This window comes from Natrinema soli, from assembly GCF_028618695.1.
Window position 1 is genome coordinate 1 of the sequence record NZ_JAQIVI010000507.1, and the last position, 44,175, is coordinate 44,175.

At 57.5% G+C, this 44,175-nt stretch carries 38 protein-coding genes and 6 pseudogenes; 25 read left to right on the forward strand and 19 right to left on the reverse strand.

From position 1 onward, the window contains the following. Positions 1-71: 71 nt before the first annotated feature. Positions 72-247 (forward strand): annotated as a pseudogene (locus tag PGX04_RS25135) (IS630 family transposase); the annotation flags it as partial. 685 nt (positions 248-932) lie between these two features. Here PGX04_RS25135 and PGX04_RS34165 read toward each other — a convergent pair. The 4 genes from PGX04_RS34165 to PGX04_RS25155 form a co-directional block, all read right to left on the reverse strand. Next, complete coding sequence (locus PGX04_RS34165; RefSeq protein WP_337959488.1) at positions 933-1,427, reverse strand: DUF7995 family protein; 495 nt, start codon at positions 1,425-1,427, stop codon at positions 933-935. A gap of 102 nt (positions 1,428-1,529) precedes the next feature. Next, on the reverse strand, positions 1,530-1,946 hold the full coding sequence (locus PGX04_RS25145) for a DUF8025 family protein (RefSeq protein ID WP_273740999.1): 417 nt from the start codon (positions 1,944-1,946) through the stop codon (positions 1,530-1,532). Between the two features lie 456 nt (positions 1,947-2,402). Beyond that, positions 2,403-3,275 carry a serine O-acetyltransferase EpsC gene (epsC, locus tag PGX04_RS25150; RefSeq protein WP_273741000.1) on the reverse strand — a complete coding sequence of 291 codons (873 nt, stop codon included), beginning with the start codon at positions 3,273-3,275 and terminating at the stop codon, positions 2,403-2,405. A 452-nt stretch (positions 3,276-3,727) separates the two neighbouring features. Further along, on the reverse strand, positions 3,728-3,928 hold the full coding sequence (locus PGX04_RS25155) for a HalOD1 output domain-containing protein (RefSeq protein ID WP_273741001.1): 201 nt from the start codon (positions 3,926-3,928) through the stop codon (positions 3,728-3,730). Positions 3,929-4,177: 249 nt separating this feature from the next. On the opposite strand from PGX04_RS25155, the pseudogene PGX04_RS25160 reads away from it, so the two are divergent. Beyond that, positions 4,178-4,387 (forward strand): annotated as a pseudogene (locus PGX04_RS25160) (thermosome subunit); the annotation flags it as partial. Positions 4,388-4,486: 99 nt separating this feature from the next. On the opposite strand, the gene PGX04_RS25165 reads toward PGX04_RS25160, so the two are convergent. Continuing rightward, the gene (locus PGX04_RS25165) at positions 4,487-5,500 is read right to left on the reverse strand and encodes a phosphate uptake regulator PhoU (RefSeq protein ID WP_273741002.1); all 1,014 of its coding nucleotides are present in this window, start codon (positions 5,498-5,500) and stop codon (positions 4,487-4,489) included. Positions 5,501-5,694: 194 nt separating this feature from the next. On the opposite strand from PGX04_RS25165, the gene PGX04_RS25170 reads away from it, so the two are divergent. Continuing rightward, positions 5,695-6,636, forward strand: coding sequence for a PhoU family transcriptional regulator (locus tag PGX04_RS25170; protein ID WP_273741003.1), 942 nt, complete (start codon positions 5,695-5,697; stop codon positions 6,634-6,636). 122 nt (positions 6,637-6,758) lie between these two features. Here PGX04_RS25170 and PGX04_RS25175 read toward each other — a convergent pair whose 3' ends face one another. The 4 genes from PGX04_RS25175 to PGX04_RS25190 are packed head-to-tail and all read right to left on the reverse strand — an operon-like array spanning position 6,759 to position 10,300. Next, entirely contained in the window at positions 6,759-7,448 is a 690-nt protein-coding gene (locus PGX04_RS25175) for a DapH/DapD/GlmU-related protein (RefSeq protein ID WP_273741004.1), read from the reverse strand. Positions 7,449-7,452: 4 nt separating this feature from the next. After that, entirely contained in the window at positions 7,453-8,451 is a 999-nt protein-coding gene (phnE, locus tag PGX04_RS25180; RefSeq protein WP_273741005.1) for a phosphonate ABC transporter, permease protein PhnE, read from the reverse strand. After that, positions 8,448-9,251: a phosphonate ABC transporter ATP-binding protein gene (locus tag PGX04_RS25185; protein ID WP_273741006.1), complete on the reverse strand. Its 804-nt coding sequence runs from the start codon at positions 9,249-9,251 to the stop codon at positions 8,448-8,450. The genes phnE and PGX04_RS25185 overlap by 4 nt, the downstream gene beginning before the upstream one ends. Positions 9,252-9,277: 26 nt before the next feature. After that, positions 9,278-10,300: a PhnD/SsuA/transferrin family substrate-binding protein gene (locus PGX04_RS25190; RefSeq protein WP_273741007.1), complete on the reverse strand. Its 1,023-nt coding sequence runs from the start codon at positions 10,298-10,300 to the stop codon at positions 9,278-9,280. Between the two features lie 226 nt (positions 10,301-10,526). Between PGX04_RS25190 and phnG the strand changes: the two genes are divergently transcribed. The 8 genes from phnG to PGX04_RS25230 are packed head-to-tail and all read left to right on the forward strand — an operon-like array spanning position 10,527 to position 17,276. After that, the gene (gene phnG, locus PGX04_RS25195) at positions 10,527-10,970 is read left to right on the forward strand and encodes a phosphonate C-P lyase system protein PhnG (RefSeq protein ID WP_273741008.1); all 444 of its coding nucleotides are present in this window, start codon (positions 10,527-10,529) and stop codon (positions 10,968-10,970) included. Continuing rightward, positions 10,967-11,554: a phosphonate C-P lyase system protein PhnH gene (gene phnH, locus PGX04_RS25200; protein ID WP_273741009.1), complete on the forward strand. Its 588-nt coding sequence runs from the start codon at positions 10,967-10,969 to the stop codon at positions 11,552-11,554. Before phnG ends, phnH begins: the two co-directional genes overlap by 4 nt. Further along, a complete protein-coding gene (locus PGX04_RS25205; RefSeq protein ID WP_273741010.1) occupies positions 11,555-12,733 on the forward strand; it encodes a carbon-phosphorus lyase complex subunit PhnI in 1,179 nt (392 codons plus the stop codon). It begins immediately after the preceding gene. After that, on the forward strand, positions 12,726-13,730 hold the full coding sequence (locus PGX04_RS25210; RefSeq protein ID WP_273741011.1) for an alpha-D-ribose 1-methylphosphonate 5-phosphate C-P-lyase PhnJ: 1,005 nt from the start codon (positions 12,726-12,728) through the stop codon (positions 13,728-13,730). The genes PGX04_RS25205 and PGX04_RS25210 overlap by 8 nt, the downstream gene beginning before the upstream one ends. Further along, the gene (locus PGX04_RS25215; protein WP_273741012.1) at positions 13,727-14,557 is read left to right on the forward strand and encodes an ATP-binding cassette domain-containing protein; all 831 of its coding nucleotides are present in this window, start codon (positions 13,727-13,729) and stop codon (positions 14,555-14,557) included. The genes PGX04_RS25210 and PGX04_RS25215 overlap by 4 nt, the downstream gene beginning before the upstream one ends. Beyond that, complete coding sequence (locus PGX04_RS25220) at positions 14,558-15,292, forward strand: phosphonate C-P lyase system protein PhnL (RefSeq protein WP_273741013.1); 735 nt, start codon at positions 14,558-14,560, stop codon at positions 15,290-15,292. Next, positions 15,289-16,488, forward strand: a complete 1,200-nt coding sequence (locus tag PGX04_RS25225) for an alpha-D-ribose 1-methylphosphonate 5-triphosphate diphosphatase (protein ID WP_273741014.1) — start codon at positions 15,289-15,291, stop codon at positions 16,486-16,488. The genes PGX04_RS25220 and PGX04_RS25225 overlap by 4 nt, the downstream gene beginning before the upstream one ends. Continuing rightward, complete coding sequence (locus tag PGX04_RS25230) at positions 16,485-17,276, forward strand: sugar phosphate isomerase/epimerase family protein (RefSeq protein ID WP_273741015.1); 792 nt, start codon at positions 16,485-16,487, stop codon at positions 17,274-17,276. Before PGX04_RS25225 ends, PGX04_RS25230 begins: the two co-directional genes overlap by 4 nt. Positions 17,277-17,416: 140 nt before the next feature. On the opposite strand, the gene PGX04_RS25235 is transcribed toward PGX04_RS25230, so the two are convergent. The 4 genes and pseudogenes from PGX04_RS25235 to PGX04_RS25245 form a co-directional block, all read right to left on the reverse strand. After that, positions 17,417-19,345 carry an alkaline phosphatase D family protein gene (locus PGX04_RS25235; RefSeq protein ID WP_273741016.1) on the reverse strand — a complete coding sequence of 643 codons (1,929 nt, stop codon included), beginning with the start codon at positions 19,343-19,345 and terminating at the stop codon, positions 17,417-17,419. Between the two features lie 242 nt (positions 19,346-19,587). Then, entirely contained in the window at positions 19,588-19,932 is a 345-nt protein-coding gene (locus tag PGX04_RS34785) for a transposase (RefSeq protein WP_377043428.1), read from the reverse strand. Continuing rightward, a pseudogene (locus tag PGX04_RS25240) lies at positions 19,921-20,112 on the reverse strand (hypothetical protein); the annotation flags it as partial. The gene PGX04_RS34785 and the pseudogene PGX04_RS25240, both read right to left, overlap by 12 nt. Further along, positions 20,109-21,515 (reverse strand): APC family permease, encoded by a 1,407-nt coding sequence (locus PGX04_RS25245; protein WP_273741017.1) that lies wholly within the window; start codon positions 21,513-21,515, stop codon positions 20,109-20,111. The pseudogene PGX04_RS25240 and the gene PGX04_RS25245, both read right to left, overlap by 4 nt. A gap of 313 nt (positions 21,516-21,828) precedes the next feature. Between PGX04_RS25245 and PGX04_RS25250 the strand changes: the two genes are divergently transcribed. Next, complete coding sequence (locus tag PGX04_RS25250; RefSeq protein ID WP_273741018.1) at positions 21,829-23,157, forward strand: glutamine synthetase family protein; 1,329 nt, start codon at positions 21,829-21,831, stop codon at positions 23,155-23,157. 51 nt (positions 23,158-23,208) lie between these two features. Here the strand turns inward: PGX04_RS25250 and PGX04_RS25255 are convergent, their stop codons facing one another. Continuing rightward, positions 23,209-23,781: a helix-turn-helix domain-containing protein gene (locus PGX04_RS25255; protein ID WP_273741019.1), complete on the reverse strand. Its 573-nt coding sequence runs from the start codon at positions 23,779-23,781 to the stop codon at positions 23,209-23,211. Between the two features lie 470 nt (positions 23,782-24,251). Between PGX04_RS25255 and PGX04_RS25260 the strand changes: the two genes are divergently transcribed. The 4 genes from PGX04_RS25260 to PGX04_RS25275 all read left to right on the forward strand — a co-directional run bounded on the left by PGX04_RS25260 (position 24,252) and on the right by PGX04_RS25275 (position 28,638). Continuing rightward, positions 24,252-25,661 (forward strand): ethanolamine ammonia-lyase subunit EutB, encoded by a 1,410-nt coding sequence (locus PGX04_RS25260; RefSeq protein WP_273741020.1) that lies wholly within the window; start codon positions 24,252-24,254, stop codon positions 25,659-25,661. Then, a complete protein-coding gene (eutC, locus tag PGX04_RS25265; RefSeq protein WP_273741021.1) occupies positions 25,658-26,386 on the forward strand; it encodes an ethanolamine ammonia-lyase subunit EutC in 729 nt (242 codons plus the stop codon). The genes PGX04_RS25260 and eutC overlap by 4 nt, the downstream gene beginning before the upstream one ends. A gap of 14 nt (positions 26,387-26,400) precedes the next feature. Further along, positions 26,401-27,858, forward strand: coding sequence for an ethanolamine ammonia-lyase reactivating factor EutA (locus tag PGX04_RS25270; RefSeq protein WP_273741022.1), 1,458 nt, complete (start codon positions 26,401-26,403; stop codon positions 27,856-27,858). 318 nt (positions 27,859-28,176) lie between these two features. Further along, positions 28,177-28,638 carry a VOC family protein gene (locus PGX04_RS25275; RefSeq protein ID WP_273741023.1) on the forward strand — a complete coding sequence of 154 codons (462 nt, stop codon included), beginning with the start codon at positions 28,177-28,179 and terminating at the stop codon, positions 28,636-28,638. A gap of 1,187 nt (positions 28,639-29,825) precedes the next feature. On the opposite strand, the gene PGX04_RS25285 is transcribed toward PGX04_RS25275, so the two are convergent. Then, on the reverse strand, positions 29,826-30,818 hold the full coding sequence (locus tag PGX04_RS25285) for a M14 family zinc carboxypeptidase (protein ID WP_273741024.1): 993 nt from the start codon (positions 30,816-30,818) through the stop codon (positions 29,826-29,828). Between the two features lie 64 nt (positions 30,819-30,882). Then, positions 30,883-34,671: a carbohydrate-binding protein gene (locus PGX04_RS25290; RefSeq protein ID WP_273741025.1), complete on the reverse strand. Its 3,789-nt coding sequence runs from the start codon at positions 34,669-34,671 to the stop codon at positions 30,883-30,885. Between the two features lie 341 nt (positions 34,672-35,012). Between PGX04_RS25290 and PGX04_RS25295 the strand changes: the two are divergent. Further along, positions 35,013-35,272 (forward strand): annotated as a pseudogene (locus PGX04_RS25295) (DUF7692 domain-containing protein). A 34-nt stretch (positions 35,273-35,306) separates the two neighbouring features. Here the strand turns inward: PGX04_RS25295 and PGX04_RS25300 are convergent. After that, entirely contained in the window at positions 35,307-35,573 is a 267-nt protein-coding gene (locus PGX04_RS25300) for a HalOD1 output domain-containing protein (protein ID WP_273741026.1), read from the reverse strand. A 140-nt stretch (positions 35,574-35,713) separates the two neighbouring features. Further along, positions 35,714-35,890 (reverse strand): annotated as a pseudogene (locus tag PGX04_RS35085) (PD-(D/E)XK family putative nuclease); the annotation flags it as partial. Positions 35,891-36,087: 197 nt separating this feature from the next. On the opposite strand from PGX04_RS35085, the gene PGX04_RS25310 reads away from it, so the two are divergent. The 6 genes from PGX04_RS25310 (at position 36,088) to PGX04_RS25335 (ending at position 40,555) form a co-directional block, all read left to right on the forward strand. After that, positions 36,088-36,396 (forward strand): Cdc6/Cdc18 family protein, encoded by a 309-nt coding sequence (locus tag PGX04_RS25310; protein ID WP_273741034.1) that lies wholly within the window; start codon positions 36,088-36,090, stop codon positions 36,394-36,396. Between the two features lie 477 nt (positions 36,397-36,873). Next, positions 36,874-37,218, forward strand: coding sequence for a hypothetical protein (locus PGX04_RS25315; RefSeq protein WP_273741027.1), 345 nt, complete (start codon positions 36,874-36,876; stop codon positions 37,216-37,218). 547 nt (positions 37,219-37,765) lie between these two features. Next, a complete protein-coding gene (locus PGX04_RS25320) occupies positions 37,766-38,401 on the forward strand; it encodes a TVP38/TMEM64 family protein (protein ID WP_273741028.1) in 636 nt (211 codons plus the stop codon). A gap of 114 nt (positions 38,402-38,515) precedes the next feature. Next, on the forward strand, positions 38,516-38,782 hold the full coding sequence (locus PGX04_RS25325; protein WP_273741029.1) for a hypothetical protein: 267 nt from the start codon (positions 38,516-38,518) through the stop codon (positions 38,780-38,782). Between the two features lie 75 nt (positions 38,783-38,857). Beyond that, the gene (locus PGX04_RS25330) at positions 38,858-39,337 is read left to right on the forward strand and encodes a universal stress protein (RefSeq protein WP_273741030.1); all 480 of its coding nucleotides are present in this window, start codon (positions 38,858-38,860) and stop codon (positions 39,335-39,337) included. Between the two features lie 351 nt (positions 39,338-39,688). Continuing rightward, a complete protein-coding gene (locus PGX04_RS25335) occupies positions 39,689-40,555 on the forward strand; it encodes a universal stress protein (RefSeq protein ID WP_273741031.1) in 867 nt (288 codons plus the stop codon). Between the two features lie 132 nt (positions 40,556-40,687). Here PGX04_RS25335 and PGX04_RS25340 read toward each other — a convergent pair. Then, a pseudogene (locus PGX04_RS25340) lies at positions 40,688-41,555 on the reverse strand (IS1595 family transposase). Between the two features lie 135 nt (positions 41,556-41,690). Between PGX04_RS25340 and PGX04_RS25345 the strand changes: the two are divergent. Both PGX04_RS25345 and PGX04_RS25350 read left to right on the forward strand, forming a co-directional pair. Further along, positions 41,691-42,248 carry a YqaA family protein gene (locus tag PGX04_RS25345; RefSeq protein WP_273741032.1) on the forward strand — a complete coding sequence of 186 codons (558 nt, stop codon included), beginning with the start codon at positions 41,691-41,693 and terminating at the stop codon, positions 42,246-42,248. A 562-nt stretch (positions 42,249-42,810) separates the two neighbouring features. Further along, positions 42,811-43,668, forward strand: a complete 858-nt coding sequence (locus PGX04_RS25350; RefSeq protein ID WP_273741033.1) for a phosphatase PAP2 family protein — start codon at positions 42,811-42,813, stop codon at positions 43,666-43,668. The last annotated feature ends 507 nt before the right edge of the window (positions 43,669-44,175 follow it).

Consider the following 44,175-nt stretch of genomic DNA (forward strand, 5'->3'; position numbering starts at 1 on the left):
TACACAACGACCGCACCAATCACTCAACGGACAGACTCCAGCCGAGGTGCTAAACTAGACAGTGCCATTACCTCGTATTTGTCACATTACCAGCGTATTCGCCGGAACTACATCCGGTCGACAAGTGCTATCGACCGCTGTAACCGGTTCTCAGCGACCGGTTTTTCGACTTACTTGGCGAGCTACCAACGGCGATCGATACCGCCTATAGCACATTTCTGTGCCAAGTATGAGTGATTATTTCTAATGTCTACTATAGTCCAGGTAGTATATTTCATACCATGAGTCCTCAGTCGGACTGGCGGGAGATCGAGATCGAACGGAATTTTCCCCGACGACCCTCCGGACGATGTCGATCAAGGCGATCTCCGAGAGCGAAGTATCTTTTTTCGCACGCGGTTTCAGAGAATCAATTCAAGCGACCGAACATCGATAGCGACCGATGGCTTCCGATCGGGCGGTTCACCGCTTCTTTCTGTCTCATGGCAGTCGAGTTCGTACCCGAGGCGATCGTCAGTGGCTCGATCGCGACGCTCCCGGGACTCGCGCGTTTTCCTTCGTCTGGAGCGCAATCACTGCAGCGTCTGAATGGACGTACCGTCGTTAGTCGTCGGTGCCGGTGATCATGGAACAGGATTCAAAATGAATGGCGACGGGACCAGAGCGTGATTCGATATGACCGACACAATCGAACTTGAGCTACTCGGAAACGCCAAATCGGTTCGAATCGACGAGCGCCTGTTGACCGTTCCCCAGACCGTGAACCTCCAGTCCCCGTCAGCTGGCGACCACGTGGCCATCCTTCGAACCGATCCAAAGTGTTGTACATCCACGTGCTCCCACAAGACGGAGAACCTGTGTACTTCGAAAGCGATCTCGCAACCGCAGCCGCCGTCGACGGCGAGTCTCGTAGCGAGTGTTGGGTGTCCGCGTCAGCGCTTGCACCCTCCGATCGGTTCATGATCGATACGCGGAAAGACCAGGATCTCGAGGCCGGTTCGATCGACGTGGAATACCCCGGGTGGAAAGCGCAACTCCAGAAGCGTATTCGGGAGTTTAAGCAAAAGCAACGGGCGAATACGGTGCTGGCTCGCCGGTAGTTCGGAGTTCCTTTTTTCACACGCTATCCCGCTGCCGAAGCGCATTCTCAATTTCGAGGCCGTGATTCGCGGCGATCTCGCGGGCGAGCACCCACGCTCGAGCAGGTCTTGGCCGTCGTCGGAGTCGACAGGAGCCGCGGTCGGGAGTTCACCCCATCGCGCCTTTCCCGCAACGGACGTGTCCTCCTCGTCGAAACAGACGTAGTAATCAAAGACGGCGCCGGCGTGTGGGTCCGTGCCGACCAGGCGGTCGAACACCGTCTTTCCGGTGGCCAGGGCGTCGTCGTGGGTCGATGCCTCTACCAGTGCGTAAATCACCATGTGCATCTCGAACACCTCGAAACGCCGACGCACCCGAAGTCGATGCTCACTCCTGCTGCGCCGGCACCCATCGCCGGCGCTCGAAAAACCTGCGCAGGCGGTCGATTCTCAGGATTCGTCCGCTCGGTCGACAGTGATGGTCAGATTCCCGGACTCGTAGTCCGCTTCGAAGTCGACGGTGAACGCGTCCGAGTAGTAGGCGGCATGGTAGGCGCGGTGACGCTCGAGCGAACCGGTCGCCTTGAAGTGGAAGAACGCAGCAGACGTGTAGGGCTTGCTCTGGGTTTCGATTTGCGTCTCAACTGACGCCGGAAGCGCGATCTGTGGCGCGTCGGAGTCGATACTCGCTGCAAACTCCTTCGCCTCCTCGACGGTCGCTTGTGAATGCGCTGGTGTCTCGCCGGTGAGCATGTTCACCGGGATTTCCGTCTCGTCGGTGAACAGGACATCTTCGAATGTGTGGGTCTCGAGGATCGCCTCAGGATCTAACTCGCAGTCGTGAAACGGGTCGTCGTGTGGAGTCATCGAATCACGAGCCTACAGAGGGGCTCGGTCCTCTCCGCCCCTGAAAAACAGCATCTGGTTCGACGCAGTACCGGTCAGCACTATCACTATTGGGATGAGAAAGCGATCCCTCAGGTCGATTCATAATATTACAATCGACTGCTAGTAAGGGGAGCATTCTGATAACGCAGTTCTCGACCGGGACACGACCTTCACACGTGATCTAACTTGTTGAGAAGCTGGGCCAGAACCCTGACCCACACGGGACCCCAGAAAGACGATTACCGCAGACGATTACCGCGTTCGACCGCGAAACGGGTGACGTGCGTTGGAACTACGCTATATATAATTTCCACTAAATGACAATTCCACCCATACTCGTCGAGGGTGCCATCTTTTTCGCCACGAGTCCCATCGACGGCCTCGCCGTTTTCGGGGACGTTCCTGCGGAGGGGTAGTCATACCGTTAGTGCAGCGCTACTTGTTCGGTTTCCGCTCTTGCTCGGGATGGTCGGAGATGAACACGCTTGTGTCGTTCGGCACGTCGTCGGTGACCCACGAGTTCGCCCCGATACTCACGTGGTCGCCGATATCGACCGGCCCGAGGACGTTGCTCCCGGCGCCGATGACGACGTGGTCGCCGATGTCGGGATGGCGCTTGTAATCTTTCGCCAGCATGTGTTCCTCGCCCTCCTCCTCCTCGAAGTGGAGGGCCCCCAGCGTCACGTTCTGGTAGATTCGGACCCAGTCACCGACCGTGGCCGTCTCACCGATGACGACGCCGGTCCCGTGGTCGATGAAGAAGTGGTCGCCGATTGTCGCGCCGGGGTGGATGTCGATGCCCGTCTCGACTTTCGAGTACTCGGCGAGTTCGCGCGCGTACTTGACGTGGTCCGCCTCGTAGAGGCGGTGTGCAACCCGGTGGGTGAGGATGGCGTGAAAGCCGGGGTACGACCGAATGATTTCACAGTAACTTTTTGCCGCGGGGTCGCCCTTGTACGCCGCCTCGACGTCTTTCTTGAGGGTGCGCCGGATTTCCGGCAGTCGGTCAAGTACCCCATCAACGACGCCGGTCAGGTCGTCCGCGTCGCGACTCGAATACGCCGTGATTCCCTTCCGAATGCAGGTGCCGAGCGCCGTCAAGTGGCGTCTCGTTTCGGCCGTATCGTCGACCAGGTCCGCCCCGTTCCAGCATCGGGGGAACAGAAGTTGTTTGAGTAGAAGGGGTTCGTCACGCAGAAACTCCCGGCACGGATACACTCGTGAGTCGTCAGTCGGAAACGGTGATTCGTCCGCTTCGTAGGCTGTGACGAGTTCGAGGTGGGCGTCGCCAGTGTACTCGTATCCCATTGTGTGACTGGAATACGGTCGATGGATGTAGTTCCTTCACTTTGTCTCCCGTCGGTACATCTCGAAAATCAAACGATGACAATGATTCTACGAACAACAATAGTGAAGCAGACGATGGCTCCCCGTCACACGTGATCTCCGTATCAGAACTGACGAACAATATCGACGAAAGCAGTGTTCGATGCCAGTTTGCGGATCTTCCCGTCGGAGCACAGGAAGAGGTGAAGAGTGCGATAGACGATCTGCGGTCCAACTCCGAAGATATGGGACGGTCGGTAGTTCCCATCGATCCTGATTGCTGACTCGATTTTTAGAAGGACTGAAAGAAATTAGACCGAGTGACTCACTGCGGCACGCTCAGACGGCGATCTCACGACAGTGAGAGAGCCGTCGCGCCAGACACGATGCGAGGCCGTCGCTCCGTACAGGGTTGCCGCTGGACGCGGGCGGTCTCAGCCCGCGTCCAGCTGGCTATAGGTCGCCGGAATCCCGGTACAGTTCGTTGGTGCTTCCCATTTCCGCCGTAACGTGTCGTCGAGTGCGTCCGTGTTGATCGCGTTGTGGATCGGTGGGTTGAGCTCTTCGGGGTGAACTCCTTCACATTCGGCGACTTTGTCTACAATCTTCAGACTGAGTGATTGAGTGGGTTGCACAACCTCCGATGTCAGGAACTAATACATAAAACCAGACGTTCCTCTAATGACGTACGTCAGACAACGGCCTCTGAACAGTTTACATGACATATTCTGAGTAGGTGAGAAATGAATGATTACGGTCGAAGAGAATCACTTATTCGGAGGATAGTGTGACTCGATATTTTTGCTTGCTCGGTCCCACGGAGATCACCGCCATCGTGCCACCGGAGCAGTGGTAACTCGCTCGAGCGGACCATTTTGTCACGTAAGACCCAGGCGATTGAGTCTGCAACCGAGGCAGCCGTCATGCTCCTGCGCATCGACGACGTTATCGCAGCTGGCGATCTCAAGGGTGGCCAGGTTGACCCTGACGATGACGACGATGCGGGCGGTCCTCCTGCTGGTGGCCCCGGCGGTGGGATGGGCGGCGGAATGGGAAGAATGGGCGGCATGGGTGGGATGGGCGGCGCGATGTGAGTTCCGGCAAGTAGCAGTGACTTCCTCCCCACCCTACTCGCTCACGGCTGACGCCGTTCGCTCCTTGAGGGGAGCGTGAGACCAGCGGTCTCACGACCGTCAGGCTCCGGTGGTCTGTCTAGTGACCTGCTGGAGGGCGATCTCGGCGACGTTCGCGCCGTAGCCGGTGGTTCGGCGGAGGCTGTCGAGCAAGAGCCCGAGTACGTAAGCCTCGTTTGGCATGTCGTGATCGTAGAGATCGCGATCGAATTCCTCGAGTTGGTCCATCAACTGGTCGCGTTTGGCGAGCGCATCATTGGCGGCCTCAATGCCGGTATCTGTGAGGATGACGTCGGCTGCATCGTCGACGACCAGTCGAGAGGCGGTGCCAAGTTCCGAGAGACGCGTGGCATACGACGGTGGTATCGATGCGTCCAGCCTGAGAGCGAACTCGGCGATCTTTTCGGCGTGATCGGCGATGCGTTCGAACTGGCGTGCAGCGTAGTAGTACTCGAAGAGGTCGTCCCGACTCCACTCCAACTTCTCGACCTCGTGGAGGTCCGTTAGCGAACGTCGGAAGTGGCGCGTAATCATCGCGAACAGTTTGTCAGCCTCATTATCTCTCTCGATAACATGTCGAGCCAGTTCCTCGTCCCCGTCGACGATGGCCGACACGGCGTCCCGATGCATCGCGAGCATTACAAGTCGGAGCCGGAGCGTACTCTTCCTGACATCCACGTTCTCGGCATCGATGAGATTTGTCAGTCGAATACGAGTGTCGGTCGCCTCTAGTAATTCGAATCCCGAGAGCTCCGCCAACGTTCGCTCGACCAACTTCCGGCGGTCCGGCGGATGTCCCGCCGTGTCGATGAGCGTTACGGAATCGTATCCGACCGCATGAGCAGCACGAATCCGCTGGCGGATCATGTTGTCGCTGTCGGTAGAGACGTCGATTGATGTCGTACGTTCAGTGGTATTGCGGCCGACCATCGCTTCAACAAGTAACGAAGCGTCCTGATTCGGATGTAATGAGAGCACCGATCCGGCTTCGATCCCGTGTTCCTCTGCCCAGAACTTTGGTAACGAGATGGTGTACGTCGTCCCTCCAGAGAGCTGAACTTTCCGTGTTTCCATACACCGAGTGGACTCGTCGACTCCCTCTTTATCGCTTATATGAACGGACAAATACGATATAGGTGACTATATATCGGTACTGACCTTATTCAGGCAGGACGCTGACTCGAGAACATGAGATCCGTCTATTTTCTATATAGGCGTCTGGACAGTCTATTGCGTAGTGCTATCCTCATGTGACGAGTTCCGCCGCTATGTCCCGGGATATGTGGCACCGACCACGAGACGCGATACGACAAGGGCGTGACGCGACGCTCGCACAAGTCGTCGAATCAATCGATTACACTGCACCGGAGACGAAGGAGCGACTGGCGGCAGACGTCGGCATCTCCGAACAGTATCTCTCCGAACTGCTTCAGGAGTTGAAAACAGACGGCGTCGTCCGAAAGGCATACGTCGTCGACGATACCGCGTTGTACGCGAATGCGAACACCGTTTCGCCGCTTCACACCGGCCGCAGGGCTGACGCTACCAAGACCGACGATCGCGAGCAGGATGCATCTACAGCCGAGACAAGGGAGTCCGGTGATCGAGGAACGACGGTGCTAGACTTGCTGGCCCGACTCGACGATGTGACCACGGCACAGTACACGGCTGCCCGCAAATCGTTCGTCGGCGACGAACCTGAGCGCCCGGCGGATGCGTTCGAGTCGTTGGCAAACGAACGGTACTCGGCTGTTCTATCGGAACTCAAGTCATATACGCTGACCACTGACTGGCCGGGCAACCGGGTCGCATCCGATCTCGCAACCATCGCCACGAACCTCGAGATCGTCGGCGATCGCGCGTGTTTTGTAGCCGATGTCGTCAACAGGCAAGAGGTGACGACGACTGGCGTCATCGAGGAGCGTGTCTGTGACATCTTCGACGCAGGTGAGACGATCAACGATTACTTCAAGGCAATTCTCTTCGACTGTGATCTCGCGGCACACGACGACCTCGTGAATAAGGAGGAAACCGTCCACCGCGACTTGGACGAATTGTTCGAGTTGATCACGGCATACGATCCGGAAATATATGGTTATCTGGTGACCGTAACGCGAGCGCTCGAGCGGGCGATCTACTACTGGGTCCACGCGGCCGAGATCACCGTCCAACTTCAATCAGGCGTTCAGCCCGATCACGTTTTGATATAACGTCGACGCCGTCGGCATCCACGCACCGTGTCACATTTCGGCGACGGTTCTGTTATATCGTTCGTCTAACCGTAAGCAAGCGAAAACAGGTCATACGTTTACTGGGACAGTGCTCAGTCGGACTAGAGTGGGTCCGTCGTCGTGGGTGCATATTTTGAGAGGAAGGCCTCGAGATCGCGGAAGTCCGCGAGACGCTCGGCCAGCGTCTCGTGGTCCCAGTGCCACCACTCGGTGGCGTCGAGGCGCGCGGCGACATCCTCGGGGAAGCGCCGGCGAATCGGCTCGGCAGGGACGCCGCCGACGATCGTGTAGGGCGAGACATCGGCGGTGACGACTGCGCCGGCAGCGACGACGGCACCGTTACCCACGGTGGCCCCCGGAAGGACCGTCGCACCGTGACCGAGCCAGACGTCGTGACCGACTTCGACCGGCTGGTCGGCCCGCCACTCGAAGATCGACTTGTCGTCCTCGCCGAGTCCGTACATCTCCGCCCGGTAGGTGAAATGGTGGGCCGTCGGCCTCTCGATGGGGTGGTTCGTCGGCCCGAGGCGGACGTCGGATGCAACGTTGCCGAACTTACCGATCATCGTGTTATCGAGCTGAACGCGCTCCATGAGGTATGTGTAGTCGTTCACGTCGGAGGCAGTGACTCGCGCGTGCGGCCGAATCTCGGTCCACTTTCCCAGCGTGCTGTCGGTGATTGTCACTGGTTCGTGAATCGTCGGTTCGGGAGAGAGCTCGCGGACCCGGGGGTCGCCGTGGGAGTCGATCGCGTACCGATCGCCGTCCCATTCGAAAGTCGGTTCGACCATCCGCTCACCGCCGCCCTGCCGTCGACTCGAGGATCTTCCTAGGGGCCGTCCAGAATGCCTCCAGAACCCCTGTCCGTTCGGCCTCGTCGTCGTCACGCAGGTACGAACGGATGCGCTGACTCATGAGTTCAACAGACCCGGCTAACACGAGGATGAGGATGATGCAGGCCATCATTTCGGTATAGTTGAACGTCTTGCGCTGGATGTCAAGCTCGAGACCGAGCCCGCCGGCGCCGATCAGTCCGAGAGTGATCGCTACCCGGACGTTGTGTTCGAGGTCGAACGCGATCCAAGCGATGAACTGCCGAAATACCTGGCTCAACATCCCGAACGAGATGATCTGAGGTTTGCTCGCGCCCGTGCTCTCGACGCCCTCGATCGGCCCGTCGGCAATCTCCTCAAGTTCGTCGGTAAACAGTCGTCCGAGATACCCTGTTGTGTCGACCGTAATCGCGAGTACCCCCGTGAACGGTGAGACGCCGCCAAGCGGGATGAAGATGAGCGCCCAAACGAGTGCCGGGATCGCGCGGATGAAGCTCATCGTCGCGCGAAAGAAGAAGTTGAAGGGGTACGGGACGACCCGTTCGCTGGCCAGCACGCCGAACAGCAGCGCACCCGGGAGACCGAGAACGGTCCCTGCGAACGCAATCGCCATGGTCACGCCCGACGCGCGGAACAGTTCTGCTTCTACCATGAAGTCCCAGTACTGTCCGACATCGATGAACGGGACGCCGTAGTAGGTAGTCGGCGGGAAGTACTCGGAGAGTGCGTCGATGAAAAACGGGAACTGCGTGACCAGTTGACCGAGGGTGAACTCGGTCAGCAGGAGGCTCTGGTAAAACACGACACCGCCGGCGATAACGCCGAGGACAGTCCAGATCCGTCGGATCGTCTTCCGCCGCTTCAGCTCGATCAGCTTCCGATCGGCGGCCGACTCGGCGGCGTCGGCGAACCCGAAGTACTTTCGCAGGCCCCGGTTGTCGGACGACGAGCCGGAGCTCACGCTTCGACCCTCCACTCGGCGTCGGCGGACAAATCCATCCGGTCGGGAGAACCGTTCCTCGCGTTCTGATCGGCAAGTCCAACCGTCTCGACGCTCCCGTACAGATCGTCGATCAGCGACGGCGTCAGTTCTCCCCGCTCAACGTCGAAAAGGAGCTGGCCGTCCCGTAGTCCGATGAATCGATCGCCGAAGTGTGCGGCGATGTTGACCTGATGGAGGCTCACAAGCGCCGTGACCTCGTGGACGCCCGCGGCCTTCCGCAGGTACCCCATCACGGTCTCGGCACTCGCGGGATCGAGACTTGCAACCGGTTCGTCGGCGAGCAGCAGGGCGGGGTCCTGCACGAGCGCCCGCGCGATGCCGACGCGCTGCTGCTGGCCGCCGCTCATCTGAGAGACACGCTGGTGTGCCTCGTCTAAGAGGCCGACGGTCTCGAGGGCCTCGAGCGCTCTTAGCTTGTCGGACCGATCCTGCCACTGGAAGATGCTGGATAGAAGTCCTGTTCGTTCCAACGAGCCGGTGAGCGCGTTAAGGTACGCCGAGACGCCGTCAACGAGGTTGTGCTGCTGGAAGATCATCCCGATCGACGGCTGGGACTCGTCGAGGGGCTCTCCGTCGAGGTAGATGCCGCCGCTGGTCGGTTCGGTGAGGCCGTTGATGCACCGCAACATCGTCGACTTTCCGGCGCCGGATTCCCCGAGGAGGACAACGAATTCATCCTCGATCTCGAAGGAAACGTCGTCTAGTGCAGTCACGTCTCCGTACTCCTTCGTCAAATTCTCCACGGTGAGTGTGCTCATTGTGAGAAAGTAGGTGCGGTCGATCGTTACCCAAGATCGATGTTGAGGTCGTTGAGCCGCGTGATAACCGGTTCGTAGTTGTCCATTCCCGTTTCCTCGAGCGTCGTGAACGGGAGATCGTTCTCGTTGTAATCGTCGGGCATGTACTCACGGATCAACTCCTCGTCGGACGCGAGCAGCGCCTCACGGATCTCTTCTTTCATCGGCGAGTCCCATGAACTTCTCGCGTAGATCGGCTGTTTCGGGATGGGGAATGACCACCAGAACGGGCGGAGCGTCTCGTTTTCCTGTCCGCGATTATCGATGAATGAGTCTCCCTCTTCGACCTCTTCAGGGAGTTCTTGGTCCTCGGCGAGGTACGCCATTCCGTTGCCGGTCCACGTACAGCACGCGTCGACCTCGTCGTTTATCAGCTGATTGACGGCATTTTCGTGGTTCGACCAGTTCCCATCGAAATCAACGGGATCACCGTCGGGCGCGTCTCCCACGTCAAGACCGGCTTCTTTCAGGGCGTAGACAGCGAAGATAGACCCGCTCGTGGAGAGGCGATCGGCAAATGCGACGTTTTTCCCTTTCAGATCGGTACGTTTGTCGATATCAGAGTCTGGTTTAGTGAGCATCATTGAGAAGTAGAAGGCTGTACCACCGGTTACCGCCGTCCCAAAGAGATCCATCATGTCCGGTTTCGAGATGAGCGTTACGTCGTCCATCCCGATCTCGCCCTGTTCGCTTTCCAAGGCCGTCCGGACGGCCGAGTAGTCTTGGGGCACCTCCATCTCGAGGGTGAGACCGTCGATCTCACCCTCAAGCATGTTATGGACCGGCTCGTATTGCGGACGGACATCCGAGGGCGTATCTGGCGTCAGCAGCATTGTCACGGTGTCGCCGTCGTCCCTAGAGATAACGCTCGAACAGCCCGCCAGTCCGGTCAGGGCCGCAGTGCCCGTCGCGACGCCGATCGCAAACCGCCGGCGGCTTAGCCGTTCGGTAACAGTACCCTTACTCTCTGTCTGATCGTTAGATGTGGTGGTCCTGATTTCGTCTGCCATCATCTCAAGACTGGCAAATGGATAGAATAACCCTTGGCTGAGTAAAGTCCGTATGGACCAATGCGGCGGTGACCATGCGAAACTACGTCCTCAGTCGAGCCGCTGATATATGTACTAGTCTGTACTACCGGATTTGATCGCGGGTGACGTCCGACAGTGGCGTCGAGGAATAGAGAGTACCCAGCGAAGTCTTACACTGGTGTTGTGATTCTCCTCAATCGATTGCATGGAGAATCCACACGACCGTTCGGATCGGTTCGAGCTCATCGCCGTGTGTGACGGCGACGTGCTTACCCGTCTGGCGAACAAGGTACTGGCGGACGACCCGCCGCTGTCCGTCCTACAAGAACCGACACCACAGCTCGTGATGCATCAGGTCGTCGAACCCGTCGAACGGCGGCCGTTCAACCTCGGTGAGGTCGTCGTTACCCCCGCCGAGGTGGTGCTCGGTGACGACCGCGGGTTCGCGATGATCCCCGGAAAAAACGAGCAGGCCGCGTTTTCCGGAGCCATCGTCGACGCAGCCATCGCTGGCGGACATCGACTCACCGACGATATCGTGACGCGGCTTCGCGACGTCGCCGAAAACCGCCGATCGGACCGCGCCCACTCGTGGGCGGAGAGCAAGCACACGGCTGTCGAGTTCGAAACGATGGAGGATGAGCTGTGAGAGCGCTCGATGTCGATCCCATCCATGGGACGAGACGGACATTCCGGGCGCTGTGCGATGCAATGAGCCGTCCCGGGACCGTCCATCAGACGCCGACCGTGCCCGCCGACTACGCTGTCACCGCAACGCTGGTCGACCACGAGGTGACGTTTCACTCCAGTGACGAAGAACTGACTGCCGCGCTGGCGGGACAGGGACGGCTTGAGGCGGCTGATCCGAGCGAGGCGGACGTCGTCCACGCGGGTCGGTCGCCGTCGTGGGACGTTCGCGACCTCAATCGTGGCTCTCTTGTCGAACCGAGCGCGGGTGCCACTGTCATCTACCGCGTAAACGAACTGGCGGCGACCCCCGAAAAGGATCTGACGGCCGTCACCGTCTCTGGTCCGGGCGTCGACGGAACGACGACGTTCGGCGTCGGCCTCCCCGCGGCGGAGCTGGACGCGCTCGCGGACGTACAGTCGGACTATCCGCGCGGCATAGACGCCATCTTTACGAGCGCGGACCGCGTTGCCGCGCTCCCGCGGTCGGTGTCGCTACGCGTCGCAGACGGCGAGTATGTGCCCGAAAACGGGGGCGATCACTGAATGGGGTACGTCGCAGTCAAGGCCGGCGAGGAACTCATCCAGCGGGCCGAGGACCTGTTCGAGAAACAGCGCCTCGCCGGCGACGATGCGGCCCTCACTGTCGACCAGCTCGAGGGACAACTCGGGCGGCTCACCGCCCAGGCGATGAGTGAGGGCGGACTCTACGCGCCGCGGCTCGCCGCGCTCGCGGTCAAGCAGGCGCAGGGCGACACTGTCGAGGCCGCCTTCCTCCTGCGCGCGTACCGCTCCACGCTGGAACGGTGGGACGAGTCGGTGCCCGTCGAACCGTCGGAGATGTTTGCAACTCGTCGCGTTTCGCCGGCGTTCAAGGACGTTCCCGGAGGACAGATCCTCGGACCGACGAAAGACTACACCCAGCGGCTGCTCGACTTCGAACTCAAAGACGAAAACGATCCCGCTGATCCGACTGCCGAGTGGGATCTCGAGGACGCGGAGCCGACGACGCTCACCAACGTCGTGGATGTCCTCCGTGAGGAGGGGCTGATCCACCAACCTGACGAGCCAGCCGGCGACGCGCCGACCGATACAACGCGAGAACCGGTCACATCACCGATCGAGCGTGACGCCGTACTTCAGGAACTCGCACGCGGGGAGACGGGTGCAGTAACCGCGTTGGGCTACTCCGCCTTGAGGGGATATGGGCAAGTTCATCCGACGCTGGCGGAAGTCCGGGTCGGAAAACTCCCGCTGACTATCGAACACCCCTACACGGGTGACGACGTGACCGTCGCCGACATCGAGGTCAGCGAGAGCGAAGCAGTCGTCCCAGTGTACGCGAAGCGCGACGATCCACAGTTCGCCTTCGGCTACGGGCTGACGTTTGGCCGCAACGAGCGGAAGGCCATCGCGATGACCATCCTCGACGCGTCCATCCAGCTCGAAAGCGAAGACGAACCCGCCGAGAATGCCGAGTTCGTTCTCGACGTGGTCGATGGGATGGACTCGTTCGGGTTCATCGAACACCTCAAACTGCCCCACTACGTAACGTTCCAGTCGATTCTGGATCGAATCCGCGCGATTCGACGGCGGAAGGACACGGGAATGACGGGCGAGGGCGAAACCGCGAAAACGGATGGACCGACGGATGCGAATCGGCCGCCAGAGGACGAACCAGAGTCGAAGGACCGAGACGCGATCGAGGTGAGTGACGATGACTGAAACCCACGACACAGACGCGGAACTGACGGTACCGACCGACTCCGTCGAAGCCGCTCTCGATTCGCTCGAGGAGGACGGCCTTAAGGGGTATAATTACGCCTATCTCGACGAACACACGAAACGAGAGGTCAGACGTGCCATTCTGAAGGCGGTCGCGATCCCGGGCCATCAGGTGCCGTACGCCTCTCGACCGATGCCGCTGGCACGGGGCTGGGGGACCGGCGGCATCCAGGCGTCGCTCTCGCTGCTCGGTCCCGAGGATACGTTTAAAGTCATCGATCAGGGTTCCGATGACTCCGTCAACGCAGCCAATATCCGCCGGCTGGCCGAGGACACCGCCGAGGTGGCGACAACCACCGATACCACTGAGGCAGATATCGTCCAGACGCGCCACCGGATTCCCGAGGAGGTACTGACGGACGATCAAATCCTCGTCCTCCAAGTACCGATCACCGACGCGCTCCGCAAGGTGGATTCGTCGGATGCGGCGAACCGTCGGCGACACGCCCACCGCAACTACGGGAAGATGTGGGTCCACCTCTACGAGAACGTCATCGAGTGGGGCGAGATCAATATCGCCTCGCGCTACCCGACGATGGTCGGCGGCCGTTACCTGATGGACCCGTCACCGATCCCACGCTGGGACGTGCCAAAACTCGACGATGCCGACAATCTCTTCGTCTTTGCCGCGGGTCGCGAGGCGCGCATCTACGCCGTTCCGCCACACACTGACGTCGAACCGCTGGCGTTCGAGGATCGCGCCTTTCAGGTCGAACGCTTCCCTGACCAGTCGTGCGCCGCCTGCGGCTCGACCGACACCTACCTCACCGAAGTCGAGACCGACGACGGCGTGCGCCACTACGCCTGCAACGATACAAGCTTCTGTCTGAAACGCCAGGACGATCCGTCGCTCCCGAAGGACCACCACCACGAACGGTCCGGCGTGAACTGGGGGCCGGGAACGCCCGACGCCGCTGACGGAGGTGACGACGAGTGAGTCTACTCGAGGCAACCGGCCTGCAAAAGGTCTATGGAGAGGGCTGTGATGCCTGCCAGGAACGAACCGGTGATCGGACGGGCACGAACCAGTGTCCGGTCTGCGGGAGCGTCGTCGCCTGCGCCAACGTCGACCTCAATCTCGAGACCGGCGAGGTGCTCGGTATCGTCGGAGAGTCCGGCAGTGGCAAATCAAGTCTGGCGGAGTTGCTGGCGCTCGAACCCGAGACGGCCGGCAACCAGGACGGAGCGGTACAGCTTGCGGAATGCGACGAGAACCTGCTGGACGCGGATTATCAGACCCGTCACGAACTCCGCAACGGCGAGATCGGGCTCGTCCATCAGCACATCCGGGACGGGCTGACCCTCGAGTTCACCGGCGGCGGCAACGTCGCCGAGAAACTGCTCTCGTCGGGGTGGCGCAACTACGAGGACGTTCGCGAGCGCGTCCGCGAACTCTTCCGCGAGACGGAGATTCCAGTCAGTCGAATGGACGATCCGGCCCACACCTACTCCGGCGGGATGCAGCGACGCGTCCAGATTGCCCGTGCACTGGCAAATGATCCGGAACTCATCATCCTCGACGAGCCGACGACGGGGCTTGACGTGAGCGTCCAGGCTCGCGTTCTCGACGTTTTCCGGCGGATACAGCGCGAAGAAGATGTCGCTGCCATCGTCGTCTCTCACGATCTTGGCGTCGTTCGACTGCTGGCCGACCGCACCCTCGTGATGCGCCACGGCCGAGTCATCGAATCCGGCCTGACCGACCGCGTCATGGAAGATCCACATCACGAATACACGCAAACTCTCATAAACTCGGTGATATAAATGACGGTACTAACCATTGACGGTCTCTCGAAGACCTTCGACATGCACGTCCTCGGAGAGAAACAGGTTGTCGGACTCGACGACGTCTCCTTCGAGGTCGACGATGGGGAGTTCCTTGCCATCGTCGGCGAGTCTGGCAGCGGCAAGTCGTCGCTGCTGAAGTGCATCTATCGGACCTACCAGCCGACAGCCGGCCGTGTGGTCTACCACGACACTGGCGGCGATGTCGATCTGGCGGCCTGCCCCGAACGCGATATCATCGCCCTGCGCGATGACGCCATCGGCTACACGTCGCAGTTCCTGGATGAGATTCCGCGTGTTCCCGCCGTCGACGTCGTCGCTCGGCCGCTGTGCGAACAGGGCGTTCCGAACGACGAAGCAAGGACAACAGCCGAATCGCTACTCTCGCGGCTCCACCTGCCCGAGGAGCTGTGGGACGCATATCCCGCCACCTTCTCCGGCGGCGAGCGCCAGCGGATCAACCTCGCTCAAGCGATCGCCCCGAAGCCGCGGCTACTCCTGCTGGACGAGCCAACCAGTGCGCTTGACCCGGAAACGCGGGCCGCGGCCATCGATCTGCTTCAGGAGTACCTTGAGGACGGGACGACCGTCATCGGCGTCTTTCACAATCGCGACGTCATCGAAGCGGTCGCTGATCGCGTCGTCGTCCTCGCTGACGGCCGGGTCAGGCAAGTCGTTCCTATCGAAGAATACAATGGGGAGGTGTTCGCGTGACCGAACCTCGTCAGCGAAACGTCGGTGGTGACCGCGTGACCGGTCATCGACCGCTCGCGACGTCGGTGATCGTCCTCGAGAATGCCCGTATCGTCACGCCGACTGCGATCGTGGAGGGAGCTCTACGTATCGAAGGTGACCGAATCACCGGCGTCGGCGACGTGAATCGGAATAGCTGCGACACCGTCGACGCGCGCGGCCGACTCGTGCTACCGGGCCTGATCGATCTTCACGGCGACGACATCGAGTCGCACCTCCACCCGCGGTCGGGTGCGCGCGTGGACACGCACATGGCGCTTGCCTCCGCCGACCGCGCGAACGTCGCCGCCGGCATCACGACGAAGTTCCACGCCATCTCCTTTGAGATCGATCCTGAGGAGAACCGTTCGCCGGAGCTGGGCACAGAGATCACCGCTGCCGTCGAGCGCGCCGACGATCTCATGGCCGACCATCGCATCCATGCCCGCTGTGAAGTTACACAGGAACGCTGCGTCGAAGCCGTTGAGGAGGTCATCGCCGCCGGTGATGCCGCGCTCGTCTCGGTGATGAGCCACATCCCCGGAAAGGGACAGTTCCGCGATCGAGACTCCTTCCTCGAGTACTATCGAACCTCGCAGAAACACACCCTCGAAGAGGCGCACGAGCTGATCGAAGAGCGAGGCGATCTCGAGCTCACCACGATACACAAGCGAGTAAACCGCGTCGTGGAGGCAGCCCATGCTCACGGGATTCCCACGGCGTCCCATGACGACGAGGAGATCGCGGAGGTTGAGCGACTCTACGACGTCGGCCTAGATATCAGTGAGTACCCGATCACGCTCGAGGCCGCGGAACGTGCCCACGATCTGGGGATGACGGTCACGATGGGTGCGCCGAACCTCGTCCGCGGCGGAAGCCAGTGGGGTAACCTGCGCACAGCGGACGCCATCGACGCCGGCATCGTCAACGCGCTGGTGGCCGACTATCACCCTGCCTCCCTGTTGGCCGCTCCGTTCGTCGATACCGGCGAACCTCTGCCTAAGCGGGTTGCCCGCGTCACGAAGCACCCAGCCGACGCCGTCGGTCTCTCGGAGCGCGGACGAATCGTCGACGGCTGTCGGGCCGATCTAATCGTTGTCGACGAACAGCCGACGCCGACAGTCACACGAGCGTTCGTCGCGGGGACGCCCGTCTATCGCGCAGAGGGATCGCCATGAGCCGACTCGGTGCGGCCATGGACGTCCGCTTCGGGGCGTCGGTTACGGAGTTTCTCGACTTCCTCACCGATCTCGGGCTGGACCACCTCGAGCTCAAGCGCGAGTACCTGGAGGGGCATCCCGACGCACCGACGGCTGACAAACTCGGTGAACTGGCCGATCGCTACAGTGTCTCGGTCACGTACCATGCGCCGTTTCGCGACTGGAACATGGGTAGTTTTAATGACGATGTCCGGCGGGCGAGCGTCGAACAGGTGAAGCGGACCCTCGACGACGCGGCGACCGCCGAAGCCAGTGCCGTCGTCGTCCACGGCGGTGCCGTTCCCCACCGCTATCCCGACTGGGTCCGCGAGAAAGCCGCCGGAAACGCCCGTCGGTCACTGCTCGAGTGTGCCGAGTACGCCGCGGACGTCGGCGTAGTACTCTGTCTGGAGAATCAACCTCAAAACGAGTCGAAATGCCGGTACACGACCTCACCGGCCGACCTCGGCGCCACGCTCCGGAACGTTCCGGTCGACGATGACCATCTCGGCGTCACGCTCGACGTGGGCCACGCGAAAGTGAACGGTTATGATTGGCGTGAGTTCGTCGAGTTCTTCGGCGAGCGCATCCGCGTCTGCCATCTCCACGATAACGACGGAACTAACGATACTCACGATCCGCTGCCGTCGTACCGGGAAATCGTCGAGACGGTACCGGCGGAATACTTCGTCTTCGAGATGAAGTCCGTCGATGATATCGCACGCTGTCTGGAGGTGGACGCTCCCCCGATTGACACCGCGCTCTGACGATAGAGAAGGTCAGTCCGACAGACCGACCTAACAAGGCCCAAAGAACACCATTATCTCATCGTCATAATGGGCGTTGTCGATCTTGGATCGCGATGAAAAAGTATGTACGAACGTCCAATCACCTATCGAGATCGAGCTTAGACCGGCGCGTACGACGCTTCCGCAAGGACGATCCCTTTGTCGTTGGCGACAAGCACTGTGTCGGGGTTGCTGTTGTTCAGGACTGCGCCGCCAAAGTCAGCATAGAGCGTCGATTCAGTGTCCTCGCCGGTCCCGTTGCGGACCGTGACCGTCTCACCTGCTCCGAGGGTGAAGTCACCGAACGTGTAATTCTGGCTCCCTCCTTCGAAGCTGATGATGAATTCTGAGAAGTCGATAGCGGTGTCGCCAGTATTTTGAGCCACAGCGTACTCGTTGTTGAGATCTCCATCCTGATCTGGTCTGATCTCAGTGATCTCGACGGCTGACTGCTGAGGTTGGGCGTGTGGTTCGGAGGCCAGGTTCGCACCGGGATCTCCAGCGTCGGTCGTGAACGATGCGATAGTGCTTGCTGAGGCTTCGGGCTCCTCAACAGTTGAGACGACCCGGTAGTCAGTCTGCCACTGCTCAGTAGTGATCGTACAGCGGACGTAGCCCCGGTTATCATTGAAGAACCGCTGCCAGGGTTCACTGTGTGATGGCCCGTATTGAGTTATCCCGGACCCATCTCCTCCCGAGGTGATTGAGGTACCGGCGTACTCGGTGCCGACCGTCTCTGAGTCGGGGTCCGAAAAGTCGGCCTTGAGGTTGTAAGCGTAGTTCCGATGAACATCGCCAGTGATCACGACTGGATTCAGCTCGGGGTCAGCGGCCATAACATCGAGCAGCCTCTCCCGGTCGGCGCGGTACCCATCCCATTTGTCACCGCTACCGAAATTCTGCACTTCTGGATTCGGGTTCTGATCGGTCGCGGCGAATGGTGCCTGATTGGCGAGGACGTTCCATCGAGATGTGGAATCGTTCAGACCGTCGACCAACCAGTCTTCCTGCTCGTCGCCAAGAATGGTTCGCTCTAGGTCGGCAGCTTCCTCAGAGGTGTAGACTTGATCGTCGCGGAATTGTCGAGTGTCGAGGATGTTGAACTCGGCCAGGTCACCGAATGTGAACCGCCGATAGAGCGGCAAGTTCGGGCCGTCGGGAATTCGCGAAGGGCGTAGCGGCTGATGTTCGAAATACGCTTGGTAGGCGTTCGCCCGGCGTTCGAGGAACTCCTGCGTGGGGTCGTTATCTTGGGAGATTGCGTCGGCATAGTTGTTGTCGACCTCATGGTCGTCCCACGTCACGATCCACGGGAATGCAGCATGGGCGTCTTGGAGGTTCGAATCCGTCTTGTACTGCGCTAGGCGGATTCGATAGTCACTTAGGCTTTCGATTTCGTGGGACGGTTCGTGGTCGCGATCTAATGAGCCGACCCCCTGTGCGCCGCCTTCGTAAATGTAGTCACCTAGTTGAATAGCCAGATCAAGGTCTTCGTCGGCGAGGTGGTCGTGAGCAGTATAATACCCGTAGCGGTAGTTTTGACACGAGGTGAATGCGAACTTGATCTCGTCCACGTCAGTTCCCTCTGCAGGGGCCGTTTTTGTTCTCCCGACCGGGCTTCGGTCGGGGCTGACTTTGAACTGATAGTAGTATTCTGTGTTGGCATCCAAGCCCTGAACGTCGATATGAACTGAGTGGGCGTACTCAGGACGCGCCTTCACGTTGCCCTTCCCAACGGTATCGTTCATGTCTTTCTCGGTCGCTATTTCCCACTGTACCGGGACTTGGCGGTCAGGCATTCCACCGTTTTCGGTGAGTGGTTCGGGTGCGAGGCGAGTCCAGAGGACGACGGAATCCGGCAGGGGATCACCAGAGGCAATACCAAGGGTGAACGGATCGCTTTTTACCGGTCCCTGTCCGTTGTTCCCCTTGTCGGCAGCGACTCCTGTCCCGGACGCGCCGATGCCGGCAATCGTCGTAGTGGTGACTGCTTTTCGAATGAATTCGCGTCGGCTCTTGTCGAGTGGTTTGTCTAAGTTGTCTTTCACACCTCATTGACTGAACACCTCAATGTTAACTAAATATATTTGTAATATGTGTCATGATGATTGAATATAGAGATAAATGTATGGACACATACCAGCACAGTATTTATCATAATAGAAGATAATAATAACCAAAGAACCTGTCCAAGAATCCTACACCACCAGTCATACGATATTGGCCGAAGACACCGCTGCACATTCGGTAAATTGACACAACTGCGTCGACAAAAAGAGACCGGACTCAGTTATCCGGTAATCATGTTCGCCACTTCGTGGCCATCCGGCCCTCGGCCGGACCGCCACAGTTTCAGCAGGTTGTGCGTCGCTGGGAACAACGACCACTCCGCTTGTACCCCTGCCTCCCCGCGTAACAGGAATCGGTCGCAGCCGCGGGTGGCATGCTGACCGAACACTGCTTCTACACTCTGGCTGCGCTTGCGGTAGATGTCTCTACCCTGTTTCGTCCGGAGTTTCCGCTCCATGTGTTCTTTCACCCGTACTACTTGGGGATCCGCCCTCGTGGCGGATCCGCCTCCCGAAGCTCCTTCCGTCGCTTCCAGTCTTTGGTCGTTGCGATGAATCTCGATCATGTACTTCAGCAGATTCAGCGTTTCACGGTAGCTGTGGCCGTCTTCGAGCCGAAAACAGTGCAGAACGACGTGTACCCAGCGGGCGAACCCGCCGCTGGCAGGCTCGCCCGCATGCTTCCCCAACGCTTGTTTGACTAGATGCCATTCGGTTCGAAACAGTTTATTTCCGTTACTGTTCAGTCGTCCGCCATGCCGGCGGAGGCTTGAGTAATAGTTTCTGGTGTCTGCCTCGAAATCCAGAATCTTGCGAACGCATACCCAACGACGAAGATCAACAGCGCGAGGCCGAGCAGTGCGGATCCGTTCACAATGCCGTACGAAGCGGCGTAGCTCCCAAGAACCAGCACGGTCGCAGCGATGCCAATGACGTATGCGGCGGTCGGCATGCTGAAGGGTCTATCAACATCAGCATGAGACCATTTGAGCTTGATAGCGAGTCCGAATACCCAGAGGTACGCGAGCAGCCACGCGGCCGTCGCGGCACTGATAAGCAGCGTGACCGTCTGTGAGAAGAACGTCGGAATGAGCACAATACCGCCGGTGAGACCGATCGCCGGCCATGGGGATTCAAACCGAGGGTGCAGCCATGCGAACTGCTTTGGCCATAATCCCTCTCGAGCCATCGCGTAGATGATCCGCGGAATCGCTGCGTAGGCAGCGACTAGCGCCCCCATCGTCGAAGCGAAGGATGCGAGCACGGCCATCCCGACACCGAGGTCACCTAGGAGGAGGTTGCCGATCTGGATTTGGGGGGCATTGCCGAGGAATACCGCCTGGCGGGTAGCCGGATCGAGAACCGACGCAACACCGAGGCCCATTACTAACCCGACGACAAGGATTACTACAGCACCGAGGAACACTCCACTCGGGATGTTCTTCTCCGGGTTTTTCACCTCCTCAACGAGCGGCGTAGCAAATTCGAGGCCGATGAACGCCCAGACGCCAAGCGTACTTGCGATGAGAACGCCCGTCCAGCCGAATGGCATGAATTGCTCGGTCAGAACCGCGGGGTTCGATGCGCCTTGGTTTGTGAAACCAAACAATGCAAGAAGGCCGAAGATGACACGAATCCCAAGGTTCACGACTATGAGGATCACCTCAATGATGAGCGTCGTGCCGATGCCGAGCATGTTGACACCGATTGCGAGCAAATTGAGAATTAGAATCCAGATCACAATAGATCCGACGTTGAGCGATTGTACCATCGCACTCGCTCCTGCAGTCGATTCTGCAGCCCAGACGAGACCGAACAGGAGCCAGTATCCCGTACCGATTCCCGCAGCGAGAGTCAGCGAATTCTTCCGATTAGACTCGGAGAACGCTTGTTTCGTGTATTCATAGATCTGCCCCGCCTTGGGAAACATCGTCGTAAGTTCCGTGAATGCGAGTGCGGCTAGGAGGTTGACTGCGAACCCGAGCAACAGGGCGATCGCAAACGCGGGACCGGCTTGCCCGACGAGGATATAGCCACCCGCGAACGTCGAGGTAGAGACAACCAGACCCACAGCGATGACCGCTGGTCCCCACCAACTGACCGTATGACTGAACTCCGAGTCGTCCAGTTCTGATTCTTCTGTAGCCATTCTTACCGTCCCTTGAGGGTAACTTCTAGACGGTTGGACCGAACAGTGCGTCCTCGAGTCCACATTCGTGAACTACTGTGCCGTGGTAACATTCCATCAGATGTGTCGTCGGTTATCGCATGACACTTGCTTCGTCAATTTGCGGGTGTTTAAGAGCCTCCTTGCCCTCATGACATGTTCCGGCGTGTTTCAACCGATTCCATTTCCGCCTACAATTTTGGGCTTAAAGGTCCCAATTGATGTCTATCACTGACATATGTCTGATAAAGTAATAATACAGAGTTTTGTATAGGTATAGACAACGATGGTACCGATGACCCCTTCTGATGATATTGACCATTCGTCTCTTCGCCTCGTCTGGACAGACCTCCACGGCACTGCCCGGGGAACTCTGCTCCCAGCTACACAGGTCGAGACCGCTATCGATGAAGGGGTTGGCTTCGCGAGCGGCGTAAGCGAGCTCACACTCGAACCGAGTTTCGTGGCGGATGCTCGGTACGGGCCAGAACACGGAAACATGGTTACGGTAGCCGATCTGGACTCAGTTGCCCCGCTCAGCTGGCGTGAAGACGAGGCTATTGTCTTCTCGAATCTAAAGACACCAACGGGTGACCGGTTCAACCTCTGTTCGCGAAGTGTGCTTCAAGAGGTCGTATCTACATTCAAAACAGCAGGTTACACACCCCGTATCGGTATTGAGCTAGAGTTTTCGCTCTTATGCTCTGAAGGTGAGTCGCTGGTTCCGTATAACAACCGAAGTTCGTACGACTTAGAGGCGCTTGACCAAGCAGCCGAGTTAATCGACGAATGGGACACAGCATTGACGACCGCAGGATACGAGCCGCTCGGTATTCACGCAGAGTCACAGCCGGGTCAATTCGAGCTGAACATCCGGTATGACGACCCAGTAACCATCGCTGATAGCGTCGTCTTCTGCCGACACATGCTCAAATCACTTGCACGCCGTCACGGGCTCAAAGCGACGATGATGCCTTGTCCGTACACAGATGAGGACGCGAACGGGCTACATTTCCATCTCAGTCTCTGGAATAAGAATAGCTCAGAGAACCAGTTCGCGAGCGACGATCGGACACTCGAATTCCCCGAAGGTCGACGTGACAGCGGGCTTACTGACGAGGCACGGCACTTCCTCGGCGGGATTCTTGACCATTCGATGGCGCTTACAGCGGTCTGTGCTCCTACTGTGAACTCATACAAACGGCTGGTTCCTGGCCGGTGGGCACCGATCAACATCGCATGGGGTCCGGATAATCGATCCACGGCGATACGAATCCCGCCGGAACTTGGTGCAGGTACACGCATCGAGTACCGCATTCCAGATTCTGCTGTCAATCCGTACTTGGCGTTCGCAGCGACGTTCGCTGCGGGACTTGACGGACTCTGTAACAAGACCGAACCGGGCCCACCGACGCTCGCGAACGCCTACGAAGAGGAGGATCATAACCACTTACCTCGGACGCTGTGGACAGCGATCGACAATCTCGAATCGAACACTGTCCTCCGAGATGCGCTCGGAGCAACCCTCGTCGACGAGTTTGTGAAGCTAAAGCGAGACGAGTTCAACCGCTCACAGGAGAGCGTCTCGGTATGGGAACAAACGGAATACCTGGATAGTTTCTGATTGGAGAGGATACCGTGTGGCGACTCCGCTAATACAACCACTAATCGATAATCACTGGAGGAACGGGACGGCCGCCGTGAGTACCTTCGCTTCGGAGCGGCGGAGATGCTCACCGACGGTAGAGACGTTCGCATCGTCTAATTCCGCCAGTGTCTCGATGTTGCACCCACGCGGCGACTCGTAGTAGCCGTGTTCGATAGCTCGATGGAGGACTTCCCGTTGACGGGGGGAGAGGTCCTGTATCGCCTGTCTGATCTCACCCATACTGGTGAGGAGTTGACTCTCCTGAGGAGATTTCAGTCCGTCTACTTCGAGTGCGCCCAGTTCTTGGAGCTCCGAGTGTGCTTGGCTCGCATGCTCATGATCCACTGTCAGGACGCTCCAGTGCTCGCGTCCACGTGCGACGGTGGCCGGCACCGACGGGAAACACTGATTCTTCAGGAGGATATTCAGGACTGGCTCGGTTTTGGGGTCATGATCATAGTCGCCGACGAGACTGATGACCGCCGTTTTCCGGTCGGTGTCGTAGTTGATTAGTTGTGCTATGGACATCACCTCGTGAGTCGCCAGCCACTCGACGAGGCGGTCGACCTCGTCCGCCTCGACGTTTGCCGCCTCAATCATTGTGATACTATTTCCGCGTACGCGGTAGGAATAGACGATCGTCGCCGTCAGTCCCGGAAACTCGTCGTTGACCGTCTCAGTCCAGCATCCTCGATGTATAATCTTGAACGTGTATTCGATCATATTGATAAACTGTATCTAGGTATAGACACTCATACCACCCATATACGACTTGCTCTCGGACGCTAATATCTGTCGAGAGCGGCAATGAGAGGGACGAAAACTACACCAATAGTGGACGTATGTGAAGTGGGACAGCTAGTGTGACCGAAGTGAACTAGGTTAAAAATGGTCGCAAATGAGCGCATAAAGAGACACCTATAGAACCTGCATCAGCTATAAGAGATGGATGATGGTGCCAATACACATGGACGAACCGCCACTCGCCGGAGCAGTACGGCCATACTCACGGTCGGCGGACCGAGTAATAAGCGAGTCCCTTGGGGGCAATATACCCTATCATCCCGTCTATGACTCCCAAACTTGAATCCACCATCACCGGGTCGTGCCAGTCCTTTGAGTCTATCCGCGAGGTACTCGCGAAGGCCAACGAGGAGAAGACCGGCGATGAACTCGCAGGTATTGCTGCTGACTCAGCCGCCGAACGTGTCGCCGCCAAGGACGTCCTCAGTCAGCTCTCTCTGGCCACGCTACGTGAGAAACCAGTGATACCCTACGAAGACGACGAGGTCACACGTGTCATTCAGGACGCGGTTGACGAGGCGGTGTACAAAGAAATCCGTGACTGGACGGTCGCCGACCTCCGAGAGTCCCTCGTTGACGAGCGAACAAACGAGGAGGATATCGATCGTATTCGTCCGGGACTAACGAGCGAGATGATCGCGGCCGTCACGAAGCTTATGTCCAACATGGATCTAATTCAGGCGACCGCGAAGATGACTATTACCGCGCGCTGCAACAATACCATTGGGACTGAAGGGACACTCTCGTTTCGTCTACAGCCGAACGACCCGACTGACGACATGGATAACATCCGCTATTCGATCTGCGAAGGGCTCTCGTACGGCGTCGGCGATGCGGTCATTGGAATTAATCCAGTTGAGGACAATCACGAGCAGACGAAACGCCTCCTCGAAGTGACGAAGGAGTTCATTGAGGAGTGGAACATCCCAACACAGAACTGCGTCCTCTCGCACTTGACGACTCAAATCGAGGCCGTTCGAAACGGCGCTCCTGCCGATCTCCTTTTCCAGAGTCTGGCTGGCACTGAAGCTGGCAATGAAAGCTTCGGTATTGACATCGGTCTTCTTGACGACGCATACGAATTCGGCAAGGAGCACTGTACCGCCTCCGGACCCAACTTCATGTACTTCGAGACCGGTCAAGGTTCGGAGCTATCGAGCGACTCACATGCTGACGTCGATCAAGTAACACTAGAGGCCCGTTGTTACGGGCTCGCAAAGCGTTACGACCCATTTATTGTGAACACGGTTGTTGGTTTTATCGGCCCGGAGTACCTTTACGACGGAAAGCAGGTCATCCGAGCAGGTCTTGAGGATGTGTTCATGGGCCAACTCACGGGTATCTCCATGGGCATTGACGCCTGTTATACCAACCACATCCAAGCCGATCAGAACGACATCGAGAACTTGGCAGTGTTGCTGACCGCCGCCGGCTCGAACTACTTCATCAGCGTCCCTATGGGTGACGACACGATGCTCAATTATCAGTCGAACAGTTACCACGACGCTGCAGCGCTATGGGATATCTTCGACGTGCGCCCGGCCCCAGAGTTCGAGTCATGGCTCGAAGACATGGGAATCGCCAGAGACGGTCACCTCACTTCGAAAGCCGGCGACCCGACAATGTTCCTGGGCGAATACGAGGACGGACGGAAACAGGAGTCGACAAACTCATGAGTGATATGGATCCTCACACCGATCCGGAGGACGAGACGGCACTCGAGCGGATCGCCAGTGCCAGTCCATCTCGGCTTGGTCTCGGTCGAAGCGGGACACGCCCCCGGACAGCATCCGTACTGTCATTCCGCGCCGACCACGCACAGGCACGCGACGCTGTCCTCACGCGCGTCTCCGAGGAAACGATCGAGAACGCAGGTCTCCTGAAGGTCACAAGTCAGGTGTCGGATCAAGATGAGTATCTCGCCCGACCCGACCGCGGCCGGCAGATCAGTGAGGAGACGGCGGAACAGATCCGCGACGCCTGCACTCACGCTCCTGACGTTCAGATAATCGTCTGTGATGGCCTCAGTTCGACGGCCGTTGAGGCGAACATTGCTGACCTCCTCCCGATGCTCACCGACGGGCTCGAAGAGCGGGGGTTCACGGTTGGGACGCCCTTGTTCGTGGAGTTTGGTCGCGTCGACATCATGGATGCAATCGGCGAGGAACTTGAAGCCGATATCGTCGTGAACCTCATCGGGGAGCGGCCGGGGCTGAACACCGCCAAGAGCCTGAGTGCATATTTGGTCTATGACCCCGAGCGTGGAAAGCCAACGGCGACGAAATCAGTGATTTCGAATATTCATCCCGACGGACTTCCGGCGATAGAGGCGGGAGCACAGATCGTTGACCTCGTTGCCACGATACACGACCAACAGGGGAGTGGGATCGAACTGGCATGAGAGGGCACTGAGAGATGGGTCGTGAGACAGACACATTGACGAGTGTTGGTATCGATATCGGGACGACGACAACGCAGCTTGTTGTCAGCGAAATTACCATCTCATCAGCAGGTCTCGGCGCCCTGGACGTCGATATTGAGCAAACGGAGCTCGTCTATCGGGGAACGATCTACGAGACACCACTTCTCGATCGACAGACGCTCAATGTCGAAGCCATTGAGGACTTGGTAACGTCAGAGTTGGAACAGTCTGGATACACGCCGGCGAGTATCGACAGCGGCGCAGTCATCGTGACTGGCGAATCATCCTACAAGACGAACGCCGAGGAGTTAGTGACCCGCATCGCGGCCGACGCAGGCGAGTTCGTCGTCGCAACGGCAGGACCAGAACTGGAGTCCGTTCTGGCCGGTACCGGCTCTGGCGCAGCAACGTGGGCCTCGGACAAACAGAAGACGATTCTCAACGTGGATATTGGCGGCGGCACGACTAACATGTGTCTGTTTGCAGGGGACTCGATTGTCGAGACGCGCTGCCTCAACGTCGGTGGTCGACTGCTTCGCTTCAACACGGCGGGGCGGGTTACGCACATCTCCAATCCAGCAGCGCTACTGATCAACGAGGCCAATCTCGATATCGAAGTTGGAAAATGCCCGAGCGAGGCTGCACTCCACGAACTTGTAGACCTGATGGCCAATTCAGTCTTCGAAACGATCGACGGAACCGAACGCAGTGAGCTGACGAAAGAACTGACAATCAGGGACAACGAGTACACATCCCGAACCATTGATGGTGTCTGCTTCAGCGGTGGCGTGGGACGATTGATCGCAGCGAACGATGACGATGATCTCTTTGCGTATCAAGACATTGGTGGAATGCTCGCGACAGCGATTCGTGAACGACTCGAGTCATCCTCACTGATTGTTTGGCCGCCGACAGAAATGATTCGTGCTACCGTCATCGGTGCAGGGACTCAGACGACATCATTCAGCGGGACAACAGTATCGTTCGACGAGTCTGTTCTCCCCCTAAAGAACCTCCCTGTCGTCACAGCGTCGTTCTCGGGAACTGACCGTGAGTCATTGGCCGACGATCTCCGACACTGTCTCGAACGAGGGTTATCGCTGTATGAGACTGACCAGGTAGCCGGCCTCGCGCTGGCACTCCCCAACTTCGATACACTGTCGTACGACTGTATCACCGCGCTTGCTCATGCATTGGATCAGGCGTACGATGAATCGGGATATGCCCGTCGCCAGTTGCCATACGTCATCGTAACGCAACAGAACTGTGCTAAAGCGTTGGCCCAGTGCCTCCGTGCTATCTCGACTGACCTGTCCCCGCTCATCGTTATCGACGAGATCGCTGCAAGCGACGGCGACTATCTGGACATCGGGGAACCGATACTGTCCGGTCAAACGGTTCCCGTTATCGTCAAGTCGCTCGTATTCGGTCGCGAAAGTTCAGCCGCATAGCGCACCATTGACGCCGACGCGTCACGATCGCAGCCTGACCACTGAGTGGCCCGTCAGCCGTTAATTGATGAGTTTGGTGGGCTGTTCAGCTACTGCAGAGAACCCTAACGAACGACTATCTGTCAGAAACGGCGTGATGGATACACAGGACGTATCGATCACCGGTTCGGACTTGGATGGGGGTTACTTGAAGCGCTCAGTACGGGTGAACTACGGATCATTTGGTACATTGAACATGATCGGTAGCTCTCTTGATACTGTAGCTCGCCTTCGTATTGCCAGAGAAAGGTATATTTCGCTACCAGTCCATCCTCTACGATGCTGGAAACCGTCAGTCCAGAACAGGCGAGTCCGCTTATGGAACCACGAATTACTGTTATCACGTTGGGAGTCAACGACCTCGAAACGTCACTTGACTTTTACCACGAAGGTTTGGGTTGGCCGACGGAGGGTATAGTCGGAACTGAATTTGAAGGTGGAGCTGTTGCTTTCTTCCCGTTGAATAATGGCTTGCAGCTTGCACTTTACCCGAAACAGCAAATCGGGGAAGACGCGAATGTTGAGGAGGCAACACCCAGTTCTACAGAATTTACCCTCGGCCACAACGTTGTGTCGAAAGAAGCAGTCGATGCCGTACTGAAGACAGCGGACGAAGCAGGCGCAAAAATCACCGACCCGCCACGTGACCGTGAATGGGGCGGATATTCGGGCCACTTCCTTGACCCAGACGACCACCTGTGGGAAGTAGTCTGGAATCCGCAGTTCGAGATCGAAGAATAGGCATCAACTTGACTACGCGCTCTCAGGCCACATTCACTGATATATTCGCCTACTCTAGCTTCACCGTTGCATGAAGGCTGCTCCAACACTCGCGGATATATTCGCAGCCCTACTGGGCGTTTAATTCAGTGTAGAAAAGGAGAAGCAAACGAGGACTCTATGATGGGTACATCCTCTCTATCTTGCACACGGTAAGATAGATATGTAAGTGGTATTAAAGTTGAAGTCGCCTGATTCTGAACTCATTAGTTCACGGTTGACGGACTACTGAGTATCGTCCCAACCGTGGACTACCTAGAACATCACCTTTCTAAAACTCGTGTCACGTTCGATTTCCTAAGAAGATCTACTAGGCAGAATAGACTTAGGACGGTACTGAGTGCAGCTTCAGCCGTTGTTTCGCTAGTTCTCCTCCAACTCGACTGGGTAGAGTCAGCGTAGCTTGATTCGAGCGTCATCAGTCGTGAACTGCCAGTTGATGAGTCGGTCAGCCGCATTGCGATGCTGCTGCCACGCAGCGACCTCTGACCGGAGGTCGCTGCGTGATAGATGTGATGATCGAGACACTGGTGTTTGAGGACACTTATTCCAATTTCGACTATATTCAACCAAACTTAGAAAATCGAGAATGGAATCGGGAACTACCTATACTCGGTGGTCCCTATCGAGTCAGGAGTCCAGTTGTTCGGTTGTTGTTTGTGCTCGTGAGCTTCCTGTGCGGAATCTCTGGGTGATCGTCTGCTGTGGCGAGCACTACCCGTCTGGTTCCGCTTCGAAGTGTTCCGCGAGTGGATTGATCACTCACTGGACGACACACTGCGTCGGAAGTAAGAAGCACCAACCAACCGTACCGGAATCCCGTCGACCTACAGCCAGCTGGACGCGGGCTGAGACTGTCCGCGTCCAGCGGCAGCCCTATGACTGAGCAATGGCTTTGCGTCTTGTCAGGCTCGCCAGCACACTCACCGGAGTGAGACCGCCGTCTCTGTTCGACTTAGTAAGTTAGTTGGTCTGATCTCCCTCAGCTTACTCCAGAAATTGAGTCAGCAATCAGGACTGATGGGAACTATCGACTGTAAGAAACCGGTAGCGCTGACGTTCGGCGAGAGCAAACGACTCGTGACGGTGTACGACCACGCGATATAGGTTGGTTAACTGATTTCGCTCCTCAAACGTGACCGACGCACTCACCTGGTGTGTGGAATATCCTCGACGCGCTCTGGATCACGGTCGTAGAGGTCACCGGTCGCGGTCGTCCCGATTAGGGACATGAACGACGGTAGTGCAGCGAGCGTCCGGTTCCGATACTGATCGACCGACTGCGGTTCGACGCTTTCGAAGATGACACTGCCCCGGTCTTGGAGAGCATAGGCCTTGTGGGCGACGCCCGGATAGCCCGCTGTCGCAGGGTACCGACTTACGACCTGATCAAATCGGCTCAGATGATCGTACATCTGTACACACATTCTCTTCGAGAGCGCGAGGCCGTTTTCGGGGATTGGTTTGTCACCCAGGACAGGCCACATCAACGAGTGAGTGACGTCTTCTCCGTCTTCGGTCGTCTTCGCACTCTGTCCGTGGATGTCTAGGAACCACTCGGGATCGACGCGCTCGACGGCCTCTGTGACCGCACGTGCCGCCGGAACCGGGTTTTCGGGAAACTCCTCAGGTTGGTTTCGATAGAGGCGGCTTTCGGTCCAGTCAGGGAAGTGATACCGGTTGGGATCCCATCCCCGTCCACGGTAGGTCGTCGTGAAAATCCCGTTGCTTGTATTTGGGTCCGGGGCATCTGGATCGACGTTCCCACGGAACCCGATCGCCGCCCCATCGGGGTTCGCCCGCGGGATGACGTGGACAGTTACCTCATCTAGATACGCCTCGTACTTCCCGCTTGCCATGTAGTACAACAAGGCGAGCAGGCTTGTAGATCCCGTGGACTCGTTACCGTGTTGGTGTCCGACGAGCAAGACATCCGTATTCCCTCGGCCGACCGACACCATGTCGATGCCTCGCCCCTGATTCGACGTCCCTACCGTCGACATTGAGAACGGTCGTCCCTTCGTGTCGAAGTGATTGAGGACCCGCTTCAGTTCGTCGTAACTCCGGTACTTGTCCTCGCGGTGTGTCGCGTCGGTGCCGAGCGGCGCGTCGCCAAAGATTCCGTCATGGCGTGTCTCCATCAGTGGTCGGATTCGTGTCATTTTGGTGTAGTGTATGGTATCGCGTCGTGTAGTTCGAGGTTGGTCAGTCGATCTGTACCCAGGTCCGAGACAGTGGAACGCGAAACTGCGCTCGCTCTTCGATGGTGTACTCGTAGCCCGCGTCGGGATCAGACGAATCCGCGAACCTCGCGACCGTCGTCTGTTCTCCCACGTTGAGTGTCATCTGGTTTCCTTGATTGGCCGTCGCGTCCTCGATATGGTACGCTTGTACGCCAGCGTCGGTCTCGACGTATAGCCAAGTGCCAGCAAGTTCGTCAGCGACGTTGCCGCGTTGTGGCCCCTTCGTTAGTCGCACGCGGAACTCGTTCGTGCGCGAGACATTGCGCGTAAAGTCTTCGATGACCCCCTCGTATGCGCCCGGTTTGTCCCGTACAAGTGGCGGTCCGTCTCGAACGGGGGCGAGCATTGATCCGTCCTCTACGTGGGCAAACGTCGGCTCGCCCTCCCGTTCGGAGTAGACGGCGAGGAAGCCGTCGAACTGGAACTTGTCACTAACTATACATATAGACTCGCCCGGCGCGTAGGCCACGTAGTCTGTCCGTCCGTTCGCCAGGGCCACCTTCACCGCCCGCCCAGCGTCGTCTCCAGAACGGGTCGGAACCGCCTCGATTGACTCGACGGACCGGTCGCCGCGGTACGGTTCGAGGACCGAGGTGAAGGTGCTGTCTACGTTCGATCCCTGACGTCGGGCGAGGGCGTAGCGGAGGTGTCTAGGGACTCCGGGGTGGCGGGGTGGGCGACCGTCTGCGAGTGCAACCTCGTCTACGTCGCCGACCATCGTCAGTCGCAGGTGTACATCGCCCCGATCCGGGATGGCGTCCCACGCGTCCGTCACGCCCCAGTCGACGCTGAAGCGCTCTCCCGGATCCCCGTCACGAGCGACGTTGTCTAGGTAGTCGAACCCGCTTTCGCCCTCTCGGTCGTAGTCCGAGGATTCGCCGTAAGCGGGTCGAGGGACGTCTGGACCGGCGTAGGTTCCCCCATCCTGGTCGACTAAGTCTAGGCCCTCGGTCGCGGCCGATCCAGCCGCGCCGTGAAAACTGAAACAGTGATCGTCGCCGCCCTCGACCCTGAAGAAGTCGACCGCATAGGAGTGTTGTTCGTCTATCCTCACCATTGCGGTGGTGCGACGATACTGGTCTACGCCAGGATAGGCATCTGGCGACTCGACATCTGCTATGCTCACGCGGTCCGTCGCGGCGAAGTGCAGTGGCGACCCGACTCCGGTCTCGGCCTGGGGTGCCTCGTCGACCACTACCGTGTTATGACTGATCGTGTTGGTCGTCCAGTACTCCCCTTTCGGCCACGTAGAACTGTCGCCTGGCGAGTCGGGGTGGGGCCAGAATCCGGTCTGCTCGGGGTAACCCAGGTCCGGGGCAAGGTCGCCACCGTAGGCATGGACGTCAACATGCAAGGCGTCGCGGTGGCGTCCGTACGTGCCGGGCCCGTCCGGGGTGGACGCTCCGTACTGGATCGATATCGACCGCTGGGTGTTCCCCCGTTCGGCCTCTAACTCGCGCTCTCGTTGGGCTCGTTCGTCAAGGAATGTCGCTGTGATGACGCCCATCTTGTAGTTCGTGGCGGCGTCGAGCTTGCCCACGTTCTCGAAGGTGAGACGGTGCGTTCCCTCCGAGAGTTCAACGCCGTCCGCGATGACCGTGTCATCCCCGACGCCGATGGTCTCCCGGTAGAAGTCGTGTTCGCCCACCGTCTCGCCGTCGATCAGCACCTCGTAGATGCCATATCCGGTGGATTTGAACGGCTTGAGTGTGAACTCGTACGTCTCAGTCACTGGAACGGAGAACTCAAAGTTGATTGACTGGCCCGCAGTGTCGGCTTCGAACTGGACGGTGCCGCTCCCGCTGTAGACCGTGTAGTCGGCCGTGTGGTCGAGAACGGTCATCGAGGGGAACTGGCCGACGACACGATAGCCCCCGCGGATGTAGTGTTCACCGTCGCGAAGCACGGCGAGTCCGGTCCCCGCCTGATTCGTACTCGACAGTTCGAGCGGTCCGTCCGCGTCGATTACCTCCTGCACCGACCCCGCGACGGCCTCAGGGTCCTTGGTGAACACGCCGTCGTGCATCCCATCGTAACTGTACCCGTTCACGAGGAACGCCGCTTTGGCGAAGCGTTCGTTCCCAAACGACTCGAAGGCGCGCGTCATCGCTTCGGTTTCGATCGGCAGCCATGGGTTACCGGTTCGACCCATCGATCCGGCGCGGGGAAGGTACTTCTCGTGGAGTATCTGCGGAACGCGACCGCCCGCCGCTCGTTCTACGCTCGGGTGGTCGCCAACGGTCGGACCGTCGTAGCCCTCGTAGTCGTCGAGGACAGCGGTCACGTCCTGGAGTGCCTGGAACGCCGCCTCGCTGGCCGCGGGTGAGCCCTTGTGGTTCCCATCCCGATCCACCTTGTCTACGAGTTCGCTGAGTAAGTCCCCGCCAGTGACCCACCACTCGCCCCAATAGGACCCATCGCGACGATGGGTCCGTTCGCCCGAACGGAGGAGGAACTCGACGGCATCACCGGTGTAGCCGCCGGGATCGTCCTGGACGGCGGCCGACATTGCTAATGCGGTTCGGTGACCGCCCGACGGCGAGTGAATCTGGTGGTTTTGAACGGCGGGCAACACTGCCTGGACGACGTTCTCCTCGATGTTTCGGCGGACGTCGTCGGCACCCGCTTTGCTGCCGACGTTGTACTCTTCGGCCTTTTTGCCCAAGAACGCAAGGAGATCCTCGTTCGTCATCGCGGGGAAGAACGCGTCGTACGCACTGAGCAGTACTCTGATCGCGACTGTCTCTTCGACGCACCCGCCGATCTTTCCCTGGCCAGTCCACTCGTGGATGCCGACGTAGCCGTCGTCGTATCGATAGACAGAGATATCCATTTCGGGGTAGATGTCTGCGATGCGGTCTACCAGGACAGTGCCCGCCCTGGCGTACGCGACGTCGTCAGTGAAGAGGTAGGCGTCTCGGAACGCTCGCACCGCGTCGAGTATATATTCCCAACGATACACCCGGTTGTAGTAGGCGACGAAGTGGTAGCGCGCCCCTTCGACACCGAGTTCGCCGTCCTCGTCAACCCAGCCTGTGCCGTCGTCGACGCCCCAGTTGTCCGGCTTGTCGGGCCGTTCTTCGTTGACGAGCAGCGAGTCGTCCGCGAGGGCGGGATCGAACGTACCGCGGTCGTCGAGGCCGCTCTCGCGGTAGGCCGCGAAGTCGTTCGTCGGAAATACACCACCGGTCGCGGGTTCGACAAGTTTCCACGGCTGTGCTGCAGGGAACGTAATGTCCTGGCGTCCTACTTCGGGCGTCGAATCGACGAGTTCCCACGGCCGTCGCGTCGGCGTAGCGTTCAACGGATCCGTGCCAAACGTCTCATAGACCGCTGCACCGTTTTGGGGGTTATTGTCGCCGACCGCGTCCGAGAGGGAGATGCTGCGTGGCACTGTTTGGGCGGTGACCGCGCGCCACAGTCCGTCTATGTCCTCGTAAGCCTCTCGGTACTCGTCTGCGGTTTCGATCGCCTCCTTCCGTCGGTTTGCCGCCCAAGTGTATCGATCGGCGTTCTCGCGCGCCGCCGACCGACGGTCCGGTGTGTACAGCGTCGACCGTGTCTTACCGCTTGATTCGGAGGCGGTCGGAGCATTTCCACCCCGCGTCGGTTCTGCGGTGAACAACCCGCCGAGCGCCAGGACATTGGTCGCCTTCAGGAACTCCCGTCGACCGTGTCCGTCGATTCCACCGGGCGGTTCGCTCGACTCACTATTGCTCGCTGGACTGGTTTCCTTGTCACCGTTACTCATGGTCTATCATAGTATACATAATACCCGATAATAATCATTCCTGATTACCTACCAGATTCGGCTGTGAAATATACCCGCTCCAGTACACGGCAGTCAATTTGCTTGCGCGTACGTTCGCTTAATATTGCTAGTTTAGAGACCACATCACGAACAGATTTGTGGAAATAGGCTATACATAGGGCAGAATCAACGTGTAATCTGAGCAGAAGACAGCGTAGCGAAGAGAATATATCGAATTACGACTGTTTCTCTGGATGACCGACATGTCCACCAATTTTGGGCCGAAATGGACCGTTCAGTGAGTCGAAAAAACGAGGATTTCGGGTGTCGGGTGTACGAGTATGCGAATCAGAACCGACGACGACTACGCATACCGACGAGACGCACGATCGAACGTGCAGCTGACTGCTACGACTGCAACAAGACGAAAGCAGTGGTGAGTGCCTGCAATGACGTTCCGACGTTCGTCTAGGCCTCCCGCCAAGTCCTCGAGGGCGACGAGCTCACGCTCGAGCAGCGCCGAGAGATCGCCGAGACGCGTTCGACTCGAGCAGTGGCTTTCGAAGTCCCTCCTGAGACAGTCATTGAGATCGACTACTAAGAGATTGAATTTTAGCCCCGGGGCAGAGAGCGGGTCACACTGCGGTTTTCTCAGGGTCGAGGGCCGCGACACGTTTCTCGAGATCCACGTCGCCTCTACTATCGACAGTCACCGTGTAGCCGTTGTAGGCAAATTCGATTGTGGACGGATTCCTCTTGGAGTCGCGTGCTTCATAGAGTGAGTCAAGCGCGTCCGTGTTGATTGCGGAGTGGATCGGTGGGTTGAGCTTTTCCGGTTGGACTCCTTCACGTTCGGCGACTTTGTCTACGATCTTCAGACTGAGTGGTTGATTGGGTTGCACGATCTCCGATGTCAGGAACTAACACATAAAACCAGACGTTCCTCTAATGACGCGCGTCAGACAACGGCCTATGATCAGTTCTCATGACATATTCTGAGTAGGTAGGAAATGAGAGATTACGGTGGAAGAGAATCACTTATTCAGCAGATAGTGCCGATCGAGATTTTCGCTTGCTCGGTCCCGCAATGATCGCTGCCACCGTGCCACCGGAGCAGCGGGAACTCGCTCGAGCGGACCATTTTGTCACGTAGGATTGTGCAACCCGATCGTCCATGTGGCCGGGAGACGACGAAACAGTACCAGCCGTCGTGCCGCCTCGAGAACAGCTCGATAGACGGGCCTATAGACCACCCGCGCAAAAAACACCACCTACTACCGAACCATCCCCAGACTCCGCGCCGCATCCGCCGAAACGACGATATCCCGCTTCGAAAGCCGAGCCCCGCCACCGGCCACGTCGTCAATCAACGCCGCCAGACCCTTGAGATAGCCCCGATTTCGGGCCTCTCGAAGCGTGAGTGTCGCTCTCCCCGTGTGTTCGATCGCCCGATTCTCGAGAAAACGCGCGAGCGTCGGCGTCGAACCCGGCGAGATCGGTGGCGGCGAGCTCGAGAACATCGCCCGGTGTCCGGATTCAGATGCTCGCGACGCGATCGCGTTGCTCTCTCACAGCGTCCGGAATACCGCAAACGCCTCGGCCGATCGAGTCACGTGGGCTGTGATCGACGACTCGAAACCCGACGCGGACCAGGCCGTGGTTTGCTCCCGCCTCTCGGACCTGTCTCGTGGCCAGCCGCTCGTGCTCAAGGTCACCTCCAACTAACACGTCTGCCACACGTCAGACGTGCCGCTGTCGGCGACTTTTCATCAGCTCCAGTTGAAACAGGTGAGTCATGATGCCGCGTAACAAACGCGAGGGACCTTCCCCCTTTTCCGCTGGGACGCTGGAATAATCGAACCCGCGGTCGAACCGATCGAACTCCCACCAGAGGACGAAATGAACCAGTGGATGACCGAACTCGAGAAGAATGGCGTTACAGCGGAACTCCGGTATAGTCGATTAGCCGATCCCACCGAAGCCGTGGTACTACCTGAGGAGAGAGACGACGAAATCATATCGAGGACCTCACTACGTTCAGCCTTGCACAAGAATTTCAGACTGAATTAACTGGGCGCCACGTACTCTGGTGCCAGTACCAGCTATTCTGACTTGCACTGTACATTAATCAATTCCATATCAATGAGTAATAATTAAAATCAAGTTATATGCTTTGGGTTCGTATTTCGGAATATGCGTTCAATGACACAGCGGCTCGCAATATGCCTCGTCCTGATGGTCAGTGTAACCGGCTTCGCCACAGTTGCGGCTGCAGACGGCGCTGAGACGAACTCCAAGCAGCTGGGTAGTATCGATGTTTCGCTCGAAGATAAGCACGCCTCCATTGATGGGATTGAAATCTCGAGTCAGGCGCTCCCGACAGTCGAGATCGACGAGCGCACATACTCGATCAACTCTTTCTCACTGCACGCTGATGGTGTGACACTCGAGTATAATGGCCGATCCTATGATATTTGCCAGGTCGATATCACTCTCGAGAATGTCGGCATCACAGTGTCTGATATCTCTATCAATAGCGGCGAATAACTGTCAGATCGAGGTTGTATTTCATTGTACGCAGTTCACTTCGTCGAGTGGCTCTCATGAGGTGGCCTCTTGCGGCGAACAGCACGCTGCACTTGGCTCTTCGGTATCCATTCCTCAGATAATCCTGTGATCTCTGTTCGCTGGTCGAATGCGTGATGTTTCTCTTGCAACTGGTTTTCTAGCCATTCAGAGCGGGTTTCATCGTCACCGGCGTTCTCGATGCCTTTTTCAAGATGCTGGATGCGGTGGGCCAGTCGCTTGAGTGGGGGTGCAACTGCTGAATTAGTGAAGTGGATTGCCTGCTCTGTTTGGCGATCGATCTGGCCGACGAACTCAGTTGGCGTTTTGCCATCAACGAAACCGATTTTCTCTTCTGCGAGTCGCGCCTGCTGGCTCGCCCGTGGGAGGCTAGCGGCGGCGATCGGGGCCGACGACCGGTCGGAACTTATCTTGAGTGGGGCGGAGGTGATCGATCGGAGCGGCGGCTAATTGGCTTCGTGGTTTCGCGAGAACTATAAGATGAAATTCCTATTCTGAGAATAGATTGATGATCCGCGATACCCGACTCTTAATTGCGGGCTTCCTCTTCGCTGTGTTCTGCATTGCGTGGTGGTCGATTCCCACCCAAAAATTATTTCTCTTACTCTCGAATGCTCGTGGCGGACTTTTCCTGCTCGTTCTGTTTACCCTCTATGTTGTTAGACCATTTATAGCTGCTCCATTAAGCCTGTTCTCAATTTTCGTCGGGTACCGGTTTGATCTGTATCTGGGGATTCCAATTGCCCTGTTCGGGACTATCGTGACCTGTCTTCCACCGTTTGTCATTGCCCAATACTTCCGTGGTGGCAGTGGCTTCTTCGGTTGGCTCTCTAAGAAAGGTGAGGACGTGTTTGAAACAACGGGCGGAGTCCGCGGTGTTATCGCAGCTCGTCTTTCACCAGCGCCGGCTGATGCAATTTCGTATAGTGCTGGATTTTCTGGGGTGCCGATGTCTACCTTTATTGCAGGGACTTCGATCGGAGAACTACCATGGGCGACGGCATATGTTGTCACTGGCGCTTCGATGCGAAATCTCACAATGGGACAAATCCAGTTAGACTGGCGAATCCTTGCAGTTGGTGCTATAATCGCCTTTGCACTGGTAGCCAAGCCAGGATACGAAAAACTCCGTTCGAAGACCTAACGACGCGCTTTGTAGGAAATGAAGACAGCAATACCGAGAACTGCGGCATACCAGAGCGTTCCAACGCGGACGAGTACTGTCGCAACTGTGGTCGTTATGGACGAACTGAAATAGATGCCCTACACCGACCCACTCGAGGCGTTCACCGACTTCTACACCGGGCCGTATTTCGAGACTGTTCAGGACCTTGGCGACGCCTATCCCGACGAGCGCTCGCTTCGAATCGACTGGCACACCCTCGAGTCGTGGGACGGCTCTGTTGCCGACGAGTTCCTCCAGAAACCTGCTCGGATGCGACAGTTCGCAACGAACACGCTCACTCGGCTTGACGAGATATCCGTCGTTGGCGTAAACGTCCGCGTCTACAATCTCCCCGGCTGACAGACGGTTCGCGTCGGGAAGTATCGGACGCGCCAACTCGGCAAGCTGCTGTCCGTCCGAGGGAAGGTCGTTGATATGGACGGCGTCACGCCCTATGCGGAGGTAGCCGCGTTCGAATGCCCGTTATGCGGGACGCTCTCTCGAATGCCCCAAAGCTACGGCGACCTCATAAAACCGAACGAATGCGCGGGGTGTGAGAACTCAAGACCGGGCTTTCGGTTTAACCGCGAGCAATCCGAACTCGTCGATCTCCAGAAAATCGTTATCATCCCGCCAGACAGCAACTTGGAAGAACCGCCGGCCACGATCGCCTTTCTGAAAAACGACCTCGTCGATATGGTCGGTCCCGGCGACCTCGTCACGCTGAATGGGATTTGCGAGACGTTCAAAGGCCAGGCACAGGAAGCTATTGGTGACTACGCTACCGAGAACGATATCGGTCTGGTCGTCATGGCATCCGAGGGCGAATCGGACCTGGCCAGCCAGTCGCTGGGAAGCGTCACGGACCGCGTTCTCCGCACGGTTGACGTGCCAGTCCTCGTCGTATTCCAGTAGCCCAGCTGGCCGATCGTGTGAGGGAGTACGAGAAGAATATCTTGGCCTTCGAGGATGAGGGGCTGTCACACCGAACCACGAGGGGAGATACGCGAGCATCGCTACGCGCAACAATATCTCTTTCACAGGCTGACGAGCGGATATCACAGGGCCCGATCCCGAGGCAGTTCACGACGTCGTCTTCGGTGCTATACTCGATCAGCTGGCTGAGCATTCGCAGTCGACGTTCCTGCTTACTCACTCGCAGGAGCCACGTCGGCATACTTTCCTCCGCTACCTGCTCAACAAAGTAGCGTTCTGAAGAGAAGCAAACTAATTAGCAGGTTCGCCGCGTGGTTACCTCCAGCAAGCATGTACGAGGATATCCTACTTCCGTTCGATGGAACCGAGGGAGCGGCGGGCGTACTCCATCACGCTGGCGAAATCGCGCACTGGGCCGACGCGACAATTCACATCCTCTACGTGGCCGACACCACTCGTGACAGCGTCACCGTCGTTGAGGGGCAAACTGTGGATGCACTCGTTCGGCAAGGCGAGGACATTGTCGAGGAAGCTGAGAAAACGCTGTGCACGCTCGGTGTCGACTATGAGTCCGACGTCGTCCAAGGGAATCCAGCGCCGACGATCAGCGAGTACGCTGAGCGCTACGAGCACGATTTGATCGTGATGCCGACACACGGCCGAGAGGGAATCTCCCGATATCTCATCGGGAGTGTGTCCGAAAAGGTCGTCCGTCTGTCGCCGGTGCCCGTTCTCACGGCCCGAATGCAACCCGACGAACAGTTCACGTTCCCCTACGAGAACATCCTCATTCCGACAGATGGCAGCCCGAGCGCCACCCATGCCGCCCGCCACGGGCTTTCGCTCGCGGCAGCCCTTGATGCAACTGTGCATGTCCTGTCCGTCGTCGACGAGACGTCGCTCGGGCCGGACATTCGGTCAACGATTTCGGGCCAAGAGAGAGAGCAATCTGCGACCGACGCCGTCGACGACCTCGTCTCGGAGGCGGAGACACACAGCGTCGCAGACACTGTCCGACACGTCGAACACGGAACGCCCATCTCGGAAATTCTCGACTGTATCGAGACGAACGACATCCACGCCGTCGTGATGGGCACGACAGGCAGACGCGGAACCGATCGCATACTGCTCGGTAGCGTCGCTGAAAAGACGGTCCGCTCCGCCCCAGTCCCCGTTCTCACGGTCAGAGAAAACTAATAGATCAGTGGGAAGCCGTGGTACTGGTCGCTGACGGCAGTTCACATATTGGATAGTCCCTTTCCCTGTCTCCGTCACGTCGCCAGCGAAGTGCCTTCCGTCGCAGTGGAAGCCGAGCGATGACTGCTACGCTCATCTCGATGACTCGTAACTCAGGATTTTGCTGAACCAGTTGACGTCATCATTCAGCAAGAGAGAGAGAGAAAGTTGAGGTAGCCCTGAAGATGGTGCTTCGAGGCGCCTCTGAACTTCGCCAGCCACTGTCGAAGGAAGCTGTGGCGGTTCTCACAGCTGTTTACGTGAGCGTTGCCGATCACGTACGTGTCATCGTGCGTGATCGCCAGATGAGCGTCAATTCCGTCGTATTCGTCGATGTCATCGTAGATCGTATAGTCATCGGTACACAGAATCACCGTCTCATCACCTCGGTCGGCAATCTCTTCGTCCACGTCCTGGAGAGTTTCTCGAACCAGAAACTCAACTCGTCCGTCGCTCTGACAGACGAGTGTCACGACTGGCGGTTTGTCCGATTCGAAGCTCCCTCGTCCCTTTTTTTGAGTCCGCGCAAGCGCGGACTCTTACCTTCCTTCTCGATCCCCTTCTCACCCGCTGTCACGTAGATTTCGTCGGCTTCACACACGTCCGAAAGCGTCAGATCGTCCAACTCACCGCACAACTCCTGCAGATCGTGGCAGAAGTTCAACACCGCTTCGTAGTCTCGCTGCAGTTCCGACGCGATCTGTGCCGACCGCACAGATCGCATCTCCTCGATGGGGAATTTCTGATGCTCAAAAAACGAGTCCGTGAGATCGTTGAAATACGTCTCACACTCCTTGCACCGGTACTGTTGAGCGTCTTTTCCCGTCGTTCCCTTCTTGCTGGCTGGATCGCTCTCCCCGAAATAGACGCATGATTCCGTCGCGCCCGCTTCGGCGCGACAGAGTCGCTCGTAGCAGTCGTCCGGATCAGGAAGGAACACTTCTACCGAGTCCCTGTCCATCAACAGCAACTAACGAACTCCTCGCTACTGGAAGTTACGACTGGTCGGGATGAGCGTCCTATCGATACATACTCGACACGTGGCAGATATGAAGCGAGTGGCGACGAGAGAGACCTGGGTTCATTCAAACACATGATGAACGAAATACTGCTTCTTCCGCCTGAGACGCCAATCATTCTCGATGCGAGTAGCCTCGAGACAGTCGTCGAGTCGGCGACAGGCTGGCCTGGAATGGGTATTATTTTCGTCTATTCGTTTTTGATTGCATTTGCGCCCCCAGGCCCGAGTGAGATCGTTTTGGCCGCACCGCTTGATCTCGACCTCCCATCGTGGGCGCACCTCTCGAGTATCATGCTTGTGAGTGCAACCGGAAAGGCTGCCGGGAGCGTATTTGCGTTCCACATTGGTCAGGAAGTCAAACAATCCGGTCCAATCACGCGCTGGTTACGACAGTCAAGATGGGACATTCTCGAGTGGTCCGAGAAACGATCCGTCCAGTTCACACAACAGTACGGTTACAGTGGGCTCGTGATGGCCCTATCCGTTCCGTTTTTCCCCGATACGATCTCGATTTACGCGTTTGCAATTCTTGAACAGAATTACGTAAAATTCGCGATAGCGACATTTCTTGGAAGTCTCGGCCGGCTCCTTGTTACGATCGGGTTCGTCAGTAGTCTCTCAATAGTATTCTGAGCCCATCAACCGTTTCGGGATCAAACCGCTACAATACCCGTTAGTGACCACCCGATGATGGCATTCAGCCGCTCATCGTAGATACATCCCTCGAGTGTCACACGATAATAACTTTGGGCACAGATACTAAAATCCGCAATCAGATTCTATATTCCGGTTGGAAGCCCGTTCTTGATGCAATGACTGTCAGTTAAATTTCTATCCATTACTCCTACTTCCGCGGTTCAGCGATTGAGGCCAAAACAGACAGTAACACTGTCATTCAACCGTCTTCGGACGAGAGACCACTGATCGCAGAACGGTACAGCACTGCTCATTCGATATTTGACGATAATTTCGCTTGACCATCTGCCGTGTCACCCCTCGAACTTCAGACGTCTCTTTCGGTGGATGACAGCGCTGTCTTCCGGTTTCATAGTTATCTTACCTGATCACGATTAAACCGCGGAAGTAGAATCAATCAAATACAGGTTGGTAAAATTATATTACGGATATATTGAATATATAGATGGGAATACCATCACCGTTAATTTATAGGTATAGGAACAGAGTGATACGACGAATGGCACTCATAGATATGATCACCCTGACTAGTCTTGCCGTACTTATTGGATTGTTTATAACATGTCTGCTCTGTCTTAATGCTCAGCAACTCCGCCGCACACGTACTGAGTTCAATCACCGACTCCGGAACGTCGCACCCTATCTCAGCGCTACGGCGCTGTTCTTCCTGGCTAAGCGGGCGACACATGAGTATAGTTTACAAATTTCATACGCCCTCGACTGGGATATTACCAATGAACTCTACGCTATTGAAGGTGAGCTCGTTGCAGTCCTTCAAGACATCGTTCCCGAAGCCACGTTAGGATTTTTCTCGGCGATGTACATGTTTGGATTTCCGTTCCTTGTGATAGCTGCACCGATCCTTTATTTTATGCTGCCATCACAACGCTATCTCAAGGAACTACTCATTGCATACCTTCTCAATTACTTGATCGGCTCGCTCTGTTACACGCTGTTTATCGCGTACGGTCCCCGAAACCATTTGTCGACTGTTGACGGCTTGATGTATCAATTTTATCCACAGACCCAGGACCTCACAGCGGCGGTTTCAGCAAATACAGATGTTTTCCCGTCTTTGCACACATCGCTGGCGATCGTTGTCCTGTTATTTGCTTGGCGTTCTCGCAGAGACTACCCCCAGTGGTTTTTGATTACAGCGTTTGTGGTCTCTGGCGTCGTCTTCTCAACAATGTACCTTGGGATCCACTGGTTGCTCGATGTCGTGGCGGGTAGCGTGCTCGGAATTGGATCTGTATATGCAGCCGACCAGTTTGTTACCCGAATGGAAGGTAGTGTCGGTCAAACGCCTACTCCTGATGATCGTGAGGACAGCATCACGTCCGATATAAGCGATTGATTCCAGCTGTAACCCGGCTATCGATGCGAACCCACAAACTAGAACACAGAATTGAAGTGGGCTTCGCGCACTATATTAGTCATGCGAATATCATTGATGGAAATGAATAACCATCAAGCGTATAAATTCAAAAAATGGTATAGCAATGAGTAAGCTAGACATTGGAGGGACAGTACTAGTGCTGGCTCTAATAGCGGTATTTTTGCTTGGAACAATCCTAGCTGGTTCAACTGCCGGACTATGGTGACAAAGTAAGTACTCCCAATCCCATGATAGCTTTGATAGCACAGTGACTGGGATCACGTTGCCACACATGAAGACTGGTCAGTGAACTACTTTGGAACCAATCCCTGAGGTACTTGCCTTGTTTCATCAGCGGTCGACGCGGATCTCGTCTCGCCCGTCCATACTCGTGATACCGTCCTAAAGTGTTACTGACTGTCGTTACGATTCTAAGAGGTCGGTCGCAGTCACGACCTTGACATCCTGTCCGTTGATATATTTGAG

What these genes read in the sequence shown, in the direction of transcription:
- PGX04_RS34165 (WP_337959488.1), bottom strand. Translation starts at nt 1,427, where the DNA reads ATGCACATGGTGATTTACGCACTGGTAGAGGCATCGACCCACGACGAC.
- PGX04_RS25145 (WP_273740999.1), bottom strand. Translation starts at nt 1,946, where the DNA reads ATGACTCCACACGACGACCCGTTTCACGACTGCGAGTTAGATCCTGAG.
- epsC (WP_273741000.1), bottom strand. Translation starts at nt 3,275, where the DNA reads ATGGGATACGAGTACACTGGCGACGCCCACCTCGAACTCGTCACAGCC.
- PGX04_RS25165 (WP_273741002.1), bottom strand. Translation starts at nt 5,500, where the DNA reads ATGGAAACACGGAAAGTTCAGCTCTCTGGAGGGACGACGTACACCATC.
- PGX04_RS25170 (WP_273741003.1), top strand. Translation starts at nt 5,695, where the DNA reads ATGTCCCGGGATATGTGGCACCGACCACGAGACGCGATACGACAAGGG.
- PGX04_RS25175 (WP_273741004.1), bottom strand. Translation starts at nt 7,448, where the DNA reads ATGGTCGAACCGACTTTCGAATGGGACGGCGATCGGTACGCGATCGAC.
- PGX04_RS25185 (WP_273741006.1), bottom strand. Translation starts at nt 9,251, where the DNA reads ATGAGCACACTCACCGTGGAGAATTTGACGAAGGAGTACGGAGACGTG.
- PGX04_RS25190 (WP_273741007.1), bottom strand. Translation starts at nt 10,300, where the DNA reads ATGGCAGACGAAATCAGGACCACCACATCTAACGATCAGACAGAGAGT.
- phnG (WP_273741008.1), top strand. Translation starts at nt 10,527, where the DNA reads ATGGAGAATCCACACGACCGTTCGGATCGGTTCGAGCTCATCGCCGTG.
- PGX04_RS25205 (WP_273741010.1), top strand. Translation starts at nt 11,555, where the DNA reads ATGGGGTACGTCGCAGTCAAGGCCGGCGAGGAACTCATCCAGCGGGCC.
- PGX04_RS25210 (WP_273741011.1), top strand. Translation starts at nt 12,726, where the DNA reads ATGACTGAAACCCACGACACAGACGCGGAACTGACGGTACCGACCGAC.
- PGX04_RS25220 (WP_273741013.1), top strand. Translation starts at nt 14,558, where the DNA reads ATGACGGTACTAACCATTGACGGTCTCTCGAAGACCTTCGACATGCAC.
- PGX04_RS25230 (WP_273741015.1), top strand. Translation starts at nt 16,485, where the DNA reads ATGAGCCGACTCGGTGCGGCCATGGACGTCCGCTTCGGGGCGTCGGTT.
- PGX04_RS34785 (WP_377043428.1), bottom strand. Translation starts at nt 19,932, where the DNA reads ATGATCGAGATTCATCGCAACGACCAAAGACTGGAAGCGACGGAAGGA.
- PGX04_RS25245 (WP_273741017.1), bottom strand. Translation starts at nt 21,515, where the DNA reads ATGGCTACAGAAGAATCAGAACTGGACGACTCGGAGTTCAGTCATACG.
- PGX04_RS25250 (WP_273741018.1), top strand. Translation starts at nt 21,829, where the DNA reads ATGACCCCTTCTGATGATATTGACCATTCGTCTCTTCGCCTCGTCTGG.
- PGX04_RS25255 (WP_273741019.1), bottom strand. Translation starts at nt 23,781, where the DNA reads ATGATTGAGGCGGCAAACGTCGAGGCGGACGAGGTCGACCGCCTCGTC.
- PGX04_RS25260 (WP_273741020.1), top strand. Translation starts at nt 24,252, where the DNA reads ATGACTCCCAAACTTGAATCCACCATCACCGGGTCGTGCCAGTCCTTT.
- eutC (WP_273741021.1), top strand. Translation starts at nt 25,658, where the DNA reads ATGAGTGATATGGATCCTCACACCGATCCGGAGGACGAGACGGCACTC.
- PGX04_RS25270 (WP_273741022.1), top strand. Translation starts at nt 26,401, where the DNA reads ATGGGTCGTGAGACAGACACATTGACGAGTGTTGGTATCGATATCGGG.
- PGX04_RS25275 (WP_273741023.1), top strand. Translation starts at nt 28,177, where the DNA reads ATGCTGGAAACCGTCAGTCCAGAACAGGCGAGTCCGCTTATGGAACCA.
- PGX04_RS25285 (WP_273741024.1), bottom strand. Translation starts at nt 30,818, where the DNA reads ATGGAGACACGCCATGACGGAATCTTTGGCGACGCGCCGCTCGGCACC.
- PGX04_RS25290 (WP_273741025.1), bottom strand. Translation starts at nt 34,671, where the DNA reads ATGAGTAACGGTGACAAGGAAACCAGTCCAGCGAGCAATAGTGAGTCG.
- PGX04_RS25315 (WP_273741027.1), top strand. Translation starts at nt 36,874, where the DNA reads ATGACACAGCGGCTCGCAATATGCCTCGTCCTGATGGTCAGTGTAACC.
- PGX04_RS25320 (WP_273741028.1), top strand. Translation starts at nt 37,766, where the DNA reads ATGATCCGCGATACCCGACTCTTAATTGCGGGCTTCCTCTTCGCTGTG.
- PGX04_RS25325 (WP_273741029.1), top strand. Translation starts at nt 38,516, where the DNA reads ATGCCCTACACCGACCCACTCGAGGCGTTCACCGACTTCTACACCGGG.
- PGX04_RS25330 (WP_273741030.1), top strand. Translation starts at nt 38,858, where the DNA reads ATGGACGGCGTCACGCCCTATGCGGAGGTAGCCGCGTTCGAATGCCCG.
- PGX04_RS25335 (WP_273741031.1), top strand. Translation starts at nt 39,689, where the DNA reads ATGTACGAGGATATCCTACTTCCGTTCGATGGAACCGAGGGAGCGGCG.
- PGX04_RS25345 (WP_273741032.1), top strand. Translation starts at nt 41,691, where the DNA reads ATGAACGAAATACTGCTTCTTCCGCCTGAGACGCCAATCATTCTCGAT.
- PGX04_RS25350 (WP_273741033.1), top strand. Translation starts at nt 42,811, where the DNA reads ATGGCACTCATAGATATGATCACCCTGACTAGTCTTGCCGTACTTATT.